Origin of the sequence: Kitasatospora sp. NPDC058190 (assembly GCF_042883685.1) — a bacterium.
GTDB lineage: Bacteria > Actinomycetota > Actinomycetes > Streptomycetales > Streptomycetaceae > Kitasatospora.
In genome coordinates this window covers 67,813-121,796 of sequence record NZ_JBHVVI010000004.1, presented here as the reverse complement: position 1 = coordinate 121,796, position 53,984 = coordinate 67,813, and the positions used below count along the sequence as shown (strand labels likewise).

Genomic DNA, 53,984 nt, shown 5'->3' with positions numbered 1-53,984 from the left:
GCCCTTATCCCCAACGGGTGCGTTACCCCCACCGGCCCGGCCAGCCTCTGGTTGGATTGGGGGCTACCGGGGACCGGCCAAGGCCCCCGGGCTACCCGACCAAATGGGCTCTCCGATCGCCCAGACGACCTCGCGCTGCGGGGCAGACGTCTTGATCTGCGCGCTGGTGAGCGCGCTGCGGACTCCCCTCGGTGGACCAACCGCCCCACGCGGAACCAGCCGTGCCCCTCGGCGATCGGTCGCACCCGAGGTGTCACCCGCGACCCACCCCCGGGCCGAAATCTCTACAACTGCGCTACAAGAACACCGTGTTACGCATCCGTCAGCCACATCACTGGAATCATCCCAGCCGGGCATCGGGGAGGTGCCCGTGGAGGTGGATCGATGGAGGTTGCGATGAGTGCTCGAATCAGGGACACCAAGCCGCCAGCACTGGCCCGGCGCTCCCCAGCGATCGGCCGTGCGCTGGCGCAAACCCTGTTCCTCCTGGCAGGACTGGCCACCACCGCGTTCGGCTTCCGCCTGTTCGTCCACGCGAACGACGTGGAGAACGCCTACCGCACCGCCCCGGTGTGCGGCACGGCGGCGCACACGCCCGGCACGGACTGCGTGCGGCACGAGACCGGCAAGGTGACGGAGCGACACATCGTCAGCGGCGGCGACTCCACCGACTACTACGTGACCGTGGCGGACGAGACCGCCGCCACGCACAGGTACGAGGCAGACCAGGGCTTCTACTACGCCGCGGAGACCGGCACGGACGTGGACCTGACGGTCTTCCGCGGACGGGTGGCCGAGCTCTCCTCCAACGGGCAGCGCAGCCCGAACCCGGACACGCCCTGGCTCGCCTGCCTCGAAGTGTCCGTCCTGGCCGCCCTGGGATCGGCACTCACCCTCCACGGCCTGACCTGGTCACGGCTGGGCACACGAGTGACCTCGCTCGCCTTCGGCGCAGGCGTCTTGATCACCCCCATGGCGCTCCTCGGCTGCCTCGTCCTCGTGTCGTCGCAGGCGCCACTCGCCGTCACACTGGGCATCCCCGTCTTCGGCTGGCTGTTCATGACCGCCTGCTTCACGGTGGCCACTTGGGATCGATGACGCCTCGGGAGCACCTGCACCTCCGCCGACCGGGGAGCACGTCGGCGGAGGGCGGTTCAGTCGGGTAGCCGGGTCACGTTGCCGTGACCCGGCCCCCTCAGAGGGCGGTATGTGACGTGATGTCGTATCTGTCGTCACCGGATCGTGTGGGACCGCGGCATCCATGCTGAGCAGAGGGCCCGGCAGTGCTGGAGTGCCCCCCCGTGAGCGACCGCCAGTCCTACAAGAGCGACTTATCCAACGAGCGCTGGGCCCTGATCGAACCCGTGATCACCACCTGGAAGGCTCGGCACCGCTCGGTCAGCGGCCACCAGGGCAACTGCGACATGCGGGAGATCGTCAACGCCCTGCTGTACCAGTCCCGCACCGGCTGCCAGTGGGACTACCTCCCCCACGACCTGCCGCCCGCCGGCGCGGTGAAGTACTACTTCTACAAGTGGCGCGACGACGGCACCGACCAGACCGTCCACGACCTGCTGCGCCGGCAGGCGCGGGAGAAGAGGGGCCGATCAGCCGACCCCAGCCTGGTAGTGCTCGACACCCAGAGCCTGCACGCCGCCGCCGGAGTCCCGGCCGACACCACGGGGCGGGATGCGAACAAGAAGGTGCCGGGCCGCAAGCGGGGACTCGCCGTCGACGTGCTGGGCCTGGTGATCGCGGTGGTGGTGCTGGCCGCCTCCGTCCACGACAACGCCATCGGTACCGCGCTGCTGGACAGGGTGGTTGCGGGCACCGAGCCGGGCACCGTGAAGAAGGCCCTGGTCGCGGCCGGCGCCCCGATGCGGGCCCGAGCAGGTCGATGCTCTCTTTCAGCCATTGCCTCTGACCGGACCGCCTGCCCGGACACCACCCAGTTGTCACAGCCCCCGGAAACGTTGCCGCGGACCGCGAAAATTCTTTTCGGGCATCGCGCGCAGGCCGGCGATCACGTCGTCGGGCGAGGGCGGCGGCCGGGGCGAAACGCAGCCGACGACCGGTCAGCCGATCGCCGGCGGTGGGTAGACGATGGGTATGCCATTCGGCCCGTCGCCCGGCGCGGCACCGGCCACACGGCCGGGAGTTCCGCTGCGGGCCACGGCGGCGTGCGGGGCGATCGATGATCGAACCCAGCAGGGGTTGCACACCCAGCCGCGGCCATAGGAGGCCGGCGAGTTCGCGACCAGCTCACCTACCCCAACTGAAACCGCGAAACGGACGCCACGCCACTCACCCCTCTGAGCCTTCCCCCGCTGCCCGGTTTGGGGATCATGCGTTCCCGCACCGGGAGTGAACGTGCGGGCCTTCAACTGCTCCCGCGTGTTCTTCAGGAAAGCCACGATGTCGGCGCCGTCGGCGATGAAGGCCGGGATGACCCGGTCCACGCCGGCGGTGCGCGCCCCTTGTTGCCCCTCACCCTCTCCCACGCAACCGTGAGGAAGTCGGGGTGATGAACGAGGTTGTAGAGATCATCGAACCTGCGGTCGGGATCATCGACCGCCCATGGGTGCAGCTTGGTCTGCATCCGTCGTACCCGCAGCCAGGCCCTGTCGGGGTCGGGCCACAGATCACCGGTGTTCACCAGCGTCTCCGTTCATTGCAGTTCCTCAACTACTCGAATCCGCTGGGCTGCTTCGCGATGTGGACGGCTTTCCCGCCCCCGGACGAGAGCTCCGGGATGGTTCCCACGTTCACTGTGATCCGCTCGTCGGGTGAGGCGGCCGGCTTTGCCCCTGCGGCATCGCCACGGTTACGCCGCAGTCCTTCACCGTGGCCTCCCGACCGGCAGGATCAATCCGATCCAGGAGTTCCCGCCCGTGCAGGCGGTGCGCACCGCGATCCAGCCCAGATCCACCGGGTCGAGCTGGCGGAGGTCTTGAGGGGCTTTACACCGATGGTTCCTCGCGTCCACCTTCCCGTCTCGCTTGCCGGACCCACACCGTCCGGTAGTGCCGGTGCGTCCCGTCGTTGTCGGGGCTGCTCTCCATCAGGCCCGGCCGACTCGCCGAACCCGACTGCCCCCTGCTTCTGCCGCCCCGCTGCGACGGGACGACGGCACGGGTCTCACACCCGCACGCGGATCACAGTGCCTCGTGGCGCACGGTCTCTCACCTCCACTCGAACCACAGCGCCTCACGGCGCACTCACCACTTCAGGCACACCGCCGCCACAGCGGCTCACCGGCCGGGTTCGGGCGCCAGTCGGTGCGGACAGGGGCGTCAGTCGGTGTGCACAGGTCGTGCCCTCCGCCCCGTCATCGACCTGGAGGTCGCTCCGGCTCCGTCGCCGCGGCGAACGACCACCCGCCGTCGCGGGCTCGGCCGGAGCGGCCGTGGCGGTGTGCCCGTCCCGGCGCGCCGCCCCTCGAAAGGCCGGGTTCGGCGGCCCGCGCCCCCGCGCGCCGATCGCCCGCGCCGACCCGAGGTATCACCGGGCCGCTGGCGCATTTCATTTCGGGCGTATACGTCGAGCATTCCGTTGAATGCCGGCCGCCGAACCCGGTTGCCCGCTACTCGCCGGAATCCTCGGACCGCGGGCGGGCGCGCCTCATCGCGCGAGGCGTCCGGCGGCGGCGATCCCTGGCCTCGCCGCCGGGAGTTCGGCATTCGGGCAATGCGGGATCGACGGGTCGGGCGCCCGGACCGGAGCCGTCCGGGCCCGAAAGGCCCGTCGGGCGCCACCGGAGGGTGCGGACCGACTGCGTCCGAGCGTCGAGAGCGGGGCGGCGACAGGCAGGTTCACCAGCGGGAAGGCGGACCCCCGGCGCCCAATCGGGAACAAACCGGACCGGCTGCCCGATTGGCCTGACCTGCCCGGCAGCCGGGGGCCGGTGCCCCGTTCCGAATTCCCGGAATCCTGCCCGAGTGATGCCCGGATCGCCCACCCGGGAGTGGCGGTGGGCTCGCCGACCGGACGTGACCTCGTTCTTTTGAGCTCCAGTTGAGCCTTCGTCAATTCCGTTAACCTGCCCGTCATGTCCGAACGGGCAAAAGCGCCGGTGAACGTCGGATTGGCATCCGGATCGCGTTTACAGGGCCCCGTCAACGCCCCTAGAGTCCCTGATGCGATTTGTCGTGCCGACGCACGTAGGAATGCGAACTCCCTTGAGCAACTTCCAGATCAAGCGCGCTGCGCGCGCCGAAAGTCCTGCCATGCCGGAAGGCGAGATCGAACTCGCCGAGCCGCCGGTTCTGGGCGAGCCCGCCGGGTTGGACTTCGGCGCCGCGATGATGTACCTGCCGATGGGTCTGGGCGCGGGTGCCATGGTGCTGATGTTCTCCATGCGCTCCGCCGGTCCGACCACCTATCTGATGTCCGGGATGATGGGCGTTGCGATGGTGAGCATGACGCTCACCCAGCTCGGACGCTCCAGCGGTGAGCGGCGGCGCCGGTTGCGCGCCGAACGCCGGGACTACCTCAGGTACTTGGCGCAGAAGCGGCGGCAGGCGCAGCAGGCGGCGAGCCGGCAGCGGGCCGCGCTGTTGTGGGACAACCCGGAGCCCGGCGAGCTCTGGGCGCTGGCCCGCGGCCCCCGGCTGTGGGAGCGGCGTCCCAGCCATGAGGACTTCGGGCGGGTCCGGATCGGGCTCGGACTGCGGCGCGCCGCGCTGGAGTTCGTGCCGCCTCAGACCAAGCCGGTGGAGGACCTGGAGCCGCTGGCGGCGGTGTCGCTGCGGCGGTTCACCAAGGCGCACCAGACCGTCCGTCGGCTCCCCGTCCCGCTGGCGCTGCGGCGGTTCACCAGTGTGGAGTTCGCGGGCGAGGGCGAGCCGGCCCTCGGCCTCATGCGGGCGATGGTGGCCCAACTGGCGGTCCTGCACTCGCCGGACGAGCTGCGGATCGCGCTGCTGGCCGATCCGGCCGGCCGCGCGGAGTGGGACTGGCTGAAGTGGCTGCCGCACAACGCGCACCCGACGCAGCAGGACGCGGCCGGTGCGGTCCGGCTGGCGGCCGGGGACCACGACGCGCTGCTGGAGTTGCTCGGTCCCGACGTCACCGACCGGCCGGACCACGATCCGACCGCCTCCCCCGGCATCGCCGAGCCGTTCGTGGTGGTGGTCGCCCAGGGCCTCCGGCTGCCGGAGACCTCCAGGCTGCTCCACGGCGGCCTGCGCAACCTGGTGCTGCTGGACGCCACGGGGGCGATGACCGGCGGGCCCGAGGTGCTGCGGCTGAGCCTGCACGGCCGGCGGGTGGAGTTCCCCTCCGGCACGGACACGGTGACCGCGACGGCGGACGCGTTGCTGCCGGCCGAGGCGGAGACCCTGGCCCGGGTGCTCGCGCCGCGGCGCACCGGCGGCGCCGTCGACCTGGTCGACCGCCCGCTGGAGCAGGACCTGGAGCTCACCACCCTGCTCGGCGTACGGGACCCGTACCGCTTCGACGTGCCCACGCTCTGGGGGCCGCGGCAGGCGCAGGCCGCCCGGCTGCGGGTGCCGCTGGGCGTGACGGACGAGGGCGAGGTGGTGGAGATCGACCTCAAGGAGTCGGCGCAGGGCGGCATGGGCCCGCACGGGCTGCTGATCGGCGCCACCGGTTCCGGCAAGAGCGAGCTGCTGCGCACGTTGGTCGTCGGTCTGGCCGCCACGCACTCGTCCGAGGTGCTCAACCTGGTGCTGGTGGACTTCAAGGGCGGCGCCACCTTCCTCAACCTCGACCGGCTGCCGCACACCTCCGCCGTCATCACCAACCTCGCCGACGAGATCCACCTGGTCGACCGGATGCGGGACTCCATCAACGGCGAGATGATCCGCCGTCAGGAGCTGCTCCGGGAGTCCGGCCACTCCTCGCTGTTCGAGTACGAGAAGGCGCGGAACGCCGGCGCCGGCCTGGCCCCGCTGCCATCGCTGCTGATCATCGTTGACGAGTTCTCCGAACTCCTGTCCAGCAAGCCCGAGTTCGTCGACCTCTTCGTCTCGATCGGACGGCTCGGGCGCAGCCTCGGCGTGCACCTGCTGCTGGCTTCGCAGCGGCTCGACGAGTCCCGCATCCACAAGGTGGAGGGTCACCTGTCCTACCGCATCGCCCTGCGCACCTTCTCGTCGATGGAGTCCCGCAGCGTGATCGGCGTCGGCTCCGCGTACGAGCTGCCGTCGGCGCCCGGGCACGGCTACCTCAAGGTGGACACCACCAACCTGGTGCGCTTCAAGGCGGCGTACGTCTCCGGTCCGGCGCCGGAACCGGTGGGCCCGGACGAGGAGTCGGCACCGCGGGCCACGGCACGCGACGAGGTGACCGCGTTCGGGCTGGACCGGCAGGGGCCGCTGCTCTCCGAGCCTGAGCCGGCCGAGGAGGCCCTGCGGCCCGGTCCGCAGGCCCCCGCGGGGGCCGGGGAGGCCGGCGAGTCGCACGACACCGAGAGCCTGCTGGAGGTGCTGGTCGACCGCTTGGAGGAGAGCGGCCCGCCCGCCCGCCAGGTCTGGCTGCCGCCGCTCACCGAACCGTCCAGCCTGGACCAGCTGTTGCCCGGCATCGTGCCGGATCCGGTGCGCGGCATGAGCGCGGCGGACCACCCGGGGGTGGGGCGGCTCATCGTCCCGCTCGGCACCGTGGACCGGCCGTTCGAGCAGTCCCGCGAGCTCCTGCTGGCCGACCTGTCCGGCGCGGACGGCCACGTGGGCCTGGTCGGGGCCCCGCAGACCGGCAAGTCCACCCTGCTGCGCACCCTGGTCCTGGCGCTCGCGCTCACCCACACCCCGGAGGAGGTCCAGTTCTACGGGCTGGACTTCGGCGGCGGCGGCCTGGTCTCCATCGCCGGCCTGCCGCACGTCGGTTCGGTGGCGACGAGACTGGAACGCGACCGGGTGCTGCGCACCATCGCCGAGCTCACCCAGTTGCTGGAGCGCAGGGAGCGGGAGTTCACCGAGCGCGGCCTGGAGTCGATGGCCGCGTACCGGCGGCTGCGCGCGCTGCGCCAGGTGGACGACCCGTACGGCGACGTCTTCCTGGTGGTGGACGGCTGGTTCACCCTGCGCCAGGACTTCGAGGACCTGGAGCCCCGGGTCATGGAACTCGCGGTGCGCGGCCTGTCGTTCGGCATCCACCTGGTCGCCTCGGCCGTGCGCTGGTCGGAGATCCGGCCCCGGCTGCGCGACATGCTGGGCACCAAGTTCGAGCTGCGCCTCGGTGACACGCTGGAGTCCGAGGTGGGCACCCGGATCGCCGCGGCCGTCCCGCACCAGCCGGGCCGGGGACTGTCGGCGTCCGGCTACCACTTCCTGGCCGCGCTGCCCCGGCTGGACAGCTCCTCGGCGACCACCGACCTCACCCAGGCCACCAAGTCGGCGGTCGCGGAGATCGGCACCTTCTGGACCGGCCCGTCGGCGCCCGGCGTGCGGCTGCTGCCCAGCCGGCTTCCGGTCGAGCAACTCCCGGCCGCCGAAGGGGACGTGCGGATCTGCCTGGGCCTGGACGAGCAGCGGCTGGAGCCCGTCTGGCACGACTTCTCGGCGAACGGGCACCTGATGGTCTTCGGGGACGACGAGACCGGCAAGACCAACGCGCTGCGGCTGGCGATCCGGGCCATCACCGACCGGTACACCCCCGACCAGGCGCGGATCGCGCTCGCCGACCCCGGACGCGGGCTGCTCGCCATGGTCCCCGAGGAGTACCGGGTCGGCTACGTGGTGGACCGGGAGTCGCTCGGGCTCCTTGCCAAGAACACGGTCGTCTCGCTCGGCAAGCGCGTCCCCGGGCCCGACATCACCCCGGAGCAACTCGCCCGGCGCGACTGGTGGAGCGGCCCGCTGCTCTTCGTCGTCATCGACGACTACGACCTGCTCGCCGGCACAACCGGCCAACCCCCGGCGCTGGCCCCGCTGGTGCCGCTGCTGTCGCAGGGCCCCGCCATCGGGATGCACATGGTGATCGCACGCAGCACCTCCGGTGCCATGCGCGCCATGATGGACCCGGTGCTGCGCCACCTGTGGGAGCTCGGCAATCCGGCCCTGTTGTTCTCCTACCCGAAGGAGGAGGGCAAGTTCCTCGGCGAGGCGAAACCGCGCACGCTGCCCGCCGGACGCGCCCAACTCGTCACCCGCCGGTCCGTCCGGCTCGTCCAGACCGGATTGGTGACCGCCCCATGATCCCCGCAGCCCGCACCACCGCACTCCGCGAGCCGTTCGCCGTCCCCGAGGTGTGCCGGATCACCGTGGACGGTCCGGCCGGCCGGAGCGACCTCGCGATCCCCGTCACGCTCAGCGTCGCCGCCCTGCAGTCCGTCCTGCTGGACGCCCTGCCGGAGCGGTCGGCGGAGCCCGGCACCGCCTGGGTCCTGCAACGGCTCGGCGAGGATCCGCTCGATCCGGCCGGCACCGCGCAGACCCTCGGCCTGCACGACGGCGACGTGCTCCACCTCCGTCCGGCCGAAACGGCGCTGCCCGCGTTGCAGTTCGACGACCTCGCCGACGGCGTGGCCCACGTGGTCGGCGGGCAGGCCGACCGCTGGCAGCCGCGGTCCACCCGCCGGCTGGCACTCGCCCTGGCCGGGCTGATGCTGCTCGCCCTGGCGGCGGCCCTGCTCGGCAACGGGCCGGGCACGCTCACCGCGGCCTGCGCGGGCGGACTCGCCGTGGCGCTGGCCGGCGGCAGCGCGGCGGCTCGACGGCTGGTCGCCGACCGCGCCGCCGCGGTGATCACCGGCGGCGCCGCCCTGCTCTTCGGCGCGCTCGCCGGGCTGACGTCCGGCGGCCCCCGTCCGGGAGCGCCCGGCGTGCTGATCGCCGCGGGCTGCGTGACCGTGTTGTCGGCCGTGCTGCTGGCCGTACGGGCGCTGCCGATCGCGCTCGCCGGCACCGCCCTGCTGACCGCCCTTTCGGCGGCCGGCGCGGCGGCCCTCGTCGAACTGGCGCACTGGAGCGCCGAGCAGGCGGGCAGCATGACGGCCGGGGCGATGTTCGTGCTCGGCCACTTCGGCCCGCGCGCGGTACTCCGGGTGGCCCGGCTGCGCGCCCCGCAACTACCCAACAACGCGGAGGAGTTGCAGGAGGACATCGAGCCCGAGCCGCAGGAGCGGGTCGAACGGCGGGTGGCCACCGCCACCGCGTGCCTCGACGCGCTCGGCCTGGCGGGCGCCCTGGTCCACACGGCCGGCTTCTGGTACCTGGTCCACCGGCCCGACTGGACCGGCTGGTTGGTGCCGCTGGTCTTCGCCGCGGCGGTGCTGCTGCGCGCCCGCGGCCTGACCGGCACGGTGCAGCGGGTGTCCGCGGTGCTGTCCGGAGTCGCCGGTCTGATCGTGCTGCTCCTGGTACGCGTGGCCGCCGCCGGGGACGGGCCGCGGCTCGCCGTGCTCGCGCTGCTGCTCACGTCCGCCACGCTGCTGCTGCTCGCCGCCCGGCGCCTGCCGAACAGCCGTCCGCTGCCGGTGTGGGGTCACACCGGCGACATCCTCGAACTCCTCACCTCGCTGGCCCTCCTCCCCCTGCTCGTGCAGACCGTCCACCTCTACGCCGCCGTCCGGCTGCTGTTCAGCTGAGGGGACGACACCAGTGCAGACCCGACGCGACCACGTCCAGGCCTACCAGTTCGCCATGGGCAGGCTGGCCACGGCCCTGGTCAGCGGTGACCCCGGACGCGGCGAGAGCCCGACCCGGCGCGCCGCGATGGGCACCTTCCTCGGGGCCGGGGCCACCGCCCTGCTGTGCGCCGGCTTCGCCGTCTACGGGCTCATCTCACCCGTCCCGTCGGCCGGTTGGCGCACGCCCGGCTCGATCGTCCTGGAACAGCAGACCGGCAACCGCTACCTGTACGTCAACGGCGAGCTGCGCCCGGTCCGCAACCACGCCTCCGCGATGCTCCTCGCGGGCAGCGGCGCCCCGATGCAGACGGCCGCCCGCGCCACGCTGGCCGGCACCCCGCACGGCGCCCCCATCGGCATCCCCGGCGCCCCGGACACCGTGCCCACCGCCGCGGGCCTGCTGTCCGGCGGCTGGACGCGCTGCCTGCGCCCCGACCTGAAGACCGGTGAGGCCGTGGACTTCGCCCCCCAGGGGCACACCACGCCCGTCCCGGCCGGCCGCCGGGCCCTGCTCACCGACCCCGACGGCAAGCGCTACCTGCTGTTCGGCGGCACCCGCTACCCGGTGCCCGGCGACGGCGCGCTGATCGCCCTCGGCCTCGACGGCGACCAGGCGATACCGGCGCCGCGGAGCTGGCTCGCCGCCCTGCCGGAAGGCGTGCCGCTCGCCGCCGCCCCCGTCCCCGGGGCGGGCAACCCGGCCGGAAAGGTGGCCGGCGTCGCGGTCACCGTGGGCCAGCTGTTCACCACCACCGCGGGCGGCACCGACCACTACTACGTGATGCTGTCCGACGGCATCGCCCCGGTCAGCGCCAGCGAGTCCGCCCTGCTCGCCGCGGCCCCCGGCGCGCCGGCGGTCCGCCCGGTGAGCGCGACGGACATGGCCACCGCGCCGCTCTCCGCCGCGCCCGCGCCGACCGCCAAAGTGCCCGACGTCCGCGACGCGCCCCCGATCGCCACCGCCGGCCAGGCCGTCTGCCTCGCGCAGTCGCCCGACGGCAAGGGCATCACCACCCAGGTCGTCCTGGAGTCCGGCGCCGCGGCCACCGGCGGCCGGGCCGTACTCCTGCCGGCCGACACCGGCGTCTACGCCGTGGACCAGGCCCAGCTCGCGGCCCAGACCGCGAACCCGCGGACCTACCTGATCGACGACCAGGGCACCGCCTACCCGCTCGGCGACGGGCAGACCGCCGGCCAACTCGGTCTCGTCGGCCACCCCAGGACGCCGGTGCCCGCGGACCTGCTCGCCGAACTCCCGCAGGGCCCGGTGCTCGACGTCGCCGCCGCCCGGGCGACGGTGGGGGGTCGGTGACCGTGCGACTCGGGACCAGGCCTCCCGCCCCGGCGCTGCGCTGCCGGGCCGCCGGGCACGCGCTGCTCGTCCACCCCAAGGGCCAACCGGACCCGCAGGCCCTGGAGTTCACCGCCCGGCTGGCACCGGACCCGCAGCACACCCCGGTCGTCCTCGACCTGCCCCACGGCGCGCTGGACAGCCAGTGGGAGCCGGTCGCCCGGCTGCTCGCCGACCGTCCCGGCAGCCTGCGGCTGCTCCCCGGACGCGCCACCCCGGCGGAAGCCCGGTGCGCGGGGCAGCGGATCGCCGACCGGCTGAATCGGGTCGTCCTGGTGCCGGACGGCCGGCCGGTGCTCACCGCCGGCGGCGGCCTGTTCGTCCCGATCGACCACGGCGCCGGCTGGCTCCAGCTGCGCCCGGGCGGCCTCGCGCAACCGGAGTCCCGCCGCTACCCGCGGCCGATGTGGGAGTTCTCCACCCCCGACCGGCCGTGGGCCACCAGCCCCTACGGCGTGGTCGAGTCCGTGCCGTGCGGCGTCTGGCTGCGCAGCGCCCGGCCGTCCGGGCTGCTCGACGGGTGGCGCCGGCTGGTCGAGACCCTGCCCGCCGACCCCCACGTGCTGACCGTGGTCCTCGGGAGCCCGGGCGGCCCCGCGGTGCCACTGGCCGACGCGATCGGGCTCTGGGACACCGTGCTGCCGTCGGTGCGCCGCCAGGTGCGGTTCGTCCCGTACGGACCGGTCGCGGTGCCCGCGGGCGCCGGCGCGCTCGGCCAGGAGCTGGCGGACGCCTTCGGGCAGCACGTGGTGGTGTGCTCGGGCCTGCCCGTGGTGCCGGCCGGGCACGACGCCCCGCCGCACGTGCGCGGCCTGCTCGCCGACGGCACGCCCGGCTGGCAGCCCTTCGCCGCCCACTACCGCTACGCCCCGCGCCCCCACGAGCACGCCGTAGCGACGCCGCCGGAGCTGCTCGGGGTGCGCACCCCCCTGCCGGGCATCCCCCACGTGGGCGCCGGCGTGTGGGAGCTGGCCGCGGGCACGGTGCTGGAGATCGTGCAGAGCGGGCTCTGGATCCGCCCGACCCGGGAGCCCGCCGACGGCGACGACGTCCGGCGGGTCCCCGCCCCGCAGGGCTACGCCGCGCTGCTCTACGACCGCAGCGAGCCGACCACCGCCGACCGGATGCGCGCCCACGCCCAGGACCTCCTGTGGCGGCTGCCGCCCGAGGCCCGCGACGCCTACCGGATCGCGCCCGCCGACGCCCCCGGCATCGCCGCGCCGAACGACCTGTCCGGCCTGTGGCCGCTCGGGGAGCCGGTGGCGATGGACGACGAAACCCGGCCGGGCACCGCCGCGCGGACGGCTCCGCAGCGCCCGGCGCACCTCGCCTTCTGGGCGACGGCCTCGTCCGGGGCGACCGACACCGCGGCGGGGGGAACCCCGGCGGCGGGCGTCGACCCGGCCACGCCCCGAGCACACCGGAGGGCGCTCCCCCGGCCCGCCGGGGGCACGGCCGACGACCTCGGGGCGACCGCCGGCCGGATCACGGCCCTCCCGGCCGCCGAGGCGGCCTCGCCCGAGGCCGTCCGCCCGCTCCCCCTGGGCCGGACGGGATCCGCGCTCGGCATCGGGCCGTCCCGCCCGTCCGAGTCCCTGCTGACCTCGGTCGGGCCGGGCCTCGGCGCGCCCGACGCCGCCCCCCGGTTGTCGAGCGCGCCGCCGGCCGCAGACGCCGGATCGCCGTCGACCACCGCGCCGGCCGTCGGGTGGACGGACTCCGGGCGCCCCGGCACCGACGAACCGAGCGACCCGTTCAACACCCGTATCGCCCGCCCGGCCCGCCCCGGTTCCGGGCCGCACCGGGCGGAGCCGGGGGCACCCGCTTCGCCCACCCGGACCGAGCTGCCGGCACCCCCGGCCGTCGGCGCCGCACCGCCCGCCGCCCCCGGACCGGTCGGCGTTCGCGGCCCGCGCCAGGGCGGCACGGCCCCGGACCCGGCGCTCGACGCCCCGTCACCGGCCCGGATCGGACCGGCCGGGAGTGCGGAGCCCGGGTCCGCCCCGGTCACCCCGACGACCCCGGTCGCTCCGGCCGCTCCGGCCGCTCCGGCCGCTCCGGCCGCTCCGCCCGTGGGCGAAACGCCCGCGAGCCGGCGCCCTACGGCGCCCCCGACCGTCGCGTCCGACCCGACCCCGCCCGACCGCACGCCCCCCGCGCCGACCACCGACGACCCGGCCGCGGCGGACACCGACGGCCCCGAGACCGGCGGCCCCGACGCCGGCCAGCCGGACACGGGCACGGCGGACACGGCCAACACGGACACGGCGGACGGCGACGAACCCGACACGCCGGACGCCAACGAGGCCGCCCCGGCTCCCGCCCCACGGGCCTCCCGGCCCACCGGCATCGCCGGCATCCGGCTGGAGTCCGTCCCCCCGCCGGAGCCGACCGTCGCCACGCCGCGCAACGCAGCACCGGACTCCCCCTCGCCCGTCACGCCGGTACCCGCCGCCGCGGCGCCGTCCGGGGTCGTGGTGCAGCCGGTGCCCCGGCCGGGCGCGAGCGCCGCGCCGCAGGAGCGCGGCATGGAGCAGGAACGGGAGTGGGTGCGGCGCACCTTCGCCCGGCAGTTCAACGCGGCCGCCGGCACGGTGTCCCGGGTGCTGTCCGAGTCCCCCGGGCTGCGCGGTGCCTCCCGCGCCGAGGAGGCCGACGCCTACACCGACCTGGCGGCCCTGCGGCTCTACCTCACCGGCGACAGCGCGGCGCTCGACGCGGCCGTCCGGACGGCCACCGTCGGACCGCACGTGCCGCTGGCCCGCTGTGTCGCGGCGGGACTGCGGCGGCTGCCGTCGCACCGGGGCGCCACGCTGCTGCGCGCGGCGCTGCACCCGTCCGAACGGGCCTGGTACCGCGAGGGCGACGTCCTGACCGAGTGGGCCTTCTGCACCGCGTGGGCCCGCACCGCGGAGCCGGCGGCCGCTGCGACCGACTTCCTGATCTGGTCGCTGACGGCCCGGCGCACCACCCTGGTCGCCCCGAACGTCGCGGACCGGGTGGTCTTCCTGCCCGGGACGAGGTTCCGCGTGCTGGGCACCGACGACCGTGACCGACTGCTGCTGCGAGAGCTCTCCGCGTCGGAGGGCTCCGAGGACGGAAAGGCGCGCGTGGCGCTCGACGAGATAGCCCTGGAGGGCCTGGCGCACGCCGCCGACGGCCCGGACGACACCGACGCCGCCCCCGCGCGGGCCGGGGACGCGGGGTGGACCCCGCCCTCCGCGGGTGCCCCGCCGGGCCTGCTGCCGCGGACGGCACCGAAGGCGGCGGCCGCATGACTCAGAGGTTGCTGGTCTCCCGGGAACGCCCGGGCGCCTACCCCACCATCGGCGCGGCGCTGGCCGACGCGACCGAGGGCGCGCTGATCACCGTGGCGGCCGGCCGGTACGAGGAGGCGCTCACCATCACCCGGCCGGTGACGCTGGCCGCCGAGGACGGTGACGGCGCGGTGGTGCTGCACGCGGCCGCCGGGAGCACCGTCGTGCTGGACGCCGAGGCGGTGCGCCTGTCCGGCCTCTCGCTGTCCGGCGCCGACGCCCACGCGCCGGTGCTGGACGTGCGGCGCGGCCAGGCCGCGCTGGACGGCTGCCGGCTCTCCGGCGAGGCCTGGGCCGCCGTACTGGCGTGGCACGACGGGGTGTTGGCGCTCCGCGGCTGCCAGATCTCCAACGCCCGCGGCGCCGGGATCGTGGTGACCTCCACCGGTGGCAACCTGGTGGAGCAGTGCGTGATCACCGACGTCGCCTCCTCCGCGTTCGTCATCGCCGAGCAGGGCGAACTGACCGTCCGCGAGTGCTCCTTGGACCGTCCGCGCGGCAACGGCATCTGCGTCAACGGCCGCGGCTCGGTGGTGGTCGAGGGCGGGCGGATCGACGGCGCCGGCAAGCCGGCGGTCGCCGTGGAACAGGACGGCCGCGCGCGGCTGAACAGGCTTGCCATCACCGGTAGTTCGATGCTGGACGCCTACCTGACCAGCCAGGGCGAGACCGTCCTGACCGACTGCTCGTTCACCGGGTCCCGGAGCACCTCGGTGCACGTCGGCGGCGGGGCCCGGCCCGAGCTGCGCGGCTGCGCCGTCGGCCCGGCCGCCGTCGGCGGAGTACGGGTGACCGAGGGCTCGCGGCCGCGGCTGGAGCGGTGCCGGATCGTCGGGACCCCGGTCGGCCTTCTGGTCGAGGGCGATTCCGAGGCGGTCTGCGAGAAGACGTCCTTCGCCGGGACGACCACCGCCGCAGTGACCCTGGCGGGCGCGAGCCGGCTGACGGCGCGCGACGCGGAGATCGAGATCGAGCGCGGCTCCGGGATCGTGCTGACCGAGGGGGCGACCACCGAGCTCGTCGGGGTGCGGGTGCTCGCCGCCGACGGGGACGCGAGCCTGACGCTCGCCGGCGGCGCCCGCACGGAGCTGGTGTCGTCCCTGCTGCGCGGCTCCCCCGCACTGGTCGGGGACGACAGCGAACTGACCGCCAAGGACAGCGAGTTCACGGACTCCGGCGGCGACGGCATCCGGGTCGCGGAGGGCGGCTCGGTCAACGCCGTCGGCTGCCGGATCACCGGGGCACGGCGCCACGGCGTGCACCTGCAGCCCTCCTCGCGGGCGGAGTTGAGCAACTGCGCGGTCAGCGACAACAGCGGCGACGGGGTGCGCTCCGCCACCGAAGAGCCGGTGCGGATCCACGACTGCGAGATCCGGGGCAACGGCGGCGCGGCCGTCGGCCGGGCCCAGGGGGCCGGGCAGCCGGAGGTCGCGCGCCTGGACACCGACGACGACCGCCCGTCGGCGGGCGGGGCGGCGGACGGACCGTCGTCCGGCCGGGCTCCCGGTTCGGCGGGCGCGTCCGGTCCGGGCACCGGGCCGCTGGCCGACCTGGAGGCCCTGGTCGGGCTGGAGAGCGTCAAGCGCGAGGTCACCGGCCTGATCAACCTCAACAAGCTGACCCAGCGGCGGCAGGAGATGGGCCTGCCGATGCCCCCGATGAGCCGCCACCTGGTCTTCGCGGGCCCTCCGGGCACCGGCAAGACCACCGTGGCCCGGCTCTACGGCGCGGTGCTGGCCGAACTGGGCATCCTGAGCCAGGGCCACATCGTGGAGGTGGCCCGCGCCGACCTGGTCGCGCAGATCATCGGCGGCACCGCCATCAAGACCACCGACGTCTTCAAGAAGGCGCTCGGCGGGGTGCTGTTCATCGACGAGGCCTACACCCTGACCAACCAGTCCCGGGGCACCGGGCCGGACTTCGGGCAGGAGGCCGTCGAGACCCTGATGAAGCTGATGGAGGACCACCGCGACGAGATCGTCGTCATCGTCGCCGGGTACTCCGCGCAGATGGACCAGTTCCTCGCCTCCAACCCGGGCATGGCCTCACGGTTCTCCCGCACCGTCGAGTTCCCCAACTACAGCGCCGACGAGCTGGTCACCATCGTCGAGGGCCTCTGCGGCAAGCACTACTACGAGCTCGACGAGAACGCGCTGGTGGCGCTGCACCGGTACTTCGAGGACGTGCCGAAGAGCGCCACCTTCGGCAACGGCCGGGTCGCCCGGCAGGTCTTCGAGGAGATGATCAACCGGCAGGCCTCCCGGCTGGCCAGCGAACCGCCGGACGAGGACCGGGAGTTGTCCCGGCTGACCGCCGCCGACGTGCTCACGGTGCCCGCCAGCTCGCCGGGGGCCGCACCCGCCGCACCCGCCGGGCTCGCGGCCCCGACCGCCCCGGCCCCCGGCGAGCCGGCGGACCCGACGGAGCCGGTACCCGGCGGCCCGGCCTCCCCCGAGGGCGCGGCCGACGGCCCCGGGCCGCGCCACCTCGCGGCGCTGATCGGCATCGAGGAGGCGCGCGCCACGCTGCGCGGGCGGCTGCGGCGGACGGCTGAGGCCCTGCGGGCGGGCCGACCGATCGGCGGGCCGGCGCACCTGGTCATCCAGGGCGCGCCGGGCAGCGGCCGCCGGGCCCTCGCCCGCGCGTACGGCCGCGATCTCGCCGAACTCGGCTTCCCGTCGACCGGTTCGACGGCGCACCTGCCGCTGTCGGCCGTGCCCGCGCGCTGGCCGGAGCAGCCGCTGGTGCGACTGAGCGCAGCGCTGGCCGACGCTTCGGGCGGGGTACTGGTCGCCGAGGCGGACCCGGCGTTCACCCAGCGCCACCCCGAGGAGTGCGACGCCGTCCTCGCGGCCCTGGCCACCGTCGCCGCGAGCGCCGAGGACACGGTGCTGGTCCTGACCGGCAGCGGCCCGTACCTGGTCGAGACGCTGCGCCGACGGACCGACCTGGCCGGCTCCTTCGCGCAGTACGTCGAGCTCGCCGACTACTCGGCCGAGCAGACCCTGGACATGACGATCCGCCATCTGTCGTCCCACGGGATGCGGCTGGACGAGGAGGCGGCCGGCGCGCTGACCGCCGCCCTCGCCGAGCAGCCCGCGCAACGCACCGCGTACGCGGCACACCGGCTGGCCGAAAGGATCGCCGCCACCGCGCACGACCGCACGGTCACCCTGGACGACCTCACGCGTCCTCCGGCGGGCACCGGCTCCCGCCCCGAGGCTGAACGACCCCCGCAGCCGGAACCCGTACCCGCACACTCCTGAAAGGAAGCACCGTGGCCCAGCAGCTGTCCCAGGTCGAACTGGCGGGCATGACCGCCGCCCAGGGCACGTTCCAGCACGCCGTGGACGAGGCCACCACCTCCTACGCCAACGTGGAGGGCCAGGTCGAGGCGCTCGCCGCCAGCTGGACCGGTCAGGCCGCCAGCATCTACACCCAGGCCATGCAGCAGTGGCTGGCGGATTTCCAGAAGCTCAACCAGGCGCTGACCACCATGTTGGAGACGCTGGCCGCCAACACCCACGTCTACGCCAACACGCACCAGGACACCGAGCAGGTGGCCCACCAGGTCGCGCAGCAGGTCGCCTCGGGCGGCGGGCTCGTCGGCTTCCCGCTCTGACCCACCCCTCGCCTCTACTCCGCACCCCAGGGAGCAATCAGCATGAGCACGTACCGCGTTCAGATGGACCAGGTCGAGATCATCGTCGGTGAGATGGCCGCCATCACCCGGAAGATCAACGAGACGCTGGCCGACCTCGACAACCAGTCCACCGTCCACCTCGCCGAGTGGACGAGTGCCGCGCGCGACACCTACACGCAGGTCAAGGCCCAGTGGGACAGCGCCGCGGCCGACATGACCGTGAAGGCCAGCAACGCGACCCAGATGCTGGGCACGATCAACGAGTACTACGCCGCCGGCGAGCGCTCCGGCGTTCGGCTCTGGTCGTGACCGGCGGCGCCCCGATCAAGCCGGCCAGCGACCTGGGGGGTTCCGCGACCCCGGCTCCGGCGGACTACTCCAAGCTCCAGTACGGCGGCAGCACCTCGGTCTCGGGGGGGCACGGCAGCTACCAGTCGCCCGAGACGTTCACCGCGCCCGACGTCCCCCCGGCGCCGGGGAAGTCGAAGGGCACCACGGTGAGCACGCCGTCCCTGGACCTGTTCGCCGACAACATCGACCGGCTCATCGCCCCGGTGGACGCGGCGGGCAAGGCGCTCCAACCGATCGACGTGCATCCGGGGGCCTTCTACCACGCCTGGAAGATGCGGGGGACGGTCAACGGCGGCGACGGGGACGACGGACTGAAGCAGCAGTGCGTCAAGGCGCTCGGCGACCTCTCGAACGCGCTGGTCGATCTGCGAGAAGGCGTACGGACGTTGAGCGGTCAGTACAAGAGCATCGAGGAAGCCAACAAGATGACCGCCAAGGACCTCCACGATGCGATGAGTTCGGCGAGCGACAAGTTCAACACGGTCGTCAAGGATGCCGGCGGCGACGCGGCCACGGCCGGTGGCGGTAGCCAGAGCGGCGGCGGTGGCCAAGGCGACGGCGACAAGAACCACGGCAACGGCCACAGCGGCAACGACAGCAAGAGCAACTGATCGGCGCGTCGCCCGTCGCCGCCTCCCGACCGTCGGGGGCAGCGACGGGCGGCGCGGCCAAGCGACCGGGAGGGACCATGGGCGGCAAGGACGACGGCGACACGGGCAGCAGCGACAACGGCTTCACCAAGGGCGACCACGGTTCCCTCCGCGGCAATCCCACCGGCGGCAGCTTCCACGAGCACGACTACAACAGCTGGGACTGGAAGCACATCGAGGCCGCCATCGTCGGATTGGGCGGCGGCGTCAGCAGCGCCGAAAACCTCGAGTACGCCAAGTCGGTGGCCGACCCGCAGTCGCTCCAGGACGCGGCCGACACCTTCTACCAGGTGCAGCTGGTCTTCGCGGGCGTCTCGCAGGCGCTGACCGACCAGGCGAACGCGCTGGCGGGCAAGGACGGTGTGTGGACGGGCGACGCCGCGGACGCCTTCACGGAGATGATCAAGACCTTCTCCAAGCAGGTGGGCGCGGTGGCCGACGTGATCTCCGGCGGCCACTCCGGGAAGCACTCCGTCCCGCAGCAGCTCGCCAACAACGCGGTCAACCTGACCAACGCGCAGAACAAGATCCTGGAGATCGACAACTGGTACGCCAAGCAGGCGCACGATGCGTTGCACCTCCACGCCATGAGCGGTACCGGCCTGATCCCGGTCAGCCAGAAGCCCGAGCTGGTCGAGATGATGAACCACGACATGCGGCAGGTGCTGAAGAGCCTCGCGGGCGAGTACCAGGTCACCCTCGACGCGGTCACGTCGCCGGGCGGCATCAACTCCCCCCTCGGGGGCGGGGGTACCGGGCAGGACCAGCCCAAGCCGCCGGACCTGTCGGATCTCACGAGCCTCGACGGCGAGGACCACAAGCCCGGTATCGAACCCGTCACGCTCTCCTCGTTGCCCGAGCTGTCGAACCCGGCAGGAACCGACCTCGCCGGCAAGCTCCGTCTGAACGGCCTCGGCCCGGACCCGACCGGCGAGAAGCCCGAGCTCACGGCGTTCAAGGCCGGCACGAGCACCGCGGGCGCCGGTACCCTCGACGGCCCGCCGACCGCCTTCCCCGACCTCACCGCCGGCACACCCGCGGGCGACGTCAACGGTCTCAAGGCCGGCCTGGCCCCCTTCCCCGACGGAACGGGCACCGACGGCCTCGGTGGACTCGGTGGCCTCGACTCGGCCTCGCTCGCCCCTCCCGGGGCCGACCCCTTCACCGGTGGGACGGGCACCGGCGGCACCGGCGGCCTCAACGGCCTCTCCCCCTTGCCGACGTTGGGCACGGGGGGCCTCGGCACCCCCGCGCCCCTGCCCGGGGCCTTCCCCGGCGGCACCGGCGTCGGCGGTACGGGAGGCCTGGGCAGCGGTGACGGCCTCAGCACGGCCGATCCGGACACCTGGGGGTCGACGCCCGCCCCGGTACCGTTCACCGGCGGCCTCGGGACCGGGGGCACCGGAAAGCTGGGCAGCGGTCTGACCGGCCTGAAGCCCAGCGCCTTCCCCGGTGGTCTCGACACCGGTGCCACGGGTGGCCTGGGCAGCGGTCTGACCGGCGGCCTGCCCGTCGGCTTCCCCGGCGACCTCTCCACCTCCTCCGGGCTGCCCGCCGACCTCTCCGGAGGGTCCTCGATCCCCGGGTTGTCGGGCCTCGGCGAGGCGGGCACGGCGTTCCCGGGCGGCCTGGGCACGGGCGGCGCGGGCGGCCTGGCCGGCGCGGGCATGCCCTTCCTCCCGAACACCGGCGGCGGCCAGGCACCCCCCGTCAGCAGCGAACGCAGCGACGCCTCCGGCCTCCTCGACCACGACGCCAAACCGTGGGCCGGATCCACCGACGTCGGCGACGACATGGCCACCCACCTCGGCACCACCACCGGCGGCGAAGGACTCACCCTCCCCGTCGGCGCCGGCACCGCCCACGAAGCCACCGCTCCGGCCGAGGGCATGCCGTACCTGCCGGGCATGGGCGGCGGCGCCCAGGCACCCCCCGTCAGCAGCGAACGCAGCGACGCCTCCGGCCTCCTCGACCACGACGCCAAACCGTGGGCCGGATCCACCGACGTCGGCGACGACATGGCCACCCACCTCGGCACCACCACCGGCGGCGAAGGACTCACCCTCCCCGTCGGCGCCGGCACCGCCCACGAAGCCACCGCTCCGGCCGAGGGCATGCCGTACCTGCCGGGCATGGGCGGCGGCGCCCAGGCACCCGCCGTCAACAGCGAACGCAGCGACGCCTCGGGCCTGTTGGAGAACGACGCCGAACCCTGGACCGGCGCGGCGGACGGCGAGACCGCCGAGTCGGGCACCGCCGCGGGCGGCGAGGGGCTCGCGCTGCCCTTCTTCCCCACCCCGGTCGGGTCCGAGCGGGAGCAACGCGACGACCGCCGGGAAGCGGCCGCCGCCGCGCTCCTGGCCGGGGAGGCCGCGGCCGTCTGGGCGGAGGGTGTCGCCGTGCCCGGGACCGGGACCGAGGCCCAGAAGACGGCGGAGGCCACGGTGGGGACCCCGGCCGCGGAGCTCGCCACCGCCGCGCTCCCCTCCGCCACGATCTCCCTGCCGGAGGTCGTGGGTGACGAGGAGTCGGGCGCCGCCTGGGACGTCGCGGGCGCGGCGTTCGTGCCCCTGCTGTGGGCGGCCTCGGCGGAGGACGAGGCGGACGTCACGGCGGACGGTCCCGCCACGGCCGAGGAGGGCACCTGGGGGACGGTCGCGGCGGAGCCCGCGTTCACCACCTGGCAACCCAGCCGCGCCAGTGAGGCCGCCGCCACCCCGGCCGCGGTCGAGCTCGCGGGCGCCGCGCTGTCCTGCGCCGGCGACGACATCGCGCCCGAGCCCGAGGAGGAGCCCGCCGAGGCGGAGGAGGAGGAGGCCCCCGCCCGCGGGGCCGCCGACCTGCTCGTCCAGGAGCGCGAACTGTGGGGCACCTCGGACTCCGAGGGCCTCGGCGCCATCATCTGACCCGTGGCCGGAAGAGGAACCATGAGCTCGACGTACGACCAGGAGATCGAGGAACTCCTCGCGCTCTACCAGCGGCAGCGCGAGGGCGCGGCCGAGACCCGACGCAGGATCAACGAGACCACCGGGACGGCGACCGCACCCCGGCAGACCGTGAAGGTGACCGTCAATGCCGTGGGCGACGTCACCGGGATCGAGTTCCCCACGGGCGCGTTCCGGCGGCTGACCCCGAAGGAGCTCTCGGAGGCCCTGCTGACGACCATCGCCGAGGCGCGCCGCGACGCGCTGGAGCAGGTCGCCCGGATGACCGACCTCCAGCTGCCGTCGGGGGCGAACGCCGCCTCGCTGCTCCGCGGCGAGGGCGACCCCACCGCACTGCTGCCCGAGTCCCCGGGCATGCCGGACGAGGTGCGGGACTACATCGACACCGGCCTGAACCCTGGAGGCATCCGTGGCTGACCGAACCTTCTCCGTGGACCCGGAGGGCCTGCGCGAGCCGATCTCCCGCGTACGGGAGATCGCCGCGGAATTCCACGGCATCGGCGCCAGTCTCACCGAGAGGCTCGCGGAGGTCGGCCCCTGCTGGGGCAACGACGAGACCGGCCGGCAGTTCTCCGAGGTGTACCGGGGCCCCCGCGACCAGCTCCTCCTCGGCTTCACGGCCATGTCCGAGGTCGTGAACGAGACGGCCGACGGCATCGACACCATGGCGAAGAACTACCGCCGGCTGGAGGACCAGAACATCGCCCACGCGCAGACCCTCAAGGGCGGCGGCGAGAACCGCCCGTCCGTCGGGGGAACCGGCGGCGGACACACGGGCCGGCCGGGCAAGCCGTGACCATCCAGCTGCCCCCCGCGCTCGAATGGGTCGCCTCCCTGGCGGTCGGCTCCCGGTGGCCCAAGGGCGACGAGGACGCCATGGCCGGGCTGGGCCACATCTGGGAGGACGCCAAGCGGCGGCTGATCGCCGTCGTCGACCGGCTCGGACCCGCCGGGAGTGCCGTGCTCCAGCACGTCGGCGGCCAGGTCGCGGACCAGTTCACGCGGTTCGTCCAGAGCCTGGGGTCGAGCATCCCCGATGTCGCCGGGGCCGCGGGGCAGCTGGGTCTGGCCGCGCGCGACACCGGGGTGCAGCTCCAGCACGCCAAGATGATGATCCTCGCGCAGCTGGTGTGGCTGGCGAACGAGATCGTCGACCTGTCCTTCTGGGCACCGGAGGCGATCCCCGCCGCGGTCACCTCGGCGCGGGTGGCGGTCTCTCTGATCCTGCGCCGGCTGGCGATGGCCGTCGCCAGGGGCGCCGCCCTCCTGGCCGGCATGGACCTCGGGATCCAGGGCCTCCAGAGGCTCATGCACGACCGCACCTCGTGGGACTGGACCTCCGTCGGGATCTCGGCGGCCAGCGGCGGGATCGGCGGGGGCGTCGGCGGGATCGTCGGCGAGGGGGCGCGCGGCCTCTTCAAGAACGCGGCCAACACCGTGATCGGCAAGGGCGTCGTCGGCGGGGTCAGCGGCATCGCCGGCGGCACGGCGGTGACCTCCGTCTTCGGTGGACCGAACGACGTCGCCATGGCGGCCTCCGGCGGTGTGGTCGGCGGGGTGGCGGGCGGCCGCAAGGGCCGCGGCCGCGGCACCACGCCCAAGATCGACGACATCAACGTCCACGTCCCGGTGGTGCCGCACCTGCCCAAGTTCGAGGGCGGCGCGGGCCCGGGCGGGACCGGTGTGACGGGAACGGGCGGCGGCGGGGCGGAGGGGACCAGCGGCGCCGGCGACGGCGGATCGGGCGACCACCGGGGCGGCGACGGACAGGGCTCGAAGGCCGGTGAGCCGGTGGGCGGGCCCTCCGTCACCTCCGGCGAGGACACCCGGTCGGCGCCGCCTCCGACCGCTGGCGACGACGTGCCGTCGGAATCAGCCGCCCCGCCGGCCACGGGCGGCTCCTCCACCGCCTCGCCCGGTGAGCACACCTCCCCGACCGACACCGGTGACGGCGAAGGCACCGCGAAGTCGCCGACCGGCCCGGCAGCGGGCTCACCGGCCGAAGCCTCCGGGACGACGTCGGGTTTGCCGGGCTTCGAGACGACGCTCACCGGGGACCGGCCCGCCACCGGGTCCGCCTCGAACGGCGAGCGGCCGACGGCGAACGGAACGAGCACGGCGCGGGGCGGGACCGGCGGCCAGGGGTCCGGCTTCCGGCAGTTCGGCTCCCCACGGGACGGTGGGGTCTGGATGGCCCCACGCGCACCCGGCTGGCACGACGCCGACGGTGCCTCCCCGGCGGCGCCCGCCGCACAGCAGGCTCCGGCCTCCGCCAATGGGACGCACCCCCCGGTGTCCACCGGCGGGACGACGCCCACCACGGTGGTCGGGCACCCGGTCAGCACGGGGGTCGGGCACCCGGTCACCACGGCCGGGGGACACCCGGTCACCACGGAACCGGCGGCGCCCGTCGCCGGGCACGGTGGAGCCGGGCTCCCGTCGTCGGGCTCGGCCGGCCAGGCACCGGTCACCCACACCAGCGACGGTCCCGGCCACACCGCCGGGCAGGGCCGGACGGCCCCGACCTCCCCCGTCGCGCACGCCGCCGAGCCGCCGGGAACGCGGCAGGAACCGGCCGCACAACCGACGGCTGCCACCGCCCCGCCCGCCCAGGCCCCGGCCCAGACCCGGGAACCCGTCCAGGGCACCGATCACACCGGTACGGCCACGGGCACCCGACCCGGCCCGGGTGCCGGCTCCACCACGGTCACGGCCGGCACGGGCAACGGCGGGACGCCGGTTCGCACGCAGGACCAAGCCCAGCCGGCCCCGGCCCCCACCCAGCCCACCGAGACCCCCACCGCACCCGCCCGCCCACCACTCAGCAGCAGCACACCGAACGCCCCGGCGGCCACCGACGGCACACACAACACCGCCGAGCCGAACAACCATGCACAGGCACCCGCCCAGCCCGCCACCGCCCACACCACCACACCCGAACCCACCCCACCGCACACCACCCAACCCACCCGCCCACCACTCACCAGCAACGCACCCAACACCCCCGCCACCGGCGGCACACACAACACCGCCGTACCGGACAACGGGAGCAGCGGCGGGTCGACGGTGCGGCGGCCACCGGCTGTGTCGGCGGCCGCCACGCCCTCCGGGGCGTCCGGCGGGACGCCGCACGCCCCGTCCCCCGAGCCGCCCGCGCCGACTCATGGGCCCGCGACCGCGCAGCCGCCCGCGACCGCTCACGCGACGTCCGGCGGCAGCCGACAGCCCGGCCCAACCGCCCAGCCGTCCGCCGGGCCGGGAGGGCCGTTCGGACCGAGGCCGAGCGAGGTGGACCGCCAGGCCCCGCGCTTGCTGCTGCGCTCCGGCTTCGACCAGCGCCGCTTCACGTTCCAGGAGACGCGCTACACCGACCTGACCGTCCGGGTGGCGTTCAACGGCGACGCGAAGGACGCTGCCGACACCGTCAACAGCCTCCAGCAGGGCGTCCAGCAGCGCTTCAACGACCCGAACCACCGGCTGCCCAACGGTGACCGGCTGCACATCACGGTCGAACACGTCGGACCAGAGGGAAATCCGCACCTCACCGTCGACCTGGTCCCCCACGGCGGCCGGACGGACCAGTACACCTGGCCGATCGGCGCCGAGCCGACCACGTACACCCACGAGTTCACGCACCAGCTGGGCCTGCGGGACGAAAGTGCGGACCCCACCAACCCGCACCGCGCCGACGCGCCGGGCAGTCTGCTCGGCGACTACCGGAAGCCGCCCGCCGACCCCGGTCTCGACCAGGGTGGTCTGCGGGACCGCCACCTGCAGTTGCTCGGCACGCTGACCGGGGGCGACGAGGTCAGCTACCGCCCGCCCGTCGAATCGCCCGGCCGCGCCCGGGGCTCCGGCCAGGTACCGGTCCAGCAGGCACCGGACGGCCGTCCGCCTGCGGCGGAGGCGGAGAACCCGGCCGGCCGGCCCGGCGCACTGCCCGAGGCGCCGGCCACCTCCGGCCCGGTCGCGCCGGCCTCGCGTCCCGGGACGGAGGCCGGCACGCCGTCGGAGTCGCCCGCGGACGGGAGCACCGGCCGAGGCCCCGTCAGCGCCGACCCCGGTTGGCGGAACGCCCGCGCCTCCGCGCCCTGGACGCCGCGCCAGCACACCTGGGTGGACCCGGTCGCCGTCCCCACCCGCACCGAGTACCCCGCGGCCGTCCCCAGCCGGCCGCACACCCCTGCCCCGGTGATCTCGCGCGCGGCACCGCCTGCCGAGGCCACCGCGAGCCGACCCACGCCCCACGACCCGGCCGCCCAGCAGCACCAGCCCTCCGCCGCCGAGCCCACCCGACCGGCCACCGACCGACCCGCCGCCCACGAGCCCAGCACCCGGACCCCCACCAGCCAGGAGCCCACCCCGGCCCGACCCACGACGCGCGAGCCCGCCGACACGCCTGCCACCAGCCAGCGCCCCGCCACCCAGGAATCCACCACCCACGAGACGACCCACCAGCCCACCGCCCACGAGCCCAACTCCCAGCCCGCAACCAACGAACCCACCACCCGGCCCGCCGCCAGCCGGCAATCCACCACCGACGAGCCCAGCACCCGGACCCCCACCCGCCAGGAGACCGCCCCGGCCCGACCCACGACGCACGAGCCCGCTACCAACCAGCGACCCGCCACCCAGGAATCCACCTCGCACGAGGCGGCCAACCAGCACACCGCGCAGCCGGCAACCCACGACCCCGCCACCCAGGCCCCCGACCACGCGCCGGTCGACCCGCACCAGGCGGCACCGCCGCCGCCCACGCGCCCCGCGCCCGCGGCACCGGCCGCCCCGGTCGACCCCCGGCACACCACCTCCCTCGCCGAGATCAAGATCACCGATGATCCCGGGCCGGCGGCCGTGCGGGCCCGGATCGACGACATCCTCGGCGACCACCGCACCGACACGACGGTCGTGCAGGGGCTCGACTCCCAGCTCACGCCCGGCAACTTCCGCGCGAACCATCCGCAGATGGTCGACGACGCCTGGCGGTTCCAGATCATCGTCAACGGACGCCCGCACGAGGTGCAGATCACCGCCCGGCCGAACCCCTGGCAACCGGCCGCGCACGTACCCACCAAGGACCAGGCCGAGAAGGACGGCAAGACCGACATCGAGTCGACCGCCAAGTCCACCTTCACCCCCGACCCGCGCAAGACCCAGGCCTCCCGCACGCTGTCCGCCCTCAACGTCGCGCCGGCCATCACGCATCCGGTCAACGAGAACCTGTTCGCGACCGGTTCCGCCAACGTCAGCTTCGGCGGGGCGAACCACGAGACGGAAACCGTCGTCACGTCGGAGGCCGAGACGTCCAACAAGCTGACGCTGACCGGGCCGACCTCCCCGCACATCGCCCAGTTCGCCTACACCGTCACCGTCCTGGATCATCAGGGACGACCGCTCGGCCCCGGTGGACGTCCGCCGATCACGGGCTCGGTGACCGCAGAGATCCCCAACCGAGGGACCCCTGCCGGGACCGCGCCACGGGCCTGGGAAGGCTGGGATCCGGCACCGGCGGGCCGGCCCGCCCCGGAGCCGGGTGCACACCCCGAGGGGCAACCGCTCACCATCATCGGGCTCGGCGACGCCCGGAACGCGGTCTTCGACGCCCTGCCGGAGGAGAAGCGCCCGGACGCCCCCGCACACATGGTGATCAACGACTTCTTCACGACGAAGAACGTGCTCAACGAGTTCGAACACGCGGCGGGTTGGGGCATGACGTCGACTCCGATACGGTTCTCCGACGGCAGTGAGGGTCACCTGCACCTCACCCTGGAACCCCACGGCTCCACCGTGCTGGACACCGTCGACCACAAGAGCGAACAGGGTTCGAACACGTCGACCGAGCACAAGGCGAGCCACGTGAACAAGTCGTCCCGGAGCGCGGGAGTCAGTGGCGGTGTTGTGGGCCAGGTGAAGAAGTCGACGGAACCGGGAAGCCACGAGTCCACCTGGGCCGGCGGTTCGGTGGGCTACTCCTACACCGCGAACCGCGACCACGAGAGCAGGAACTACCACACCGTGAAGGTGGCGAGCAGCCATGAGCACGAGGGCAAGGCCGACCTGGTGGCCACCGACGTGCACTTCCACATCAGCGTGACGAAGCAGCGGTTCTCCCCGCGCCTCGACGGTCTGCACGACACGAACAACGTGCAGATCGGCGGCCGCGCCGTGACGGACCACCCGCCCGGGGAGCACCGGATCTCCATGGAGGCGCCCATCACCGGCCAGGTACGCCGCGTGGTGCAGTACCCTCCGACCACCCACACCCCCGCCGAATCCAACACGAGCAACTCCACCACCACCCACACCCCCGCCCAGCACGCCCCGGCCGGTCCGGCCCACACCGCGGCCCCCGCCACCCACGCCGAGGCCGCCGGTAGCGCCGGCGCCGAGCACCCGGCTCAGCCACACGCGGCCCCGGCGGACGCGCCCGCCGCACCGACCAGACCGGCGCCCCCCGCTCCCCCGGACGCCGCCGGGCTCCGCGACCCGCTGAACAGCCAGCGCACCACGTACCTCAAGGTCCCCGGCTCGGCGGAGTTGGCGAACCACATCGTCACCCGACTGCACACGGAGGCTCCCGGGCTCCTCCCCCCGCCGGCCGGTGCCGCCGGTGCCCCGGGCGGGGGCCACGCCCGGATCACCCCGCAGGCGGTCAAGAACCTCGACGAACTCCACCAGCAGATCACCCCGTCCGCCCTGGCCCGTGGCGGGCCCGACCTGATCGACGGCAAGTTCCGGATCACCCTGGACGGCTCGCACCTGCCGGGGATCGACGCGAAGACGTTCGAGATCCTGGTCAAGGCCGACCTGGGCCCCGGCGAGCACGCCGGCTCCCAGACCTCCACCACGAAGAACAGCATCAGCCTCACCTCGGGCGGGGACCTGGTGGTCACCGCCGGCGGCAAGCACGCGGTCACCGGCTCCGGGAACGTGCGAAGCTCGCTCAACCCGCCGGACACCACCCGAGCCTTCGTCAGCGGCAATCTCGAAGGTTCCTCCAGCAAGAGCCACGTGACCACCACGGCCGCGGCCACCGAGACCAAGCACGAGTTCAGCCTGAAGTCATCGGCCGACCAGTTCGGCTACCCGGTGACCTACCACGTGTTGGTCGGCCGCGAGAACTCCGTGCACCCCACCACGGTGCTGGACACCGGCGCCGGCTCCGCGCACGCCGGGCAGACCCGGACGTTCCAACCGCACAGCGGGCAACTGGTGGTGGAACAGCACCGGCCCGCGACCCCGGCCGACACCCCGCCGCCCGAGCACCTCGCGATCCCCCGGCTGCCGCAGGCGAACTTCATCCGGCACGTCGACGACCAGCAGGCCTTCCGGGAGAGCGCCGAGAAGGCGCTGAACAGCGCCTTCGACCAGTGGCACCTCGGACGCACTCCGGACCTGTCCAAGGTAGTGGACCTGCTCGGCGGGCCGGACCAACTGCGCGGGGCCGTCACCTCGTCACACGGCGGCTGGTCGAACTCCGGCGAGGAGCAGGTGGGTTGGGGGATCAGGCAGGGCGCCGCCGGATTGTCCACCCGGACGCAGATGACCGACTTCCACTACCTGGAAACCCTCCCCGGCGAGGGCAAGCTCACCATCGAGAGCACCTCCAAGACGTCCACGGCGGTCGAGGACAAGTGGACCCGCGCGGGGAAGGGCGGAGTCGGCCCGGACTTCGGCAAGTTCCCCGAGAATCCGACGAACGAACACCAGTCCAGCTACCAGATCCGAGGCGGGTTCAAGGTCAAGGGCGGCGCCACGGTCACCGGCGGCGACGCGGTCAAGAACGAGATGTCGACCACCCGGACGCTCGCCACGCCCAAGGGCACCTGGCACGTCTACCAGGCCCACGCCCGGATCACGACCGTCGGACGGGTCACCGACAACAGCGGCAAGACGTACTACGGCGAACCACAGCAGAGCGAGCACATCGTGCACGTCCTGCTCTCCGACGGAGACGTGCGCGCGCTGGGCGGGCACACCGAGGCGCCGGAGCCGTCCGACCCGCGCACCGCCCCACTGCTCGACCACGGCATCAGCGGCGGTGCGTCCGTCCACGTCCCGAGCAGTGACGAGATCCTGGGCGAAATCGACCGACAGCTGCACGGTCCACGGCCGGCGGGTGAGGTGCCGACGGCGGCGCTGCCCTTCGCCGACGCCTTCTCCCCGCACAACCTGAGCGCGAACCCCGACGACGTGATGGGCAAGGGCATCCTCGCCACCCACGTGGACGAGGGCCGCACCAACCGGGTGATCACCCAGGTGCTGGTCCGCGGGGTGCCGCAGGGCGGCTGGCGCGACGACCACCAGCAGGCGGAGAACGAGATCAGCCGCAAGGTCACCAACTCGCAAACCGTCACCGGAAACTCCGGCGGCTCGGGCTCCGTGGGTGCGGAAACACAGAACGTGCGCTTCTCGGGCCGCGCTCCGAAGAGCGTCCCCCGCGTGAGCAACGGCAGCTTCAACCCGGCCGGAGGCATCGAAGGCACGCTGACCAACGCCTCCAAGTCGGGGATCACCACCGAGGTCGGCCACAAGACCTCCGGCTTCGGCACCAACCACAAGTTCTCCAACGACGTGCACTTCGACGTGACGGTCAGCCAGCACAACAGCTACGGAAGGTTCGTCAACCTCAGGAACGCCCCCCAACCGGTCACCCCGACTTGGCGGGTCGAGTCGTGGGTGCCCGAGCCGCTGACCGAGAAGCCCGCGGCGGACCAGGATCCGGCCGCCGTCCAGCCGCCGCCCGCCCAGCATCGGCCCGTCGCACAGCCGCAGGCACCGCAGCCGGTCGGCGACGGGTCGGGTGCCCCTCCCGGCGGGGGGATCGCGCTCCAGCCGATCGGTCCGCACGCGGCCGACGTCAACGCCTGGCGGGCGCAACTCGCCGGTGGCCACGACATGGTCGGCTTCGACAACGCCGGCCAGCTGATGGACAACGCCGTCCACACCCTCACCACCCCCCGCCCGTGGGGCGACGGCGTCCTCGGCCGGACCGGGTCGGCCCTGGCCACGGGCGCCGGGGCGGTCGGCTCGGCCGTGAGTGCGTTCGCCCACGCCGTCACGCCGCAGCCCGCGCTCGACCTGCACCACCGGGTCGTCCAGTCCTTCGTCAGCGACCCGCGCCTGCCGGCGGGCAACGTGCTGAAGCAGGAGCAGCACCTGTCGGTCGACATGCAGGCGGCGGTCCGTCAGGTGTTCTCCGCGCAGTCCATGCCGCCCGTCTACCACCAGCTCAACACCCCCGGATCCGAGTACCGGACGGTCCCCCTCGGTGCGGACGGCCGGACCGGCCTGGCGGTCCGGATGGAACCGACCGGCCCGGCCGTGGAGGTCAACACCCGCGACAAGGGGAAGGACGAGCTCACCATCGGCGCCGAGAACGCCTCCAGCACCACGTCGACCAAGGGCTACACCTGGAGCGCCACCCCCGCGGACTTCTCCGTGCTGACCAAGAATCCCCTGGTGAACGTTCCGGTCAACCCCATCAACCTGGGGGGCCAGGCCACCGCCGATCGTTCCACCCCGGTGACCCACGCCCCCGGCGTGCCCAGCCGCTCCCTGCCGCTTCCCGACATCCCGCACGGCAAGGCGCCGACCGAAGCGGGCAAGGCGGAGCTCACGGGGCCGCAGGCGCTCGTGCGCCAGCCGGTGACCATCACCACGCAGAAGGTCGACCAGGACGGGCCGTACGGTGAGGCCGTGCCGACCCACGGCAACCTGTACTACTGGACGGAGAAGCCCGCGGCGGCGCCCGCACCCGCACCCGCGGCCGCCGGTGGCTCGTCGAACGCCGGCGCCTCCGGCAGCGGTTCGGCTGGTGCCCCGGCGCCTGCGGGCGCTCCGGGAGACGCCTCCACACCCGCCGCGCACACCCCGGCAGCGCCTCCCGGGAACACCTCCTCCCAGCCCGCGAACACAGCCGCACCCGCACCCACCGAGCCTGCGAACGCAGCCCCGCCCCCACCGGCCCGGCCCGCGAACGTACCCGCACCGGCTACCTCGACCGGCGCACCCCCAGCCACCACGACCAGCGCGGCACCACCCCCCACCACCGCCCAGCCCGCACGTACGCCCGCCGCCGACAGCTCGGCAGGCGCATCCGCACCTGTATCCGCATCCGCCCAGCCCGCGAACGCCCCGACCCTCACCGGTAGTCCTGCGAGCGCACCCGGCGTCCAGCAGCAACCGGCCACGGTCACCCCGGTACCCGCCACCGCCGCGCGGCCCGTCGTCACGCTCGACACCTCTCGGCACCCCGGCCCGGCACCCGTGGCTCCCGCCGTCCACCGACCGCCGAACGACGCCGCCTCCGAGGTGTCGAGCCTGCATTCGGTGCTGTCGGACCTCGCCGGGCAGTCGCCGGTCTCCCCGGTCTCCACCCACTCCCCAGCCCCCCTCGGCTCGGGCCACTCCGGCGGCTCCGGCGGCTCCGTCCTGGACGATCTCGCCGCGTCCACCGCACCCCGCCAGGCACCCGCGTCGGTGCCCGCGGTGACCAACGCCGACCAGCCCACTGCCGCGGGCTCCTCGACCGCCCCGCCCGCCGGGCCCGGTCCGGCGGGCGCACCCACGGCCGGCCGGCCGCCGCAGCTCCCCGTCACCGGGCAGGGCGGCGGCACCACGGGCGGCACGCCCAGGCCAGTCAGCTCGGGCGACCCGGCCCGGACCGGGCCCAGGCACGCGCTGACGCGCAGGGCACCCCGCCGGGCGTCGGTCCCACGGCGCCGGCGGCGGACGGGCCGATCCTGTCGGCCTCGGGCGGTCTCAGCCTCGCCCCGGTCCCGCTCACCACCGGGCCCTCCCCCGCAAGCTCGCCCGTCGCCCCCGTCCTGCCGGCCACCCCGACGCCGCCGCTCCCGCCCCCGCGACACCCCGAGGCCGCCGGAACCCCCGCCGCCGGAGCCCCGGAGGCGGGGGCCGCCCCGCCCGATCCGACCACCCGTTAGCGAGTGCCGCCCCGCCCGCGGTTCGGGCGGGGCGGACACCGATCGGGCGAGTGCGGCGCCCGTTCGGACATTTCCCGCGCCCGAGCCAACCTCGTACGGACCCCAATCGGTCAAAGACTGGTAAGGATTCCGCAAGATTCGGGCACTCCCGGCGCTGCGCGGCGCCGGTATAAATCTGAACAGGTACCGAACGAGCCGACGACGCCCGAACGGGCCACTACGGAAGAGGAGTTGAGGAGGCCCTTGATGCGCGGGGAAGAGCGGAAGCACCGGATCCTCACCCTGGCACGCCAGCAGGGCCGGATCGAGGTCACCCGGGTCGCCGACGAGCTCGGCGTCGCACAGGAGACCGTCCGCCGCGATCTGCGCGTGCTGGAGGACCGGGGACTGCTCCACCGCACCCACGGCGGGGCGTACCCCGTCGAGAGTGCGGGCTTCGAGACCGACCTGGCCCGGCGCACCACGCTCAACGTCGACCAGAAGCGCCGGATCGCGGCCACCGCCGCCGGCCTCCTCGGCGAGGCCGAGACGGTGTTCATCGACGAGGGCTACACCCCCCAACTCCTGGCGTCACTGCTGCCGACCGACCGGCCGCTGACCGTGGTGACCGCCTCGCTGACGACCGCCGCCGCGGTGGCGGAGTGCAACAACCTGACAGTGCTGCTCCTCGGCGGCCGTGTCAGGTCGCGCACGCTCGCCACGGTCGGCTCGTGGACGTGCACCATGCTGAGCGGATTCGTCATCGACCTCGCCTTCATCGGCGCGAACGGCATCTCCCGGGAGATGGGGCTGACCACGCCCGATCCGGTCGTCGCCGACGTCAAGACCAAGGCTCTCCAGGTCTCCCGGCGGCGGGTCTTCATGGGCGTGCACACCAAGTTCGGCGCCAGCAGCTTCTGCCGGTTCGCCGAGGTCGGCGACTTCGAGGCGATCGTCACCGACACGGGCCTGCCCGCCGTCGAGGCCCAACGCTACGCCCTGCTCGGCCCCAAGGTCATCCGGGTCTGACGACCCGCCCCCTCCCCCGCCGACGGCGCACGCCGCCGGCCGGTCGCACCCGCACGAACTCGAAACAGGAGCACCCATGATCCCCAGACGCGCCCTCGCGGTCGGCGCCGCCCTGCTCACCACCGTCGGCCTCACGTCGTGCAGCGGGGCGGGCGGAACCGGCGGCGGGCACTCGATCAACGTGCTGATGGTGAACAACCCGCAGATGATCGACCTCCAGAAGCTGACGGCCGACTACTTCACCAAGTCCACCGGCATCACGGTCAACTTCACGGTGCTGCCGGAGAACGACGTCCGCCACAAGATCACGCAGGACTTCTCCAGCCAGTCCGGCCAGTACGACGTGGCGACCATCAGCAACTACGAGACGCCCATCTTCACCAAGAACGGGTGGCTGACCCCGCTGACCCCGCGCGCGAACGCCGACGCGGCCTTCGACCAGAACGACGTCCTGCCCGCCATCCGCACCTCGCTCACGGTGGACGACCAGATGTACGCCGAGCCGTTCTACGGCGAGTCGTCGTTCCTGATGTACCGCAAGGACGTCTTCGCAGCCAAGCAGCTGACCATGCCCGACAAGCCCACCTGGCAGCAGGTCGCCGCACTGGCCGCGCAGGTGGACGGCGCCCAGCCGGGCATGAAGGGCATCTGCCTGCGCGGCCAGCCCGGCTGGGGCGAGCTGACCGCCCCGCTCACCACCGTGGTGAACACCATGGGCGGCACCTGGTTCGACAAGGACTGGCACGCACAACTGACCAGCCCCGCCTTCCAGAAGGCCACCTCGTTCTACGTCGACCTGGTCCGCTCCCACGGCGAGGCCGGCGCGCCCGAGGCCGGCTTCACCGAGTGCCTCAACAACCTGGAGCAGGGCAAGACCGCCATGTGGTACGACGCGACCTCGGCGGCCGGCGCCCTGGAGACGACCGGCTCGCCGGTCGCGGGGAAGATCGGCTACGTGCCCGCCCCGGTGGAGCAGACGGCCGGCTCGGGCTGGCTCTTCACCTGGGCCTGGGGCCTGCAGAAGGCCAGCAAGCACCAGGACGACGCCTGGAAGTTCATCTCCTGGGCGTCCAGCAAGCAGTACGAGCAGCTGGTCGGCGCCCAGTTGGGCTGGTCCCGCGTACCGGCCGGCAAGCGGACGTCCACCTACGCCACCCCCCAGTACCTGCAGTCGGCCTCGGCGTTCGCCCAACCCACGCTGACCGCCCTGCAGTCCGCCGATCCGGCCGACCCCGGCGTCCAGCCGCGCCCGGCCCCCGGCATCCAGTTCGTGGGCATCCCCGAGTTCGAGGACCTGGGCACCCAGGTGTCCCAGCAGATCAGCTCCGCCATCGCGGGCCAGATCAGCGTGGACCAGGCACTGGCCACCAGTCAGGGCCTCGCCGAGAAGGTCGCCGCCGCGCACGCCGAGTAGCAGCCACCACCGAATGACATCCCCCATCCGGTGGGCCCCGGCTGACACCGCGCCTCCCAGCCGGGGGCCACCCGCACCCGAGGGACTCCCATGAACACAGCCTCCCTACCCGACTCCTTGCAGGCCTCCGTGGCCGGCCGCGGCCGCACGGAGCCCCCCGAGCGACGCCCGCGCGGGGCCTGGGCGCGTCGCGCGCCCCTGCTCCCCGCCCTGATCTTCATGATCGTGGTCACCCAGCTGCCCTTCGTGGGCACCCTGGCGATCTCCTTCATGCGGTGGAACGCCCTGGACCCGGCGGGCCGCGGGTTCGGCGGGCTCGCCAACTACGCCCACGCGCTGACCGACCCGGCGCTGCGCACGTCCATCCTGACGACCGTCGAGCTGACCGTCACCGTCGTCGCCGTCAGCCTCCTGCTGGGGCTCGGCGCGGCGCTGCTGCTCGACCGCCGCTTCCTCGGTCGAGGCCTGGTGCGGACGATGATGATCACGCCGTTCCTGGTGGTGCCGGTGGCCTCCGCGCTGCTGTGGAAGCACGCGCTCTACAACGCCTCCTACGGCCTGTTCGACGGCCTGCTCACGGCGGTGGCCGGCGACGACGCGCCGCAGCCGGACTGGCTGTCCAGCCTGCCGCTGCTGTCGGTGGAGGCCTCCCTGGTGTGGCAGTGGACGCCGTTCATGATGCTGATCCTGCTCGCCGGGCTGCAGAGCCGCCCACTGGACGCCGTTGAGGCGGCGCGGGTGGACGGCGCCAACACCTGGCAGATCTTCCGGTACATCACGCTGCCGCACCTGCGCCGCTACCTGGAGCTGGCCGCCCTGCTCGGCAGCATCTACGTGGTGCAGAACTTCGACGCGGTCTTCACCCTGACCTCGGGCGGCCTGGGCACCGCCAACCTGCCGTACACCGTCTACCGGACGTTCTACGAGGGGCACGACTACGGCCAGGCGTCGGCGGACGGGGTGATCGTGGTCGTGCTGACCACGCTCATCGCGACCCTCGCGCTGCGCACCGTCCTCTCGCTGTTCCGCGAGGAGAGCCGCTGATGACCACCACCCGGGTGCGCCGCACCAACAGCCTGCTCGGCCTCGCCGCCTGGCTGGTCGGCCTGCTCTTCCTCCTTCCGTTCGCCTGGATGGTGCTCACCTCGCTGCACAGCGAGCAGGACGCCGCGACCAACCCGCCGAGCGTGGCCGCCCCGCTGACCCTCCAGGGCTACCGCGAGTTCTTCGGTGCCGGGACGGGGATGAGCCCCTGGCCGCCGCTGATCAACTCGATGACCGCGAGCGTGGTGTCCACCCTCCTGGTGCTGGCCCTGGCCACCCCGGCCGCGTACGCGCTGGCCATCAAGCCGGTCCGGAAGTGGACCAACACCCTGTTCTTCTTCCTGAGCACCAAGATGCTCCCGGCGGTAGCGGCCCTGCTGCCCGTCTACCTGATCGCGCAGAACGCCGGCCTGCTGGACAACATCTGGCTGCTCGTCGTCCTCTACACCTCGATGAACCTGCCGATCGCGGTGTGGATGATGCGCTCCTTCCTCGCGGAGGTGCCCAAGGAGATCCTGGAGGCGGCCGCCATCGACGGCGCCGGTCTGCCGGCGGTGCTGCTGCGCGTGCTGGCGCCGGTGGCCGCTCCCGGCATCGCCGCGACCGCCCTCATCTCCTTCATCTTCAGCTGGAACGAGCTGCTGTTCGCCCGGGTCCTCACCGGCGTGGTCGCCGGCACCGCACCCGTCTTCCTCACCGGCTTCGTCACCAGCCAGGGACTCTTCCTGGCCAAGGTCTGCGCGGCCGCCGTCTGTGTCTCCCTGCCGGTGCTCGTCGCCGGTTTCGCCGCCCAGGACAAGCTCGTCCAGGGCCTCTCCCTTGGAGCCGTCAAGTGAAGGCAGTCGTCATCAGCTCGCCCGGTGTACTCGGCATCGAGACCGTGGACGACCCGACGCCCGGCCCCGGCGAGGTGGTGGTGAAGGTCGCGGCCTGCGGCCTCTGCGGCACCGACCTGCACATCCTGGAGGGCGAGTTCGCCCCCAGCCTGCCGCTGGTCCCCGGCCACGAGTTCGCCGGGGAGGTCGTGGCGCTCGGCGCCGGGGTGACGGACCTCGCGGTCGGCGACAAGGTCGCCGTCGACCCCTCGCTGTACTGCCACGAGTGCCACTACTGCCGCCTCGGCCGGGACAACCTCTGCGAGCGGTACGCCGCCATCGGCGTCACCACGGCGGGCGCCGCGGCCGAGTACGCCGTCGCCCCCGCCGCCAACTGCGTCCGGCTGCCCGAGCACGTCGGCGTCGAGGACGCCGCCCTCATCGAGCCGCTCTCGTGCGCGGTGCGCGGCTACGACGTCCTGCGCGGCAGGATCGGGTCCAACGTCCTCATCTACGGCTCCGGCACCATGGGCCTGATGATGCTGGAGCTCGCCAAGCGCACCGGCGCGGCCTCGGTGGACGTCGTCGACCTCAACGACGAGCGCCTGGCCACGGCCCGCCTGCTCGGCTGCGACCGCACGGCCGCGGGCGCCGCGGAGTTCGACCAGCCCCGCGGCTGGGACGTGGTGATCGACGCCACCGGCAACGAGCACGCGATCCAGGACGCGCTCGGCCGCGTCGGCCGGGGCGGCACCTACCTGCAGTTCGGCGTCGCCGCCTACGCGGCCCGCGCCGTCATCGAGCCGTACAAGATCTACAACCAGGAGATCACCATCACCGGCTCGATGGCCGTGCTGCACAGCTTCGAACGCGCGGCCGCGCTCTTCGCCGCCGGGGTGCTGGACCCGGAGGTCTTCATCAGCGACCGCTATCCCCTCGCCGACTACGCCACCGCCCTCCAGCGCTTCCAGGCGGGCCAGGGCCGGAAGATCCTGGTCACCCCGTGACCGACCACACCCTGCTCCCCCCTGCCGACCGCGCCGCCCCGTCCCCGGCCGCCCCCGCCCCGACCGGCCGCGCGCCGGCCGTCCTGGTCGTCGGTGAGGCGCTCGCCGACGTGCTCGACACCCCCGACGGCCGGCGCGCCCACCCGGGCGGCAGCCCCGCCAACACCGCCCTCGGCCTGGCGAGACTCGGCCACCAGGCCCACCTCGCCACCCGACTGGGCGACGACGCGTACGGCTCGATGATCCGCGACCACCTGGCCCGCGACGGCGTGACGCTCACCCCCGACGCGGTCGGCGACCGCCCGACGTCCACCGCCACGGCCGTCCTCGACGACGAGGGCAGGGCCACCTACACCTTCGACATCTTCTGGGACCTGTCACCGACGGTCACCGAACTGATCGGAGAGCAGTCCTTCGAGCACCTGCATGCCGGTTCGGTCGCCGCCCTGCTCGAACCGGGAGCCGCCCGGGTGCTCGCCCTGGTCCGCGGAGCGCCGACGGCCGCGACGATCTCCTACGACCCCAACCTGCGGCCGGCGCTCCTGGCCGCTCCCGGGCGGGAGCGGCCCCGGGTGGAGCGGCTGGTGGCGCTCAGCGACGTGGTCAAGGTCAGCGACGAGGACCTCGACTGGCTGTACCCCGGGGAGGACGCCCAGGAGATCGCCGCCGCGTGGGCGCGTCGCGGCCCCGCGCTGGTCGTACTGACGCGGGGCACCCTGGGGGCGAGCGCCCACTGGCGGCACGGCCGCCACGACGTGGCCGCCGCCCCGGTCGAGGTCGCCGACACCATCGGCGCCGGTGACGCCTTCATGTCGGGCCTGATCAGCGGGCTCCTGGAGGGCGGGCTGCTGGGCGCCGGTCGCTTCGGGCTGGTCGGGGCGACCAGCACGGAGCAGCCGTCCCCCGCGCTGGTGGCCGCCCTGGAGCGGGCCGCCCGCACGGCGGCGCTCACCTGCGCCCGCCACGGCGCGGATCCGCCGACCCGGGCCGAGCTGGCGGCGTTCGACCTCTGAAGCCGGTCCCGGCGGGCGTCACGCCTCGTGGTCACCCTCGCGGCGGTGTAAGAAAGGGCGCACGGTCGAACGTCGCGACCGACCCTGCCGCCAAGAGCCCTCGGACCGTTGCCGGTCAGGTCTTCGCTCTCCGAGTCGTGGTCGTGGTCCTGCTGGTCCTCGGGGCGATCCTGGCGCTGGCCCTGGAGTCACGGCACGCCAGCGAGACCGAGGCCCGCAACCGGTCGGTGGCGGTGGCGTAGGCGTTCGCGCACAGCGATGGACCAAGGCGTCGGTCAAGTCGGCACTGGGGCCCGGTGCCTGGCGTCGTGGTACCTTGCCGGCGCCGGTGGGCCTGACGGAAACATGAGGATCACTCATGTTACTGACGTCACGCCGAAACACCAGAGGAGACCGGCCCGGCCAGGACGACTTCAAGGCCGACCTGGTGGCCGTGCTGCTGCACCACGAGGACTCCGGCGTCCCCGCCGACCGCGCCGCCCTCCTCGCCGAGGCCCGCGGTGGCGCCGCGGGGCCGCTTCGCCCGTACCTCGCCTGCCTGGGCTCGGGCCTGCGCCGGCTCCCGAGCCACCACGGTGCCGTGCTGCTGGGTGCCGACCTGACGCCGGAGGCGCTCGAGGCCTTCTCCGTCGGCCTGGCACTCGTCGAACCGGGGCCGGTTGCCGGCCTGGCCTCGCCTGCGGCCGCCCTCGGCACTCCGGCCGAGTTCGTCGTCTGGTCGACCACCGGCCGACGGACCGCCGCCTTCGGGGACGACCAGGAGGTGCCACAGGTCGCCTTCCCGCCGGGGACCCGTTTCGTGGTGGTCGACGTCGCGGCCCGGCCCGCCCGGGTGCTGCTGCGCGAGACCACCGGCCCGTCGGCGGCGGGCCCGGACGACGAGCGGGACCGCAGCGCACGCGACCGGCTGCGCGCCTGGCTGGAACGCCGGGACAAGGTGGCGCCGGCCGATCGCCGGACGATCGCCCGCCCGGAGCGCTTCCGCCTCGCCCCGGGCGTGCTCCTCCCGGACCCGCCCTCCCCACCGGCCGCCGACCCCGACCCGCCCGCCGAGGCCTGACCGGGCCGCTCCACGCCCGTACGGACCGGCGGCGGTTCACCGGTGTCCGGCATCCTCCGGACACCGGCCGCCCCTACCGTCCACCGAACCCATATCGCCCCCTTCCACGGGCACCCGGCCCGTGGCCTCCACTGCTCACGGCCGCGGGGCACCGGCGCCCGGTGTTCCCCAGGACGCCGGCGCCCCGGGCCGCTCCGCGTGACGACCGGTCAGGCGCGACGCTTGGCCGCGGTCTTGCGGGCGACGAGGACCAGGCCCGCACCGGCGGCCAGCACGGCGCCACCGGCCAGGGCGAGCGGGGTGCTGCCCCCGCCACCGGTCTGCGCCAGGGCCGGCGCGGTGCTCGCCCCGGCGCCGGGCGTCGCGGCCGGCGTGGTCGGCGTGGTCGGCGTGGCCCGCGGGGTGGTCCCGGGAGCAGTCGGAGCCGGGGTGGTCGCCGAGGGCGTGGCGACCGGCGAGGCCGGGACCGACGCGGTCGGCGTCGGGGTCGCCGGAACGGACGGGGTGGTGGTCGGGGTGCCGGTCGGCGTCGGGGTGGCGGACGGGCAGAGCGGAACGTCCGCCACCTTCTTGTCCACGTGGGTGTCCGCCAGGGTGTAGCGCCAGGTGTCGCCCTTGCCCGAGTAGCCGACGGTCAGCTTGACGGTGCTCCGCGCCTCGATCCTGCCGTGGTACTCCTCGGTCCCGCCGACCAGGCTGAGGGTGTAGTCACCCGCGGCCTTGTAGTGGTTCCCGAGGACGAGCTCGACGTGCCCGGCGTCCGCCCGGCAACCGATCTCCACGGAGGCGTCGCTCGGGTTCCAGGCGAAGGCGGTCCCGCTGTTCGCCAGGGCGAGGGCGGCGACCGCGCTCCCGGTGGCCACAGCCGCCCGCCGTACGTGCTTCATCAGTGCTTTTCTCCTCGGGAGTTCATGGCGTGGGAAAGCCTCGCGCGCGTCCCGGGGGGATGGCGGGGAAGCGCGCGAGGCTGCGAGCCCGGGCCGCCTCCGCGGGCCGTGGCGGCGACGAGCGGAGGCGGGGCACGGGGCTCTCGTCCCGACACACGGATGTCGTGCCCCATCCGGTTCAGTCGCCCCCGACACCGGCTGGAGCCCGGGCGTCACCGCCGACGGCCTGTTCACCCTCATCGCCTCGGCCGCCCGGGCCCGCGAACACGCCCCGGAGGACGCCGACCAGGTGCTGACCGTCCTCATCGACGGCCGGCCGCGCGTCTGACGGGGCCGCAGGCCTCACCGCCCGGCGGTGTCCAGCAGGATCCGGGCCAGCTCGGCCGGCCGGGAGAACATCGGCCAGTGCCCGGTGTCCAGCTCGACCAGCCGCCAGTGCCCGTCGGCCACCAACTCGGCCACCTCCTCGTCGGGTTCCGCCGCGGCGAGCAGGCACAGCAAGTAGGTCGCGGGCAGCTCGGCCAACGGGCGGGTCAGCACGGCGGGTTCGGTCAGGCTGGCGCCCGGGTGCGGGGTCGAGCCGGCGACGATGCGGGCGATCTGCCCGTCGGTCAGGCCGTGGCCCTCGAAGTGGGCGGCGGTGGCGCTCGGCCAGAACCCGCCGTTCCCGGCGATCGCCGCCGTCAGCGCCACCCCGCCGTCCGGCCAACCCTCGGCGAACGACCGGCCGTCCACCGGGAGGCCGGCGTCGACGAGCACCAGGTGCGCCAGCCGGTCACCGATCCGCGCCGCGGCCTGCCCCGCCGGAACGCCTGCGTAACTGTGAGCGACCAGCACGACCTCGCGCAGGTCGAGGCGCTCGACCTCGGCCACGATGTCCTGGACGTGGGTCCGCTGCCCGGCCGGGACGCCCTGCCGGTCGGCGAGGCCGGAGAGGGTCAGCGGGTGGACGCCGTGCCCGGCCGCCCGCAGGTGCGCCACCACGTCGTCCCAGGCCCAGGCCCCGAGCCGCGCGCCCGCGACCAGTACGAAGTTCACCATGATCGTCACCGTAGCGGGCCGACTCCGCGACCGCCGAGGGAATTTCCACGCCCCGGACACGACAGTGGCGCACCCCGGGTCAGTCGAGAACGGCGTCGATCTCCACCTCGACCAGCCACTCCGGGTCGATGAACCGGGAGACCTCGACGAAGGTGCAGGCCGGTCGGATCTCGGCGAACCGCTCGCCGTGCGCCCGGGCGGCCTCCTCCCAGCGCGTGATGTCCGTGAGCATCATCCGGGTCCGCACGACGTCCTGGAGCGACGAGCCCGCGGCCTCGAGCGCGGCCTCCGCGATGTCCAGGCACCGGACCGTCTGGGCGTAGACGTCGTCCTTCCCGACGTTCCCGCCGTCCGCCCCGATCGGCGCGGTGCCGGCCACCGCGATGTACGACCCCTTGCGGACCGCCCGGGACATGCCGATCCGGGGCTCCATGGGTGAGGCTGAACTGACCAACTGTCGACCTTGATCCATCGCGCCATGCTCCCACAGGACCGCACGGCTCGGCCGTCGCCGTCCAAGGCTCGGACGGCCGGCTCCCGCCGGTCCACCCCGAGGGCCTGTCTCCTGGATCCTCGCCGGGCTCGCGACGCTCCCCCGGCCTTCGGCCGGGAGGTGCCCCCACGTTGATCAAACGGTTCTGCCGGGTACCCCCTCCCGGTGTCGCCACCGCACCGGATCGGAGGCGGCGGCCCGGGGTGCCGCCGAGGCCGGCGCCCGGTACCCGGCGCAGGAGAGCACCAGCATCTCGTCGCCCCCGGGCTGGAATTCGTACGCCACCCGCTCCACCCGGCTCCCGATCCCGACCCCCGCCAGCTCCTCCAGCAGCCGGTCCAGCCCTTCGTACCGCTCGCCGGTGTCGTACACCATCACCGGGAAGATCCTGACCTCCCGTCGCGCCACCCGGGCGAGTTCCAGCAGCGCCGCCCGGTGGAAGTCCTCCCCCAGTCGGTTGCCGTACGAGAACAGCAGGTGCGAGCTGAGCACCAGGTCGAAGGAGCCCTCCGCGAAGGGCAGTTCGGGCAGCGCCCCGGCCAGGTAGCGCTCCGGCCGGGCCGCGATGTCGGCCCGGAACAGCCGGGCCCCGGCGATCCGTTCCCGGATCAGGCCGCCCGGATCGCCGTACCAGGACCAGACGAAGTCCGGGGCCTCCCGCATCAGCTGCCCGCGCTTGAACAGCGTCTCCCGCTCGACGAGCAGCCCCAACTCCTCCCGGTGCGTGGCGTATTCACGGTCGACGGCGACCGCGTCGATGCCGCGCCGTCCCGCCTCGGCGACGAAGCCCGCCGCGCCGGCCGGGCAGTCCAGGATGCGCTGCTCCAAGTCCCGGTCGGTGAGCGCGAACATCGCGCGGTACTCCGCGAAGGAGCGGGCGCTGACCAGCACGGCTCATCCCCTCCCCACGAACGGCATGGTGCTCGGCAGCACCACCAGGGACTGGATGGTGGTGTCGGGCGGCTGCGAGGCCATCAGCACCAGGGCCTCGGTGAAGCGCTCCACCGGGATGGTCGCCTCGACCGCCATCGTGCCGTCGGCCTGCATCGCGGCGGGCTGCGGACCGCCGTCCGGCGGGGCGACGTTGCCGACGTCGATCTGCCCGCAGGAGATGCCGTACGGGCGGCCGTCCAGGGCGAGCACCTTGGTGAGGCCGAGGACGGCGTGCTTGGCGGCCGTGTAGGCCAGGGAGTTGGGGCGGGGCACGTGGGCCGAGGGCGCGCCGTTGTTGATGATCCGGCCGCCCTGCGGGGACTGGGTGCTCATCAGCCGGAAGGCCTCCCGGGCGCACAGGAAGCTGCCGGTGACGATGGTGTCCAGCACCCGGTTCCAGTCCGCGAACGGGGTCTCGACGATCGGCCGGCGCGGGGCGGCCGCACCCGCGTTGTTGAACAGCAGGTCGAGCCGGCCGTAGCGGTCGCGGACGGCGTCGAAGAGCCGGGCGACCTCCTCGGGGCTGCGGATGTCGGTCGGTACGGCGAGGATCCGCGCCGGATCGACCTCCGCGAGCACGGCGGTCTCCTCCAGCGCGTCCTTGCGCCGCCCGGCCAGCACCACCGTCCAGCCCGCCGCCAGCAGGGCGAGCGAGGAGGCCCGGCCGAGCCCGCTGCCACCGCCGGTGACCAGGGCGACCTTTCCGTGCGACTGATTCACGGCGTCCACGCCTCCCCCTCGTTCAGCCAGATCCGCAGCATCCGCCGGGCGTGCGGCCCGGGTTCGTCCACGTACGGTGAACGCCCGTGCAGCACCCGGCTGTTGCGGATGATCAGCAGGTCCCCGGCGGCCATCGGCAACCCGAAGGCGATCTCCGGCCGGTACAGCACCTCGTCGAGCACGCCCAGCGCCTCCCACTGACGGTCCGTCAGTTCGGGCCCGCCCCGGTCGGGGGAGGAGCGGACGGTGCGGGTCTGGTAGTAGCAGCCGATGGTCCCGTCCTTCTGCGGGTAGAGGATCGGGGTGACCACGACCTGCGGGCCGGCCCGGCCGCTCCGGTCGAAGGTCCAGTTCTCGCCGAGGGTGGCCAGCGCGTCCGGACGCTCCTGCCCGATCAGGTCGTGGACGTGCCGGGCGCTCGCCAGCTTGGTCAACCCGCCGCCGTGGTAGGCGGGTTGGATGCAGAGCAGGACGAGAAGGTCACAGGTGTCGCAGTGGAAGCCGAGTTCGGTGTTGCCGTCGCCGTCCTGGTCGCGCAGCACCGAGGTGAGGTCGCCGCGCCCGTTCTGCGGCACGATCCGGCCGTAGTCCCGTAGCAGGAAGGAGACCGCCTCGGTGATCTCCTGCTCCGGCAGCTCCGGGTCGACCAGTCGGCCGATGTGGGCGAGGCCGACGGAGGCGATGCCGTCCCGGACGAAGGTCCGCAGCCGCTCGCGCACCGGCCCGGCCGCGCCCCAGCGCCCGGCCCGCGCATCGGCCCGGAGCAGCCGCCGCTCCTGCTCGCCCAGCGGCAGCGACCACAGCTCCCGCCGAGCCTCCAACTCCAGACTGCTCCAGCCGATTTCGGCCACCGTGTGCTCGCTCATCAGACCTCCCCCTACCGGGCCCCGGCCGCGACGGCCTTGGACCAGAGCGCCAGCGCCTCGTCGATCTGCCCGGCCGTGACGACCAGGGCGGGGATCATCCGGACCACGTTGAGGTGGGTCCCGCAGAGCAGGAGCAGCAGGCCGAGGTCGGCCGCCGTCTGCTGGACCCGCCGGGCGGCGTCCGGGTCCGGCGAGTCGTCCGGGCGGCAGAACTCACTGGCCGCCATCAGCCCGAGGCCCCGGACGTCGGCGATGCCGGACGCCTCGGCGGCGACCGCCCGCAGCCCGTCCAGCAGCCGTACGCCCTGCTCGGCGGCGTTCTCGACCAGCCGCTCCTCGCGCAGCACGTCCAGGGTGGCCAGGGCGGCGGCGCAGGCCACCGGGTTGCCGCCGTAGGTGCCGCCCTGCGAGCCGGGCCAGGCGCGCCGCATCAGTTCGGTCGGCGCGGCGATCGCGGACAGCGGGAAGCCGCTGGCCAGGCCCTTGGCGGTGATCAGCACATCGGGCAGCACACCGTCCTCGTACTGGTGGGCCCAGAACCGGCCGGTGCGGCCGAAGCCGGTCTGCACCTCGTCCACCACCAGCAGGATGCCGTGCCGGTCGGCCCGCTCGCGCAGTCCGGCCAGGAACCCGGCCGGAGCGGGGACGTAGCCGCCCTCGCCGAGCACCGGCTCGACGAACATGGCCGCCGTCTCGGCGGGCGCGGAGACGGTGGCGAGCACCTCGTCCAGCCCGCGCAGGGCGTGCGCCACCGCCTCCTCCTCGGAGAGCCCCAGCGAGAGTCGCAGCCGGAACGCGGCCGGGAAGGGCGCCACCGCGACCCCGGGCACCAGCGGGCCGATGCCCGCCCGGAAGCGGGTCCCGGCGGTGGTGAGGGCGGCCGCGCCCATGGTGCGGCCGTGGAAGGAGCCCTCGAAGACGATCACGTTCTGCCGCCCGGTGGCGTGCCGGGCCAGCCGCAGCGCGGCCTCCACGGCCTCCGTCCCAGCGGTGGCGTAGAACAGCGAGTCCAGGCCGACCGGCAGGACCTCGCCCAACCGTTCGGTGAGGGTGAGCAGTTGGTCGTGCAGGACGGTGGTGTACTGGCCGTGGACCAGCCGGCCGGCCTGTTCGCGGACGGCCTCGACCACCCGGGGGTGGCAGTGGCCGGTGCTGGTCACCCCCACGCCGGAGGTGAAGTCGAGGTAGCGGCGGCCGTCGGCGTCGTAGAGGTGGAGGCCTTCGCCGCGCACGGCGACGACCGGGGTGGCCTGCTTGAGCACCGGGGAGAGCTGGGGCAACGGAGTCTGCCTTTCTGTGAGTCGGGTGGATCGGGTCAGCGGGGCGGGAGGTAGCCCGCCTCGGACGCCCAGGTGAGCGCGGCCGACCACCACTGCGGGGTCGGCGCGGCGAAGCGGACGCCCAAACGGTCGAGTACGGAGGTGGTGTAGGCGCTGTCCACCCGGACGTTGCGCTCCTCCTGCTGCGCCCAGGCGGCGGCCAGTCGGGCGGCCGCCGGGTGCCGACGCTCGGCCCGGGCGATGGCGGCCGCGAAGGCCCCGTCGTCGGTGAGCCGGACGGGGTAACCGAACTCGGCGAGCCGGCCCACGAGTTCGTCGTGCGGCACGGCGTACGGGTTCTCCACGTGGTAGGCGCCGGGTGCGGCGTACGGGTCGAGGGCGATCGCGGCGATCCCGGCGGCCACCGTGTCCACGTGCGAGAACGCGAAAGAGGTGTCCGGCCGGCTGGGGGCGGCGCCCGCCAGCAGGTAGCCGCGGATCAGCTGGTAGATCCGGTTGTCGCCGGCGTTGGCCTGGAAGGCACCGGTCCGGCTGTGCGCGGCGATGTGCCCGCTGCGGTACAGGTAGGCGGCGTGCCCGGTGGCCGCCCAGGCCCGAACGGCCTGCTCGGCCCGGTACTTGGTGCGCTCGTACGGGGTCCGGAAGTGCTGGCCGATCCACAGGTCGGCCTCGCTGAAGCGGCGCGGCGGGCCGTCCACCCCGCCGGAGACGGCGAGGGTGGAGACGTGGTGGAGCGCGGCCGTCGGCGTGTGCTCCTCGATCCAGCCGAGCAGCCGGCGCACCGCCGTGTGATTGGTGCGCTCCAGCTCGTCGGGCGAGGCGACCAGCCGGACGTCCGCCGCCGCGTGCACCACGATCCGGGCGGTGCGGGCGCGCTCCAGCGCGGCCGGGCAGAGGCCGAGGCCGTCCCGGTCGATGTCCCCGGCGACGGCCCGGGCCCGGCCGACGGCCAGGCGGCGTGCCGCCTCCGCCTCGTCCGCGGCCCGGACCAGGCAGGTGACCTCGGCGCCGCGCCGCAGGAAGGCGTCCAGCAGGTGCCGGCCGAGGTAGCCGGTGGCGCCGGTGAGCAGCACCCGGGCGGGTTCGCGGACGTCCACCCGGGCGGTGGGCGGCACCCGGGCGTGCAGCAGTTGGCCGGAGGTGGAGAGCGGCGCGCGGACGGGCTGCTCCGCCGACGGCCCCGCGAGCGCCTCGGCGAAGCGGGCGGCGATCCGCTCGGCGGCGGGGTGGGGCACGCCGGGCCACCCGTACACCAGGTCGGCGACCAGCCGCTGCTCCACCACCCGTGCGGTGAGCCGCAGTCGGTACAGCGGGTCGCCCCCGGCGCAGCGGGCCAGGCCCGCCTGCTCGTCGGCGACCGTCCAGTCCAGCGTGGGCTCCTCGGGCAGCCGGAAGGTGCCGAGGAAGTTGAACCCGACGGCGGGGCGTTCGCCCGGTGCGTCCATGGGGCGGACGGGCGCCTCGCGCAGCCGCCGCGCGGCGTCCCCGGCGCCCGCCGAGGGGTCCAGCTCGACGTGCTTGACGGCGGTGAACCAGCCGACGGTGTCCAGGAATTCGCCCGGGTCGCCGACCGTGTCCCGGCCGTGGGTCTCCACCTCCACCGCGAGCCGGGGCTCACCCTGCCAGTGCGCGACGGCTCCGGCGAAGGCGGTGAGCAGGACGGCCTCCAGCCCGGCCCCGCCACCGTGCCGGGCGACCAGCCGGGCGGTGGCGTCCTCGTCCAGGGCCCAGCAGAGCGCGGCCGGTCGGGCGGGCGGCACGGGCGGCGCCGGAGCCTCCGGCGCCGCGGGCGGGGGCGGCGCGGCCGCCGCCCACCGGTAGAAGTCGGGGGTCGGCGGCAGGTCGGCCGGTTGTCGATCGGACCCGGCCTGGTCGAGCACCGCGCGGTAGGCGTGGGCGAGGTCGTCCAGCAGGATCCGCCAGGACAGCCCGTCCACCACCAGGTGGTGGGCGATCAGCGCCAGTCGGTCGTCGGTGCCGGGCGGGCCGGTGAACAGGTGGGCGCGCAGCAGCCGTCCGGCCAGGGGGTCGAGGCTGCGGTGGAGTTCGGTGCAGACTCCGGTGACGGTGTCGGCGATCGCGCCCGCCGCGCGCGGGATCCGGGAGTGGGAGAGCGGGTCGAGCTCGGTCACCGCCCGGGGTTCGCCGTACCCGTCCGGCGAGACGGGCCGGCGCAGCGCCGGGTGGCGTTCCAGCACGGCCGCGACCGCCGCCGAGAGCGCGGCCGGGTCGACGGCGGTGCGGCAGCGCAGCAGGACGGACTGGTTCCAGTGCCGCGGGTCCTCGACGGACCGCTGCCGGTACAGCCAGCGCTGGGCGGGCGCGAGTCGGGTGCCGCCACCGGGTCGGCGCGGAGCCGGAACGGCAGCGGCGACCGGCACCGCCACCGCGGCCAGCCCGGCCGCCGTCGGGTGCCGGTAGAAGTCCTCGTAGGCGACCCGCAGCCCGGAGCGCCGCAGGAGGGCGATGGTACGCATGGCGAGGATGGAGTCCCCGCCGAGGGCGAGCACGTCCGCCTGCGGCCCGACGCCGGACAGCCCGAGCGCGCCGGCCCAGAACCGGGCGATCTCCCCCGCCAGGCCGTCCCCGCCGGGCCCCGACGGCTCCGCCCTGGCCTCGACCAGTTCGGCGACCAGCTCGCCCAGCCGCGGCCGGTCCAGCTTGCCGTTCGGCCCGACCGGGAACTCCGCGAGCATCAGGATCGGCTGCGGCACCGAGTAGCCGGGCAGCCGGTCGCGCAGATACGCATCGAGGCCCTCGACGTCGGCGCCCTCCAACAGCCTTACCGCACCGAACAGTTGGTTCCCGACGGCGGTCTCCCGCAGCAGTGCCGCCGAGCCGGCGACGCCCGGGTACCCGTCCATGGCCCGCTCGACCTCGGCGAGGTCGACCCGGTAGCCCCGGACCTTCACCTGGCGGTCCACCCGCCCGAGGAAGACCAGCTCCCCGTCGGCCCGCCGGCGGCACACGTCGCCGGTCCGGTACATCAGTCGGCCGTCCCGCCGGACGAAGCCGCGGGCGGTCTCGGCCGGCCGCCCGAAGTACCCGGCGCTGACGCCCCGCCCGCCGACCAGCAGCTCCCCCTCGGCCGCCGCCCGCCCCCGCCCGTCCACCAGGGTGAGCAGCACCTCGCCGATCCCGCTGCCGATCGGCACGGTCGGCTCCCCGGCGGGTAGTTCCCGGGCGGAGGCGGCGAGGAAGCAGGTGGCCCCGACGGTGGTCTCGGTCGGCCCGTAGTGGTTGACCAACCGCTCGGTGACCTTGCCGTCCAGCAGCGCGGCCGCCAGCGGACGCGGCAGCGCCTCGCCGCCCAGCAGCAGGGTGCGCAGCGGCGCCGCGTCGGCCGGGCGCCCCTCCAGCAGGGCGGTCAGGTGCGAGGGCGTGGTCTTCAGGGTGTCGACCCCGGCCCGGCGCAGCGAGCCCCAGAAGGCCTCCGGGTCGCGCACCTCCCGGTCGGGGACGACGTGCACCGAGCCCCCGGTGGCCAGGGCGAGCAGCCAGGCGGTGTGCCCGAGGTCGGCGGCCAGCGTGGTGACGTGCGCCAGGCGGGGGGCGTCCGCCCGGGTCAGGCCGAGCCGCGCGGCCAGCGACAGGGCGTAGTGCACGGCGTTGTCGTGGGTGACCGCCACCGCCTTGGGCTCGCCGCTGGACCCGGAGGTGAAGGACAGGTAGGCGAGGTCCTCCCCCGCCGCCTCGCCGCCCGACCACGACGGGCCGGCCGCCTCGACGTCCACCACCTCCCCGCCGAGGCCGCCCCCGGTGGCGAGCACCCGCGAGACCCGGACGGCCGCCAGGCGCCGGGCGAGGTCGGCCGCCGACCAGTCCGGGTCGGCCAGCACGGCCGCCGCGCCGGAGCGCAGCACCCCGTGCAGCAGCACCAGCATCCGGGCGTCCCGGGGGCCGAGCAGGGCGACCCGGTCGCCCCGCCCGGTGCCACCGGCGGCCAGCCGGGCGGCGATCCGCCCGGCGGCGGTGTCGAGCGTGCGGTAGTCGTAGGCGCGGACGCCGTCGGTGAGGGCGGGCCGGTCGGGGTGGGACCTGGCGAGCTGCGACAGGAGCGCGGTCAGCGCGTTGGTGGCGGACGCGGAGCGGAGGTGCTGCGTCGCGGGGGTCACGCCGACTCGTCCCCGGTCCGTGCCGCTCCCACCGACCGGGCGAACACCCCGGGGTCGCCCACCAGGTATCCGTCCAGTCCGGCCCGTTCGGGCAGCCGCCCGGCCAACTCCCAGGCCAGCATGCGGTGCAGGCCGTCGATGTGGATCAGTCCCTCCCGGACCAGCAGGTCCGCGTAGTCGGGGTGGTCGACCGGCCCGGTGCTGAGGAACAGCGGCGTGAACGGCGCCCGGCGCAGCATCCGCAGCTTGCCCGCGCAGACCGGGTTGGCCACCGCCCAGGCGGCGCCGCCGGAGCGGACGCGTTCGGCCGCCTGGGCCACGGTCAGCCCGGTGCGCGGGACGAGTTCGAGCTCGCCGCCCTCGCTGAGGTGCCAGGGCAGGACGACGCCGAGGAGGTCGGCCCGGCTCAGCCGGACCCGCCACCAGCCGCCGGGGATGCGGTCGGCGCGTTCGACGTTCTCCTCGCCGTACAGGTTGCTGTTCGCCTCGTGGGCCCGCTCCACCGGGTGGTCCCGCAGGTAGGCGTCGTGGACCTCGGGGTAGGCGACGGCGGTGACGATCTCCACGGTTGTGCTCCTCAGACGGTTCCGGTGTATTCGGTGAAGTGGTGTTCCCCGAACAGCTCGGGCCACTGGCCGTCGGCCAGGTCCAGTTCGCGGGCCCGGGCGAGCATCTGCCGCCAGTAGGGCTTCACCGGGCGCCAGCGCGCCCCCACCTGGCAGTACGAGGCGTCGATGAAGTACCGGGGCCTGCCCGGCCCGTCGGGTGCCGGTCTGCGGGTGTGGAACAGCGCCGAGTTGAGCAGCACGGTGGAGCCGGGCGGCAGCCGGTCGATGACCACCTCGCCGGGCAGTTCCGCGGTGCCGTGGTGGACGTAGGCGGCCTTGCCGGCGGTGCTGTGGTGCGAGCCGGGCAGCACGGCCAGGCTGCCGACCTTCTCGTCCAGGCCGCCGAGGTAGTGCAGCGCGTGGACCATCACCAGCGCCGGGTCGGGGCCGTCGTTGGGCTCGCAGTCGTGGTGCCAGGGCTTTCCGGGGATGCCCGGGGCCTGGCGGTCGCTGTGCAGGTGGTGGAAGACGAAGGAGGGCCCGATCAGCCCGGTCAGCGCCCGCATCAGCGGCGGGTGGGTGAGCAGCCGGCCGTGGGCGGGGAGCTCCAGTTCCAGCAGCGGGGGCGGTCCGTGCCGGTCGGGGTCGGTGCAGGCTTCGATCGAGCGGGCCCGCAGGCCCTCGTCCACCCACCGGTCCACCTCGGGGACGAGGCGTTCGCGCAGTGCTTCGGGCAGGAGTGCGGGCAGGACCAGGTAGCCGGACTCCAGGAACTGACGGCGGTGCTCGGTGTCGAGGGCCTCACGCCCGGTGGAGAACAAGGTCACCGAACCGATCCCCTCCTTCCGTTCGACGGGACGCACAACGGGACGCGGTACGGGACAGGAGGCACACGGGTCCGTCCAGACTTCGGGTGGCGGCGGTGTCGTCCGTCGTCGCCACGGACAGCTGAGTTCGCGCGCGATCAGCACGAAGAGGCACGCCGTGATCACGCAAGGTGATCCGCCTCAGGAGTATGAACCGGTCTTCGCGTCCACGACAAGACCAACGCCAACCCGTGGACACCTTCCCGCCACCGTGCCGTTCAGCTCCGGCCACCAGTCGATTCCTCCCCCACCGGAAACACCGGTCCTTCCGCGCCCCGGTGATTCGCCGTCGGCACAGCGGATGCGGCAAAGTGGCGGCATGAGTTCGGACACTCGGAGTCACCAAACGCCCGGGCCGACGCGGCGGCGGCCGGTCCAGCAGCGCAGCCAGGAGCGGTACAGCCGCATCCTGGACGCCTGCGCCGGGCTGCTGGACGAGGTCGGGCCGACCGCGCTGACCACCAAGGAGGTCGCCCAGCGCGCCCAGGTGCCGATCGGCACCCTGTACCAGTTCTTCGCCGGCAAGGAGGACCTGTTGGCCGCGCTCGCCACCCGCAACCTCGACCGGTACCTCCAGCGGCTGGACGCCCGGATGGCCGCCTCCGCGCCGGTCGGCCCGGCCGGCTTCACCGACCTCGCGGTGGAGGAGTTCGTCGCGATGAAGCGCGCGGTGCCCGGGTTCGGCCAGGTGGACTTCGGGCTGGCCGGCACCGCGGTGCCGGCCGGGGTCCGGGATGAGCAGCACCTGCTGGACGCGGGCGTGGACAACAACACCGCCGTCGCCCTGCGGCTGCAGGCGCTCGGCGGCGAACTGTTCGCCGCGGGCGACCCGGCGGCCACCACGCTCACCCTGCGGGTCGCCCTGGAGGCGGCCGACGCGGTGCTCAAACTCGCCTTCCGGGGGGACCCGGACGGCGATCCGGCGCTGATCGCCGAATGCAAGCGGCTGGTGCGCGGTTACCTGGCGCAACAGCCGTCCGGCGGCTGACGCACGACCCACGGGCCCCGCGCATCCCGTCCGCCCGAGCCGTTGCGAGCCCGCCGCGCCCGCAGCACAGTGGAAAGCGGAACGGCCGCGGAGGCGGCCACCGCGACCCGAGGAGCACGACCATGCACGCAGCGGTAGGTGACCAGCTCCATATCCACAGCAGGTCGGTGGGCATGGTGGACCAGAAGGGCATCATCACGGAGGTGCGCGGCACCGACGGCGAGCCCCCGTACGTGGTCCGCTTCGAGGACGGCCACGAAGGCCTGATCTACCCCGGCCCCGACTGCAACATCGAGCACATCAAGTCCAGCCAGGCGGAACACTGACCGACTCCCCCACCGCCCCGTGCCCGACCCGCGCGAGGTGGTGAGGAGCGGTGTCCGCCTCCTCGACCCCGCTGCCCGGGGCGCTCGCCGATCTCGCGCCACTGCTGGACCACTACGGGTACCTCGCGGTGGCGCTGCTCGTCCTGCTCGACAACTGCGGCATCCCGGTGCCCGGGCAGACCATCCTGGTGCTCGCCTCGGTGTACGCCGGCAGCGGGCACCTGGACTTCGCCGCCGTCCTGCTGATCGCGGCGGGCGCCGCCACGGTCGGCAACGGCCTCGGCTACCTGATCGGCCACACCGGCGGGCGCGCCTTCGTCCACCGCTGGGGCCGCTACGTGCTGCTCACCCCGGCCCGGATGGAACGCGCGGACGGCTTCTTCGCGCGGCACGGCGGCAAGGTCGTCGCGGTCGCCCGCTTCGTGGACGGGCTGCGCCAGTACAACGGCATCATCGCCGGGACCACCGAGATGCCGTGGCGCCGCTTCGCGGTCTTCAACCTGCTGGGCGCGGTGCTGTGGACCGCGGTGTGGGGCACCTTCGGCTATGTCGCCGGGGCCAACATCGGCACGGTCTACCAGACGGCGATCCACTACCAGCTCTGGTTCGCGATCGGTCTCGGGCTGCTGGTCGCGGCCTTCCTGCTCCGGCAGGTGCTGCGCTACCGGCGTCGGCGCCGCGGAGGCGCCCACCCCGGCGCCCGCGGGCCACCCGCCGAGCGCCGCGGGGACACCCCCAACCGCCCCCCCCAGCCCGGCCCCCGCC

At 74.1% G+C, this 53,984-nt stretch carries 34 protein-coding genes; 24 read left to right on the top strand and 10 right to left on the bottom strand.

The features are described from left to right. Window positions 1-396 precede the first annotated feature (396 nt). From ACFVWU_RS03250 to ACFVWU_RS03150, 21 genes are all read left to right on the top strand, one after another. Window positions 397-1,098, top strand: coding sequence for a hypothetical protein (locus ACFVWU_RS03250; protein WP_387614826.1), 702 nt, complete (start codon window positions 397-399; stop codon window positions 1,096-1,098). Window positions 1,099-1,301: 203 nt separating this feature from the next. Further along, window positions 1,302-2,198: an IS5 family transposase gene (locus ACFVWU_RS03245; RefSeq protein ID WP_387614824.1), complete on the top strand. Its 897-nt coding sequence runs from the start codon at window positions 1,302-1,304 to the stop codon at window positions 2,196-2,198. A gap of 2,028 nt (window positions 2,199-4,226) precedes the next feature. After that, window positions 4,227-8,159 (top strand): type VII secretion protein EccCa, encoded by a 3,933-nt coding sequence (eccCa, locus tag ACFVWU_RS03240; protein WP_387614821.1) that lies wholly within the window; start codon window positions 4,227-4,229, stop codon window positions 8,157-8,159. Further along, on the top strand, window positions 8,156-9,550 hold the full coding sequence (eccD, locus tag ACFVWU_RS03235; protein ID WP_387614818.1) for a type VII secretion integral membrane protein EccD: 1,395 nt from the start codon (window positions 8,156-8,158) through the stop codon (window positions 9,548-9,550). Before eccCa ends, eccD begins: the two co-directional genes overlap by 4 nt. A 13-nt stretch (window positions 9,551-9,563) precedes the next feature. Next, window positions 9,564-10,904, top strand: coding sequence for a type VII secretion protein EccB (eccB, locus tag ACFVWU_RS03230; RefSeq protein ID WP_387614815.1), 1,341 nt, complete (start codon window positions 9,564-9,566; stop codon window positions 10,902-10,904). Next, window positions 10,901-14,221 carry a hypothetical protein gene (locus ACFVWU_RS03225; RefSeq protein ID WP_387614812.1) on the top strand — a complete coding sequence of 1,107 codons (3,321 nt, stop codon included), beginning with the start codon at window positions 10,901-10,903 and terminating at the stop codon, window positions 14,219-14,221. Before eccB ends, ACFVWU_RS03225 begins: the two co-directional genes overlap by 4 nt. After that, window positions 14,218-17,526 carry a right-handed parallel beta-helix repeat-containing protein gene (locus ACFVWU_RS03220; protein WP_387614809.1) on the top strand — a complete coding sequence of 1,103 codons (3,309 nt, stop codon included), beginning with the start codon at window positions 14,218-14,220 and terminating at the stop codon, window positions 17,524-17,526. Before ACFVWU_RS03225 ends, ACFVWU_RS03220 begins: the two co-directional genes overlap by 4 nt. A gap of 11 nt (window positions 17,527-17,537) precedes the next feature. Continuing rightward, on the top strand, window positions 17,538-17,882 hold the full coding sequence (locus ACFVWU_RS03215) for a WXG100 family type VII secretion target (protein WP_387614806.1): 345 nt from the start codon (window positions 17,538-17,540) through the stop codon (window positions 17,880-17,882). A gap of 42 nt (window positions 17,883-17,924) precedes the next feature. After that, a complete protein-coding gene (locus tag ACFVWU_RS03210; RefSeq protein ID WP_387614803.1) occupies window positions 17,925-18,212 on the top strand; it encodes a WXG100 family type VII secretion target in 288 nt (95 codons plus the stop codon). Further along, window positions 18,209-18,865, top strand: coding sequence for a hypothetical protein (locus ACFVWU_RS03205; RefSeq protein WP_387614800.1), 657 nt, complete (start codon window positions 18,209-18,211; stop codon window positions 18,863-18,865). The genes ACFVWU_RS03210 and ACFVWU_RS03205 overlap by 4 nt, the downstream gene beginning before the upstream one ends. A 77-nt stretch (window positions 18,866-18,942) precedes the next feature. Continuing rightward, window positions 18,943-21,810: a WXG100 family type VII secretion target gene (locus ACFVWU_RS03200; RefSeq protein ID WP_387614797.1), complete on the top strand. Its 2,868-nt coding sequence runs from the start codon at window positions 18,943-18,945 to the stop codon at window positions 21,808-21,810. A gap of 21 nt (window positions 21,811-21,831) precedes the next feature. After that, window positions 21,832-22,266, top strand: coding sequence for a YbaB/EbfC family nucleoid-associated protein (locus ACFVWU_RS03195; RefSeq protein WP_387614795.1), 435 nt, complete (start codon window positions 21,832-21,834; stop codon window positions 22,264-22,266). Continuing rightward, window positions 22,259-22,645 (top strand): WXG100 family type VII secretion target, encoded by a 387-nt coding sequence (locus ACFVWU_RS03190; protein WP_387614792.1) that lies wholly within the window; start codon window positions 22,259-22,261, stop codon window positions 22,643-22,645. The genes ACFVWU_RS03195 and ACFVWU_RS03190 overlap by 8 nt, the downstream gene beginning before the upstream one ends. Next, window positions 22,642-32,919 (top strand): hypothetical protein, encoded by a 10,278-nt coding sequence (locus tag ACFVWU_RS03185; protein ID WP_387614789.1) that lies wholly within the window; start codon window positions 22,642-22,644, stop codon window positions 32,917-32,919. Before ACFVWU_RS03190 ends, ACFVWU_RS03185 begins: the two co-directional genes overlap by 4 nt. 122 nt (window positions 32,920-33,041) lie before the next feature. Further along, entirely contained in the window at window positions 33,042-33,803 is a 762-nt protein-coding gene (locus tag ACFVWU_RS03180) for a DeoR/GlpR family DNA-binding transcription regulator (protein WP_387614786.1), read from the top strand. Between the two features lie 76 nt (window positions 33,804-33,879). Next, complete coding sequence (locus tag ACFVWU_RS03175) at window positions 33,880-35,217, top strand: ABC transporter substrate-binding protein (RefSeq protein WP_387614783.1); 1,338 nt, start codon at window positions 33,880-33,882, stop codon at window positions 35,215-35,217. Between the two features lie 90 nt (window positions 35,218-35,307). Beyond that, on the top strand, window positions 35,308-36,261 hold the full coding sequence (locus ACFVWU_RS03170; protein ID WP_387614780.1) for a carbohydrate ABC transporter permease: 954 nt from the start codon (window positions 35,308-35,310) through the stop codon (window positions 36,259-36,261). Beyond that, window positions 36,261-37,097: a carbohydrate ABC transporter permease gene (locus ACFVWU_RS03165; protein ID WP_387614777.1), complete on the top strand. Its 837-nt coding sequence runs from the start codon at window positions 36,261-36,263 to the stop codon at window positions 37,095-37,097. The genes ACFVWU_RS03170 and ACFVWU_RS03165 overlap by 1 nt, the downstream gene beginning before the upstream one ends. Then, entirely contained in the window at window positions 37,094-38,083 is a 990-nt protein-coding gene (locus ACFVWU_RS03160; protein ID WP_387614774.1) for a zinc-dependent alcohol dehydrogenase family protein, read from the top strand. The genes ACFVWU_RS03165 and ACFVWU_RS03160 overlap by 4 nt, the downstream gene beginning before the upstream one ends. Next, window positions 38,080-39,096 (top strand): carbohydrate kinase, encoded by a 1,017-nt coding sequence (locus ACFVWU_RS03155; RefSeq protein ID WP_387614771.1) that lies wholly within the window; start codon window positions 38,080-38,082, stop codon window positions 39,094-39,096. The genes ACFVWU_RS03160 and ACFVWU_RS03155 overlap by 4 nt, the downstream gene beginning before the upstream one ends. Before the next feature lie 358 nt (window positions 39,097-39,454). Next, complete coding sequence (locus ACFVWU_RS03150; RefSeq protein ID WP_387614768.1) at window positions 39,455-40,156, top strand: hypothetical protein; 702 nt, start codon at window positions 39,455-39,457, stop codon at window positions 40,154-40,156. Between the two features lie 209 nt (window positions 40,157-40,365). Here ACFVWU_RS03150 and ACFVWU_RS03145 read toward each other — a convergent pair whose 3' ends face one another. From ACFVWU_RS03145 to ACFVWU_RS03100, 10 genes are all read right to left on the bottom strand, one after another. Next, window positions 40,366-41,043, bottom strand: coding sequence for an LPXTG cell wall anchor domain-containing protein (locus ACFVWU_RS03145; RefSeq protein WP_387614765.1), 678 nt, complete (start codon window positions 41,041-41,043; stop codon window positions 40,366-40,368). A 342-nt stretch (window positions 41,044-41,385) separates the two neighbouring features. Further along, on the bottom strand, window positions 41,386-42,084 hold the full coding sequence (locus ACFVWU_RS03140) for an alpha/beta fold hydrolase (RefSeq protein ID WP_387614762.1): 699 nt from the start codon (window positions 42,082-42,084) through the stop codon (window positions 41,386-41,388). Between the two features lie 79 nt (window positions 42,085-42,163). Next, entirely contained in the window at window positions 42,164-42,517 is a 354-nt protein-coding gene (locus tag ACFVWU_RS03135; protein WP_387614759.1) for a RidA family protein, read from the bottom strand. 195 nt (window positions 42,518-42,712) lie between these two features. After that, window positions 42,713-43,468 carry a methyltransferase domain-containing protein gene (locus ACFVWU_RS03130; protein ID WP_387614756.1) on the bottom strand — a complete coding sequence of 252 codons (756 nt, stop codon included), beginning with the start codon at window positions 43,466-43,468 and terminating at the stop codon, window positions 42,713-42,715. Between the two features lie 3 nt (window positions 43,469-43,471). Then, window positions 43,472-44,239 (bottom strand): SDR family oxidoreductase, encoded by a 768-nt coding sequence (locus tag ACFVWU_RS03125; protein WP_387614753.1) that lies wholly within the window; start codon window positions 44,237-44,239, stop codon window positions 43,472-43,474. After that, window positions 44,227-45,096 (bottom strand): TauD/TfdA family dioxygenase, encoded by an 870-nt coding sequence (locus ACFVWU_RS03120; RefSeq protein WP_387614750.1) that lies wholly within the window; start codon window positions 45,094-45,096, stop codon window positions 44,227-44,229. The genes ACFVWU_RS03125 and ACFVWU_RS03120 overlap by 13 nt, the downstream gene beginning before the upstream one ends. 11 nt (window positions 45,097-45,107) lie before the next feature. Continuing rightward, the gene (locus ACFVWU_RS03115; protein WP_387614747.1) at window positions 45,108-46,376 is read right to left on the bottom strand and encodes an aspartate aminotransferase family protein; all 1,269 of its coding nucleotides are present in this window, start codon (window positions 46,374-46,376) and stop codon (window positions 45,108-45,110) included. A gap of 35 nt (window positions 46,377-46,411) precedes the next feature. Then, the gene (locus ACFVWU_RS03110; RefSeq protein ID WP_387614744.1) at window positions 46,412-50,491 is read right to left on the bottom strand and encodes an AMP-binding protein; all 4,080 of its coding nucleotides are present in this window, start codon (window positions 50,489-50,491) and stop codon (window positions 46,412-46,414) included. After that, window positions 50,488-51,057 (bottom strand): DUF6309 family protein, encoded by a 570-nt coding sequence (locus tag ACFVWU_RS03105; protein WP_387614741.1) that lies wholly within the window; start codon window positions 51,055-51,057, stop codon window positions 50,488-50,490. Before ACFVWU_RS03105 ends, ACFVWU_RS03110 begins: the two co-directional genes overlap by 4 nt. A gap of 11 nt (window positions 51,058-51,068) precedes the next feature. Further along, on the bottom strand, window positions 51,069-51,866 hold the full coding sequence (locus tag ACFVWU_RS03100; protein ID WP_387614738.1) for a phytanoyl-CoA dioxygenase family protein: 798 nt from the start codon (window positions 51,864-51,866) through the stop codon (window positions 51,069-51,071). Between the two features lie 358 nt (window positions 51,867-52,224). On the opposite strand from ACFVWU_RS03100, the gene ACFVWU_RS03095 reads away from it, so the two are divergent. The 3 genes from ACFVWU_RS03095 to ACFVWU_RS03085 all read left to right on the top strand — a co-directional run. Beyond that, entirely contained in the window at window positions 52,225-52,893 is a 669-nt protein-coding gene (locus ACFVWU_RS03095; RefSeq protein ID WP_387614735.1) for a TetR family transcriptional regulator, read from the top strand. Window positions 52,894-53,015: 122 nt separating this feature from the next. Next, window positions 53,016-53,219, top strand: coding sequence for a DUF1918 domain-containing protein (locus ACFVWU_RS03090; RefSeq protein ID WP_380612485.1), 204 nt, complete (start codon window positions 53,016-53,018; stop codon window positions 53,217-53,219). A gap of 50 nt (window positions 53,220-53,269) precedes the next feature. Continuing rightward, a partial coding sequence (locus ACFVWU_RS03085) for a DedA family protein (RefSeq protein WP_387614732.1) occupies window positions 53,270-53,984 on the top strand: 715 nt, incomplete at its 3' end.

Bases quoted from the DNA above. Each gene is read 5' to 3' on its own strand.
- eccCa (WP_387614821.1), top strand. From the start codon at position 4,227: ATGCCGGAAGGCGAGATCGAACTCGCCGAGCCGCCGGTTCTGGGCGAG.
- eccD (WP_387614818.1), top strand. From the start codon at position 8,156: ATGATCCCCGCAGCCCGCACCACCGCACTCCGCGAGCCGTTCGCCGTC.
- ACFVWU_RS03135 (WP_387614759.1), bottom strand. From the start codon at position 42,517: ATGGAGCCCCGGATCGGCATGTCCCGGGCGGTCCGCAAGGGGTCGTAC.
- ACFVWU_RS03210 (WP_387614803.1), top strand. From the start codon at position 17,925: ATGAGCACGTACCGCGTTCAGATGGACCAGGTCGAGATCATCGTCGGT.
- ACFVWU_RS03220 (WP_387614809.1), top strand. From the start codon at position 14,218: ATGACTCAGAGGTTGCTGGTCTCCCGGGAACGCCCGGGCGCCTACCCC.
- ACFVWU_RS03090 (WP_380612485.1), top strand. From the start codon at position 53,016: ATGCACGCAGCGGTAGGTGACCAGCTCCATATCCACAGCAGGTCGGTG.
- ACFVWU_RS03180 (WP_387614786.1), top strand. From the start codon at position 33,042: ATGCGCGGGGAAGAGCGGAAGCACCGGATCCTCACCCTGGCACGCCAG.
- ACFVWU_RS03165 (WP_387614777.1), top strand. From the start codon at position 36,261: ATGACCACCACCCGGGTGCGCCGCACCAACAGCCTGCTCGGCCTCGCC.
- ACFVWU_RS03200 (WP_387614797.1), top strand. From the start codon at position 18,943: ATGGGCGGCAAGGACGACGGCGACACGGGCAGCAGCGACAACGGCTTC.
- ACFVWU_RS03170 (WP_387614780.1), top strand. From the start codon at position 35,308: ATGAACACAGCCTCCCTACCCGACTCCTTGCAGGCCTCCGTGGCCGGC.
- ACFVWU_RS03095 (WP_387614735.1), top strand. From the start codon at position 52,225: ATGAGTTCGGACACTCGGAGTCACCAAACGCCCGGGCCGACGCGGCGG.
- ACFVWU_RS03150 (WP_387614768.1), top strand. From the start codon at position 39,455: ATGTTACTGACGTCACGCCGAAACACCAGAGGAGACCGGCCCGGCCAG.
- ACFVWU_RS03120 (WP_387614750.1), bottom strand. From the start codon at position 45,096: ATGAGCGAGCACACGGTGGCCGAAATCGGCTGGAGCAGTCTGGAGTTG.
- ACFVWU_RS03145 (WP_387614765.1), bottom strand. From the start codon at position 41,043: ATGAAGCACGTACGGCGGGCGGCTGTGGCCACCGGGAGCGCGGTCGCC.
- ACFVWU_RS03195 (WP_387614795.1), top strand. From the start codon at position 21,832: ATGAGCTCGACGTACGACCAGGAGATCGAGGAACTCCTCGCGCTCTAC.
- ACFVWU_RS03175 (WP_387614783.1), top strand. From the start codon at position 33,880: ATGATCCCCAGACGCGCCCTCGCGGTCGGCGCCGCCCTGCTCACCACC.
- ACFVWU_RS03140 (WP_387614762.1), bottom strand. From the start codon at position 42,084: ATGGTGAACTTCGTACTGGTCGCGGGCGCGCGGCTCGGGGCCTGGGCC.
- ACFVWU_RS03250 (WP_387614826.1), top strand. From the start codon at position 397: ATGAGTGCTCGAATCAGGGACACCAAGCCGCCAGCACTGGCCCGGCGC.